Raw genomic sequence first — 57,671 nt, forward strand, 5'->3', positions numbered from 1 at the left:
CCATCTCAAACCTCCGTCCAAGCCGGAGGCTTCTTCGCATAGCTATCCAGATCCCGAAGCAAGGGTTCCGGCTAAGCGCTTACCGCCGAATGACAGTGTACGTCGGCTCGTCGAAGATCGAGACCGCAGCATCGGCAGATTAGCAGGTCTCACTCCAGGAGCTTCGGGCGCTTCGCGTCACGGACGCGCGTTAGCGTCGTCCGAGCAAACCGCTGGTTGGCCTCCGACTCGGATGCACGACCGGTACAGCCATGGCTCGACAAAGCTGCCGGCCCAGATGCCTCGCCCAGATCTTTCGGCGTCGTGTTGAGCGGAGGCATATTTGCCCTTTGAATAGCGCGGCCAATCAAGCGCAAATCCGTTGTGAACCAGCCAGTCCGCCAGATCAATCCCGGCCACCGAGCACGTCGCTACAGTGCGCCCGTACTGATCCGACGAGACAGGTACGCAGGTCACTGGCCTTTGCGCGATGAAGGCACTGAGTTCATTGGCGGCCTTCGCACCGCAACGATATGGCAGACTGTCCTCGCCTCGGCAAAATTGAGTGCTCTCTGGCGCATCGATGCCGGACAGCCGAATGCGGGTGCCGTGGATTTCGAGCGTGTCACCGTCAATGATGCTAGCTTGGCCGATAAGGTCGCCGGCAACTTGCGGGGTCGGAGCCGCATATAGCGTGGTCGGAGCCGCAAACCGTTCAGAGCCGCCCGTCAAGTTTGGGTCCTGCAAAGCCGGGGCGTGAGGCGGCTTAGGCGACGACAATTCAACCCCAGGCGGCGCCGCCCGCGGCCCACTCGCCACCATTTCGGGAGTACACCTCGTCGTTGGAGGATTGCCGCACGTTCTTTCGAGATCAGCCCAGCCGACACAACGGCCGTCGGGCGCACGATAGCCGGGCCCGCCGCGCTCGCCGCACGCCGCGAAGGCGCTTGGAGTAGCAAGCAGCAGGATCAAAGCCGTCCCGCTCCAGAGTCGGACATCTCTTACCACGACATGCTCCGGGGGAAAGCCAAAGCCGGTCCTCCAATCCTGCTCCCGAGGGACACCAATGGCATCCCGCGATAGGCCAAGGGATTGAATTTCCCCAAAGGACCCATCAACGACTGGATGCAATGGCCGCGGCCATCACAACGAGCAGTATGAAGCCAGCGAAAAGAAGGACTTTACGCCTCAGGGACCGCTTTGCGTCCAATCGCTGCCCACAACTCGGGCATAGTGTTCGCAGACCGAAATAGCTTCTAATTGACGGGACCTTGGCCCCGGCAAGAGTTGCGAGTACCATCAACAAGATCGTCGGCGGTCCACTGAATAATCCCGCTACGCTTGTCCCAGTTCTGACGTTTCTGCGAACGCCATGCCCCTTTGCTAGTGCCGTTCCGCAGTGATAGCAGCTCGCCATGCTCGACCTCACTATCTACATCGATAGTATGTTGTATTTCCCTTCGCGCTCGACCAGGACAGCGCAGTTCCAGCAACCGCGAAACTAATTGTTGCTGGCCATCGATCTGCGCCAACCTGACAATGGCCTCGGACCATCCAGCCAGATCGACTAGGAAGAAAAGTATCGAATGTGCATACGCCTCCTTCCGTCCGGGCCTCTTGAGCTGAGATCGTGAGCTGAGTGCCCTGCGTACACGCCGCATCGGTCGCCCAGCCGCCAAGAAATGAGCGATTGCGCGCAATTGCCTGAGGCGATTGCAGCGCTTGAGTTGTCATTGCATCCAAACGGCTGTCAGGCGGCAAATGATTAACGATCTTGAACTCTCGCAAGCCGTTGAGTGCGGTGGCGGTCCATGACGGCTCGATCGCCCCGGTAAAGCCCAAGTCTTTCAGTCGACCAATCGCAGGATCAGGCGTCGTGACGGATGGACTCGATTGGCCAACGTTTGGACTGGCTTCAGCTAGTGGCTGCGTTGGTGGCTTGACCTCACGAGGTGGATCGAGCGGTGGCACCATCGGCGGGGCGGCTGCCACCTCAACATTGCTCTTTGGAGTTTCCTGCGGAGGACGATCGACTCGCGAGGGCGTCCGTGGCGTCGAGTCCCAAAGCTGAGGAGGCACCGTGGCCTGCGTAGACATTTGGTTGGGCAAATTCACAATAGGCGGACTGCTTCCAGATGCATTCGAAGTGTTCGGAATCGCCGAAGTCGGGCTGGACGTAGATCGCGGAGAAGGAGGCGTTGGCGGCACAGAGGCGACACTTGGGCCACTACTATTCACACCGGCGACAATAAATGCGGCAAAGCAAATTACACCAAAGACCCAACGTCGAGCGGCAACATCACCAAAGACTCGTACCTTTTCGTCTGCTTCTGCTTGCTTGAATTCTACCCATATTGCTCGCGCTCGATTGGTAAGATCGGTGCGGGAACGCCCAATTTCGGCCGCAGCTGTCCTGATAGCGATTAGATCAGCCTTTAACGCGGTTTCGAGATTGATACGCCTTTGAGCAATGTCGGACTTAACTTGAGCAACGTCGCTGGGGTTGACCGGCTGGCTCGGATTAAAAACGAAGCGTCGCTCAAGATCCGACCGCCATGCCAATAGAAGACCAGCCGTTGCTGGACCGAATCCCGGAATATTCTCGATCCGCTGCCGGGAAATGTCCGCTGCAGTATCAATCCCGTTCGAACGTAACGTCGCCTTCCTCGCACTACCTACGCTTTTAATCTTCGCGTTAACGAGGCTAAACCGCTCAAGAAAATATCTAAGCTGAATTTCCCGCTGTCTGCGCGACAGATCCGCCAAGCGCCGCGCCTCTTCGTTCGGTAGTTCATTGTATTCGCGAATCTTCAGCTCAGATTGGCGTCTTGCCTCATTGAAGCGCGATACATCCCCCTCGGTTCTGTAACGCTGATCTATCTGATCCCAAGCCTGCTTGAGTTGGTGCGAGCGGGGCCCCTTGGCGTGCAGTTGCTTCGGATTTCTAAGCGCAAAGTATCCCGACGCTGCGAGAGCCCCCAGGCCTATCAAGGGTGGAACATATCCCAACCTCAAGAGGATAGCCGATACAGCGCCGCCAAGTGTTGCCAGCACGAATTGTCCCGAAGAATTATCGAGCACACCTTTGTTTTGAACACTAGGCGTGCTCTGAACTGCCGGCATTGCCGAATATAAGGACGGCGCCGTGCCCGGATCAGTCACCCCGCGAATCGCGGCAATGAGTTGGCCGAGATCAAGCGGCGTGGTGGTATTGATCGTGAGCGGGGACGGAAACGCGATGAAGCCCGGAATGGCCTTTTCGAGTCCGCACCAAGGGCAGTTGGGTGCTGACGAGAAGTAGAAGTGGGCCGCCGACGCACTGCATTTGACGAGCTGCGTCTCAGCTCTCTGCAAAAGGGAGATCCAGTCCGCAGGCTTGGGCCGGGTGCCATTTGTTCCGCTCGGCCCGAAGCACGCTTCAAATGCGACCGCCAGTTCTCGTGGAACATAGGCGAGCGTTGGCGCGAATGGTGGAGGCTCGGTTTGGGTGCGGGATCTATCCGACGAGTACGCAAAGCGATATTCGGCTATTGCTCGCTCTTCGGGTATATCGCCGCGACCAAGATATCGACCGGCAAATGGATGCCGCCCCAGGAACAGCAAGCTAAAGATAGCCACGCCCAATCCAAAGGCGTCGTGATTGGGTGTTCGATTTATATTCTCGAGCGATCTCCCCTGTAGCTCAGGAGGCGTGTAGTCAGGCACGCCAACCGCACAATAGAACGTCTTTGCGTTCGCCGAGAACTGAAATGAATCGCAGTCGATGAGAGTTGCGGTGGCGTCAGCGCCAACCAAGATCCCCGAGTGATTCAGGTCACCGATAACGCAGCCGGTCGAATGCACGGCGGCGACTGCACGCGCAATATTTTGCGCAGTTCGAAGCAGCAGCCTGTAATCTGCGTTTGGGAATTCATTTCGCCGACTAGCCGGCGAGTACAGTTGGTGAACCGGCTTTTGTTTCCCGATGCGATGCATCGTGAAGCCGGCGAACGTACCGCCGCCCTCATATAACGGCGATAATGGAAACGCCGCGTTGGATACCTTAGTCTGAATTCCACTCGCGACCATGGCCGCGATCTTTTGCTGCCGTTCACGCGCCTTATCGGGATGGTAAATCTTAGCCACAAGGTCCGGTTCGCCGACAATCTCGAACACAGCACCTTCACCGCCGCGTCCCAACAGCTTACCAAGCGGGACCGGCTTCCTCTGCTGATCAAATATGCTCTTGAGACGCGACATTTAGGGTTCGGCGAGCAAGTAATAGAGTTTTGTCGTCATCTGTCCTGTCGCACACCGACGGACTGTTCAAATAGTTGCAGAGATGCCGGGATAACCTACGATTCTTCCCGATCCCGCCGGGCTTGAAGCCGGAGAACATCTGGTTGAAGAAAGGAGGAAACGCGCTGCGTGTCGAAAAATTTAGAACGAGATGCTCAATGCCGTCCGTGAATACAGCGAGCTCAGACAGTGAGCCATCAATCTCATTCAGCTGAAACGACGGCTCCGGATCGTCTGTTACAAAATAGGTCGTCGACGCATACTCTCCGTGAGACGGCCAGCTGCCGACACTCCACTCATCAGAGTTTGACGTACGATAGACAGCGGCTCCATCACCGACATGGAGAACCTTGGCTGTGCCGCTCCCGACGATGCATCCGACCAAGGTCGCAGCGAAGTCGCGCGGAGTGAGCTCGGCAGACCTTGAAGTGATCTCAATCCGCCCGCGCATGTCGTCGAGCCAATCACTCGCAATTTCGCGGGATAAGCCGGCCAAAGTGCCACCGCCTTCCAAGTACCTCTTTACGCTGCGGCAGAAGGAGCGAACTATGATGCGAGAACCAATTGAAGACCGCTCGGCGGAGCCCGCCCCATCGGAGCAAACAGCAACTAGAGCGGATTCATTCTTGCCGGAAACGAATACGCACGCGCCCGCATCATCGCAACCTCTTTCAATTCGGAGATGCGATGTGCCCGTCGCGCTCGCAGCAACCCATTCCCAGCTGGGTTCGGTCATCCCGCCGTGGCCCATCCGTCCGGAGCCGTGGGATTCTGCAATGGCACTTGATCGCCTGGATTTGACTTTGAGACTGACGAAAGCGAAGCCGAGAGCCACTGGAAGAACTCTTTGAACTGGAGCCCTTTCAGTTTCAACGGCTCGCGCGTCGCAATCGTTCGTAACGTGCCAAAGTCCGCACCTTCTACGCCAACGGCATAGAACATAAATGATTTTGCAGCTTCGCCCTCGTGAACAAGCTGAGTAGCACGGCTCACGGAATCGGTTGGCGATCCGTCGGTGATCAAGAAGACCCAAGGACGATAATGCTTGACCCCAGCCGCTCGGTAAGTGGCCTTTCTATCCTTGAGCATATCAAGGGCCCGCTCGATCGCCTCTCCCATCGGGGTGGCCCCAGCACTTTCGATCCGCGGTGGATAGAAATTATGGACGGTCGCAAAATCCGACTGAACTTGAACGGGCCCAAAGGTAATAACGGCCACTTCAACCCGCTTGGCTGCCAGGCTGTCTGCCGCCAGTTCATCGCGAAAAGCCTGAAGGCCGTCGTTGAGTTGCTGTATTGGAGCACCGCTCATCGACCCAGAATTGTCTAGAACAAGGATAACGGGGCATCGATTTTCGGGATTCTCGACGAATTCTGCTGCACTGAATGGCTGCTGCGCAAAGTCGTTTTCCGACACGTTTGCCCCCCTTGATATCTATTGAGTGCAAGCATCTCTATACAATGTACGAGCCTTTACAACCAATAGAGGAGCGAGGAATCCCCATTTTCGACTAATTGAGGAGACGGCAATCGGTCGTTGCCTTTTCTGAACGTCAGCAATCGGATGCACCCCCTGCGGAGGTTCCGCCGGCCCGCTAACTCCCCATCGGGCCTCACGCAGCCGGGTCTACGCTGCCTTCCCATTTCGACGCGTGCTCGCGGTACATCGAAGCCCACTGAGGGCTCCATTCGATGATTTGGTCACTTAGGCCATCGTGAACGCGACACGGCATATCGGGATCGAACGTATCCATCGAGTTTATGCCGGATGTCCAGGATGGACGTCCTTCGGCGTCTTCTTTTCGCGCTGAGGTGTCATCTTCGCGGGACGTTCTTTCCCGGGGACTCCTGGTGGGCCGAGCTCGTCGCGTTGGATGTCATCCTCGGAGCGTTCGGGCTCCATACCATTCATGACCAGCTCGACCGCGCAAAAAATCGCCGCGCACGGCGGTGAAGTCGTTGCCCGGACAAGCGCCTACGACGATCCCTACTTCGCCTCGCCCGAGGCCGCCGATCAGCAGGGCTGGAAGAAACTGGTGCAGGAGCGCGGACGTATGGTTACCTACTCCGTCATCCAGTCGACTTTCAATCAAATCGCCGGCGAGGCCTTCCAGCGCATGATCCTGCGCAATGGCACTCCGGAAAGCGCGGTTACGGAAATCAAATCCCGTTACGCCGAAGCTCTCGCCAAGGCCTGATACGCCGCAATGCGTCGCGTCTCCGATTGGGACACGACGACGCGCGCCCGAACGGCACATTCCCGCCGCTCAGCGCCTTCATTCCATCTGCAGAACTGGCGCTTCATCGCCGTGCGCTCATCCGAAGCGAAGGCGCGGCTGCGTCCGATCGTCTGGAATCAGACCCCGCTTGGAGGAAGATCCCACCGCACCCGCGGAGCTTCGATCACTACGCTCTCATCGCCGCTAGTCGCGCAGCATTGCGAGGTACACCTGATCGAAGTCTGCCGCCTCGGCGAGGCGTACCGCTATCCCATCAGCTACCATTATGGTGCGAAAATTGGCAGCCTGAGCCCACAGATGACTTTTCCCAGACATGCCAAGAACAATCCAATTGCGAGAGCGATGAGCTGCCCAAAATGCACCTCATCCGCTTCGATATCCGGCATGATGCTCTTCGCATATTCTATGGCGAGATAGCTTTCCATTGTCCCCCCTCCGCTATTGCGGTTCACCCCGTCAGCATTCAGAAGCCGTTTTCAAGAACCTCTTCTTGGACCCGGATTCGCGATTGAAGCGCCGGGTGACGACGGTTTCGTCGCCGCCCCTTCAATCCGACCAACGCACGCTCCAAAACCGATCGAGGCATAACCTTCTCTCGTGCATCGGCCCTCGAACCGGATTTCGTCTCCATCAAGGAGGAAGCCTCGTCGCTCCCCGTTTGGAAGCGTGATGGGCCTTGCGCCAGCGCGGGTCAATTCCAGCATGCTGCTCAATTCGGCCTCGGTCGGCCCCGAAATTGTACCGGTCCCGATCAGGTCGCCAGCCTGCAAGTTGCAGCCGTTCACGGTGTGATGGGCGATCATCTGCGCCGGCGTCCAATAGAGATGGGACGCGTTCGATTTGAGAATCTCCGTCGCTGGCTCCCCTGCAGCTCTCATCGTCTTCGTCGACAGAAACACCCTGAGGCTGATGTCCAACCCGCCAAGCTCCTGGTCATATTCGTCCAGCAGATATTTCAGGGGCCGGGGGTCCCCTTCCGGGCGCTTCATCGCCGGCGTCCGAAACGGAGCGAGAGCATCTGCCGTTACTACCCACGGCGACACGGAAGTCGCGAAGCTCTTGCTTAGGAATGGGCCAAGTGGATACATTTCCCAACGCTGCACGTCTCGGGCCGACCAGTCGTTGAGCAGCGAGTAGCCGATGATCTGCTCTTCAGCTTCCGAGATCGCTATCGGATAGCCGAGCTGGTTACCACCCGCGACGTAAAATCCCATCTCCAGTTCGAAATCCAATCGTTCGGAGGGACCGAAGCCGGGCGGAGCTCCATCTACCGTCGGAGCGAGTTGTGCTGTCGGCCGGCGAACCAGACCCCCACCTATCTCCACTGACGAAGCTCTGCCGTGATACGCTATCGGCACCCATTTGTAGTTTGCGGGCAGCGGGTTTTCCGGGGTGAGCAATGCGCCTGCAGCTTTTGCATGGTGGATGCCGGCATAAAAGTCGGTGAAATTCGGTACCGAGGTTGGACGATGCATAACACACCGTTCCATCGTGACGAGAATATCCGAAGCACTCCGGCGAGTACGTTCCCCGCTGGCACCAACATCAAGTGCGTCAGCAAGTTTCTTGCGCAGCCGCCTGAGTCGTTCGCGCCCCAACGCGAAGAGCGCATTCAAGGAAGGTGCGGCGAACACCTCCTCGGGGACATCGTCTGAAAGCAAACCCAGCCTGAACGCGGCATGGAGATCGAAAATTTGATCACCAATCGCTACACCGGCAGATTTCTTGGTATCTTTGTCGCGGCTGAAAATGCCAAATGGCAAATTCTGGATTGGAAAGTCTCCCAGCGGATCATTCGCCGTGCTCACAAAGCTCCGGCGTCCCGAATCGTGAGTTTCGTCCATGAAAGTCTTCACGTGGCGGCTCCTGCCAAATTCTCCGTGCTCCTGATGCCCGTCTCGGACTGGACAAACTGTGCCTCAAACGCCTGCCGCTCAGCACTCGCCCGAACTGTCTTGTCGCTCATTGAGCCCAACCATATGGCGAGGAAGGCCAGCGGCATCGAGAACAGCGCAGGATTATCGTAAGGAAAAACCGGCGCAGCGTAATGGAAGACGGCTACCCAAACCGTCTTGCTCAGGACCACGAGCAGAATCGAACTGACCAGACCTACAATCCCACCGATCACGGCTCCGCGCGTCGTCGTTCCGCGCCAGAAGATGGCCATCGCCAGAACCGGAAAGTTGCAGCTTGCCGCTACTGATAATGCGAGCCCCGCCATGAAGGCGACGTTCTGATTCTCAAACGCGTAAGCCAGCGCGATCGCCGCAATGCCGATCACGATCGCAGCAAGCTTCGCGATGCGAACTTCGCGGCCTTCCGGTGCATGGCCGCCAGCGATCACTTGACCGTACAGATCATGGCTAATCGCCGAGGCACCTGCAAGCGTCAGACCGGCGACGACGGCAAGAATGGTCGCGAATGCGACTGCCGAAATAAAGCCCAGCAGGATTGGACCACCGAGGGCTCCCGACAAATGGACAGCCGCCATGTTCGGTCCCCCGATTAGATCAGTGATCTTGTTGAATTGTCCGTTCGCACTGACATTGAAGAAACCAACGTCAGGCATCAGAATTGCTACAGCAGCAAAACCGAACAGCGGAACCAGCAGGCAAAAATAGGCAACGCAAGTCGTCGCATAGAAGACCGACTTTCTCGCGCCAGCCGAATCCTTGACCGTAAAGAACCGCATCAGGATATGCGGCAAGCCTGCAGTTCCGAACACAAGCGCCAGCCCAAGTGAGACTGCTGAAACGGGCTCTGCGAACAGGCCACCAGGTGCTAGAATGGCCGCGCCCTTTGGGTGCACCTGACCTGCTTCAAGAAAGATACGCCCGAGACTGAAATCGAAGCGCCAGAGAACGACTAAGCCCATCAGCGTACCACCACCAAGCAACAGCAACGCCTTGGTGATCTGTACCCACGTTGTGGCCTGCATGCCGCCGACAGCCACATAAACTATCATTAGCAGCCCAACGCCTGCGACGGCGAATAAATAGTTCACGCCAAACAGCAACTGAATGACCTTGCCGGCGCCAATCATCTGCGCGATTAGATAGAATAGTACGACGACGAGGCTTCCTGTGGCAGCCACTAGACGAACCGACGTTCGATCCAACCTGAATGACGCTGCGTCGGCAAAGGTGTAGCTGCCTAGATTGCGCAAACGCTCCGACATCAGAAAGAGAACCACAAGCCATCCTGTAAGAAAGCCGATCGCGTAGATGAGACCGTCGTAGCCCGTCGTATAGATAAGCGCCGAAATTCCCAAGAATGCCGCGGCTGAAAGGAAGTCGCCGGCGATCGCGAGTCCATTCTGCACTGGGGTAATCTCATGGCCTGCCGTGTAGAAATCGGCTTTGGATTTTGTTCGCCCTGCCGATCGATACGTTATGATCAGGGTGACGGCTACGATCAGCAGGAACATGCCGATGGCTATCCAATTCGGGCCATGTGATGCCGCAATACCCGTTTGCGCGTGCACCGAGAACGGCATTGCCGTTGCTAGTGCCGCCAGAAAAATACGCGCGTTCATCGACGGGCCTCTCCTTGAATGGCCTGAACTAGACGGTCAAAATATCTGTTGGAGCGCCAAACGTAATAGCCGGTCAGAACGACGATTAGCGCGATCATTCCGAGGGCGACCGCCATGCCAAGGGGAATGTTTCCGCCAGCCATGCTCGCCCCGAGTACCGAGGGCGCAGCGGAAATCAGACCGATGAATCCGAAGAAGATCACCAGGGTGATTAGCGAAAGCCCCCAGCGGAGCCTCGAGCGGGCGGAGGCCAGTTCGCGGAATGTCGAGTTTGCGAGTATTCGATTGGTCTGTTCCGGCGACAGCGGCGCCATGTGTTCCTCCTCCGGACTTCAGTTTTTCCGAGCGCGATTCTTTGACCGCTTAGTTCATCTCAGCTGCGATTACCTGTAGGTCACTCTCAATCGAACGAGCCGACGGGATTGCGGCGGCTGAGCAGCACCTTTCTCTGCTCCATATCCTTGATGCGGGTTGGCGAAATCTTTCGCTCCGCCAGGATCTCTTCGTTGTGTTCTCCCTGGAACGCGGGGACACCGGGAGGAGGTAATGCCGAACGACTGAAGACCCATGGGTTTCCGGGCATCCGAACGGTTCCACCGGCCCGGTCGTCAACATCGACCACAGCACCCCACTCTTTCACCCAATCGGACTCGGCAAATTCGCTGACGGTGCGAATCATACCCACCGCAAGGCCCGCTTCGCTGATCTGGGTTTGCAGCTGCTCCAGACTGGAAAAGGTCGTCAGCCAGGCCCTGACCTCGGCCAAGAGAGCGGGCAAATTCTGCCGCCGAAGCTTGGCAGTCGCGAATCGCGGATCTAGCCGCAGATCGTTGCGCCTCATCATCGCGCAATACCTGGCAAAAATGGGCGAGTAGATCGGACTTGCCGCTATCGTCAACCTGCGGCCATCAGACATTTCGAAAATGTGAGACTCGTTCGCCGAAAGCGCGATGGGTTCGCCGTCGGTATCGATTCCCGACAACATTGCACCAGCTCGCTCGTTAATCGAAAGCATCGTTGCCGCCATTGATACGTCGACATGCTGTCCCTCGCCGGTGCGATGGCGATCGTGGAGAGCGGCGAGAATGGCAATCACGCCTTGCAAGCCGGTATAAACATCAGCATGACTACACGCATCGTTGCGCGGTTCGGATAGGGCGTCGCCAAAGTGCGCTTCGACAAGCGCAGTAAAGCCAGTCTCCGCCTGCACCGTCGGCGCGAACGCCGGACGATTCTTCCACGACGTCGATTGCCCGTATCCGCTCAACGAAACATAAACGATCCGGGGATTGAAGGCGCGCACGTCATCGTAGGCTAATCCAAAGCGCTTCAAGGTACCGGGACGGAAGTTTTCGACGATTACGTCGGCCTCCTTGCACATATCGGCTACGATCTCGCGCGCCTCCGCCCAATTCAGGTCCAGGCTCAGATTGCGCTTGCCAGCATTTTGCTGAACGTAATACAGACCCATGTCACCGATATGCGGCAGACCAATACGGCCCAGATCGCCGGACGGCGGCTCGATCTTGGTCACGTCGGCTCCCAGATCCCGCAGCGCCTTGGTGCAGTGGGGACCCGCGAGCACGCGGGTGAAGTCGATCACGCGCAGTCCATCCAGGGGGGCTGACATGCTCAATTCCCCTTGAACACGGCGGATGCGGGTCCGGTCGCAAAGAAGGCATCAAAGCCACGCTGCCGATCTTCGGCCTTCCAGATCATGTCGTTGATTTCCACCTGCCGAGAATCGGCAGCTTCGATTCCGCCGCGGGCCGCCAGATTTGCCTGCATCTTGACACCCTTGATGACCGCCGTCGGTCCGGCTGCAAGCTGGCGCGCCCATGTCATGGACGCCAGGGGCAGGTCGGCTTCCGGCACCACAAGGTTGATAATGCCCCATCGCTCGAAAGCTTCCGGCGTGTGCCGGCGCCCGAGCATCGAGATTTCCTTCGCGCGAGCAACGCCGGCACGCTGTGCGATGCGTTGCGTGCCACCCAGGAGCGGCAATAAGCCCACGGTAACTTCGACTTGCCCGAGGAAGGCCGTGTCGGCTGCAATGATCATGTCGCAGGTGAGCGCAAGCTCAAGCCCCCCGCCCAGCACGCCTCCGTTCAGCGCAGCAACGGTAGGAATGGGGACGTCCTCAAGCGCTCGGAGTACTTCTTCCAGACGTTCCTGATCGGCATGGACCAATGTCGTGGTGCCGAACGACTTCAGTTCGGCACCCGCGCAGAAGTGACGCATCGAGCTGCGCAGCAGGATCGCCCGACAGCCAGCCTCCATCACTTGCGAATAGGCCGCCACCAGATCGTTGATCATCACATCATCGATCAAATTGTGCGGCGGTTTGGCGAGGGTCACGATGCCCACGGCTCCATCAATTTCGTGCGTTACCGTCGTCATGGAGGCTCTCTCTGGGTCAGGTCCGGGAGGACCGCGCTGGCTCGAGCAATAGTCATTCACCCCCGCCGTTCGGCAACGTCAAATCGTGCCAATCTTCGTGTTTGAAGCTGCCAACTCCTACCGAAGCTCCCATAAAAATCGGCGACCAGCGCCCATGGCGGAGCGGGTCAAATTGTGCCATTCTGTAGAAAACAGCTAACGCTTGAGGGGAGGAATCTATGACGATGATAAGGATCGTCAGTCCGCTGTCGGCCGATCTCGATGCCCCCACCCAGAGCATGCTCGGATTGGGGGCACTGGCTGCCGAACTCGCGGCGCAAGGTGTTTCCGTGAGGGACCTGTTCGCTCGCACCGGAGTTCAGCCAGGTCATCTGGAAGACCCCCACGCTCGAATCTCGCATCGGCAGCGTGTTACACTTTACCGAAACGCGCGCATGCTGGCGAAGCATTCCGATGTAGGCCTGAGAGCCGGCGCACGACAACGGATCAGCGATTACGGCATCTACGGCTATGCCATGGTCAGCAGCTCGACCTTTGGCGAGGCGCTCAAGTTTTCCGTCGAACACGCAGCCATGGCGGGTCCAGTCGTGATGCAGATCAGTTTCCGCGTCGAAGACAACACCGCCATATTGCGGAGCCATGGCGTTCAGTCATTAGGCGATATTCTGCCATTTACCGCCGAATTCTGGCGCAGCTCGATGACATCCCTGTTCAGCCGCGTTTTAGAGGCGCCATTTCCCACGAAGCGCATGATTTTCCCCTTCGCAGCGCCGGTGCATTGGCGCAACTATGGGCGGATGTTCAATTGCCCAATCGATTTTGATGCCGATTCTATGGAGTGGCATTTTGATGCAGGGGTTCTTGATGTCCCCTGCCCGAACGCAAATCCCATCACCGCTCAAGTATGCCAACATTTCTGCGACGTCGTCATGGCCGAGCGCCCGGGTGAAACGGACCTCGTTCGTAAGATTCGGACCGCCTGTCTGAACAGCCAAAAACGCTTTCCAAAGGCAGATGAAGTCGCGGGACAGCTGGGCCTATCGTTGCGAACATTACATCGGCGACTGGCCAACGAGGGCCTCTCCTATCAGGAACTTCTGGACAGCATGCGCAAGTCTGTAGCGATGGAGTTTCTCGAAAACACCCATTTGTTGATCGATCAGGTTGCGGAACGCGTTGGATTTGCCGACGCGACCAGTTTCCGCAAAGCGTTTAGAAAGTGGACCGGCCACTCTCCGACCGACTATCGACGCGCCGGTTTAGATCGCGTATCGACCTGATGCTCGGCCGAACGCGCTCGCAAAGCATGGAAAGCTAGCCGGAGGCCCACGAAAGAGGCCGAGAAGTTCGGCCTCCTCCCGTCGAGGTCTTCCGTTGTCGGCTCAGCAGACACGCGGCCCGCGCTCTGGTCGAGTTTCCCTGAAGTAGATCGACCTTGCAATCTTTCGCTACAGCTTCAGTTGACCCTGCGCTCATATCCCTTCCAATAGCGCTCACGCAGCAATCGCTTCAATATTTTCCCGGACGGATTGCGAGGAAGCTCGGCCACGAATTCGATCGACTTCGGGATCTTGAACCCTGCTAGACGTCTTCGCGCGAAATGCAGTATGCCCGCCGGATCCGGCGAACGATCCGGCTTCAAGACGATGAGGGCCTTGACCGCTTCACCCCACCTTTCGTCCGGCACACCGATGACGGCGACATCGGCGATATCCGTATGCCCGTACAAGGCGCTCTCGATCTCGGCGGGATAGACGTTCTCTCCGCCGGAAACGATCATGTCCTTCAAACGATCGTAGATGTACAAATAGCCGTTCTCATCGAGAAACCCGGCATCGCCGGTATGCAGCCAACCGTTCCGGAGGGTTCTCGCGGTGTCGTCGGTCCGATTCCAGTATCCCCGCATATTTTGCGATGAGCGACATACGACCTCCCCCACCTGTCGAGCCGACAGCGACTTTCCCAAAGCGTCGATGATCCGCAGTTCGACGCCTTCGATGGCGTGGCCACACGACCTCAGGAGTTCGTCATCGCCCGCGGAGTGGTCTGTGTCTCCCAGAACGGTGATGACACCGGTCGTTTCGGTAAGGCCGTACACCTGAAAGAACCCCGCATACCTGAACACGCGGAGCGACTTTCTAAGAAGTTCGAGCGGTATCGGGGACGCCCCGTAGATAATTTTCCTCAGCGAGGAGAGATCAAAGTTCTCGACGTCGCGCTCGGCCAGCATCGCCAATATCATTGCGGGAACGAGGAACGTGATCGTAATCCGATCACGTTCTATCGCTTCGAGCACCACTGATGGAACGAACTCGCGAAGCACGACCGTCTTGAGGCCGGCCATCAGACCGAGCACACCGGTACCGACGCCCGCGATGTGGAACAAGGGCATCGCAAGCAGCATCACATCGTCAGACGACCACGCTTTCCAGTCCTCGAGCGACTGCAGTGGAAAGTTTGCATGGGAAAGCTGTACGCCCTTCGGATAACCGGTCGTGCCGCTGGTGTATAGCTGCAAGCAGACGTCGTCGGCGCTGACCGGCAAGCCCGGTTCAGACAAGGGTTGAGCATCGCGCCACTTCAGGTAACGTGAATCCAGCACGATGATTTGCCGAATGGTATCAAGCTGATCCTGGATTTCAGCGATGATCTTCTCGAACGCTTCGCCGACGAAGAGAATTTCGGTTTGGGCGTCGTTGACTGCGAAAGCGATTTCGGGAGGTGCGAGCCTTGCATTGATCGGAACCAGGACGGCGCGGACCTTGGCCGCACCGAGCAGCACCTGAAAGAAGATATCCGAATTCCTGTCGAGAATGGCAACACGGCTCGCCGGTCGCACGCCCGTCGCCACGAGGCCGTTGGCGACCTGATTGGATAATTCGTCCAGCGCCCGATAGCTTGTCTCGCGCCCTTCGAAGATCAGGGCGATCGCGTCTGGAGTACTCGCCGCGTAACGTCGCGGAATTTCCGCGATCGTGACGATCGGCGTTGACCGCAAGGACCCTTCCGATTTGGCCATTCATCCCTCCCATTGCTATTTTTGGAGCAGGATGGTCGCCGAGGCGCTTCGCGCGTATCTAAATTCTGAACTACCGTTATTCAGCGTGGAATGACCACTGCACGCTCATGCATCTTTGAACACGAGCGATCGGAACACTTGAAACGCCCTCAAGCCTTGCGCTTGGTCGCTCTTGAATTTCGGGGGATGCCTGCAAGCCACTCCTTGGAGGCGGCGAATTCTGCTTCCAGAAATCGCCTGACTTCTCGGGTCAATTTTCTCAGGTCGCTCTCGCGCCTGCGGAGCAGCCATACGTTCATCGTCACCGTCTCCTGCGGCAATACCTGAACCAGCCCCTCGGCCTGCGCGAACGGTACAGCAAGGAGCGCAAGCCCGAGCCCGCAACCGGCGGCGGCAAAGTGATTGGCCACCGGATTGACCCGAATGACGCTGCGGATACCCGCCGCTTCCGAGAAATACTCCAACAAATGCCTCTGATTGGGCCGAACATTGCGGAACGATACAAAATCGGCCGTATGGCCGATGATGTCGTGATCCTTCAACTCGGGCAATGACCGTGGCGCGGAGCGTTCGGCAAGATACTGCTCAGAAGCGAATATCCCCATCGGCACGTCCGCGACTCGCTTTCCAATGAGATCGTTCTCGCCAGGGTCTCCCATCCTGATGACGTAGTCGAGATCGCTGGTCGCCACGCTCTGCTGGTTTACGGTGGAGACAATTTCCAGATAGATCCGGCTATTGCGCCGCCGCAACTCCTTCACGCGTGGCAGAAGCCAATGCTTGGTCATGCCTTCGGTCGCCGATATCCTGATCACAGATGATCGCTGCCCGACCCGCGAACGCAGATCGCGCTGAAACGACTCGAACGCGAGCATCATATCTCCGGCCGAGCGTTGCAGGTCCTCGCCTTCCTGCGTCAGCTTCACGCCGGACGAGGCGCGAAAGAACAGGGGAGCAGCCACGTAACGTTCCAACTCCTTGAGACGCCTGCTCAACGTCGGCTGGCTCATACCCAACTCGTGCGCGGCGCGATTGACGCTTCCGGTCCTCGCGACCACGGAAAACAAGCGAAACAGGTCCCAGTTTGCTTCGGTCACGCTTTCGTCCTTTGCACAGGCGCTTTGCATTCTCGGCTGCCGGGCACCAGCGGAGCCTGGAAGCACGGGTGAAAACACAGCGGAGCGCAATCGTTATTCAATATTGCAATCTCCGTTCAACAAAATCGCCATGGCCTTCTTCGCGTCAGGGCTGAATATGCCGATATTCAATATTCGAAACAGTGGACACCAGCGATGCCAAAGGTCACACTAGCAGCGATCAACGATTTCATAGGCCAGGATCTCGGCAAATCCCATTGGGTCACTGTCGACCAGTCCATGATCGACCAGTTCGCGGCATGCACTGGAGATAGACAATGGATCCACGTTGACGCAGATCGGGCGAGCAAGGAAAGTGCTGCAGGCGGCACCATTGCCCACGGCTTCCTGAGCCTGTCGTTGATTGCACCTTTGGGCATGGACCTGGGGCTCGCGCCGGTTGATGCATCTGCCGTCTTGAACTACGGCCTCGACAAGGTCAGATTCCTGACGCCGGTAAAATCGGGCAACCGCGTTCGCCTTCAGCTCTCCATGACCAGCGTCGAACCGAAAGACAATGGGCGCCTGCTGATCAAGGGCAACGCCGTACTCGAGATCGAGAACAGCCAAACACCAGCCCTGATAGCCGAGACGCTGACCTTGGTCGTCCCCTAGCGCTTCATCGTCGACCGTAACAGCACAAAACCCACGGCGGCTGGACAGCGACGTTCACGAAGATGACAGCACCGAAGTCAGGCCACCGTCGACGGCAAGGATCTGCCCGGTAATGTGCTTACCGGCATCGCTCGCGAAGAGTACCGCGGCGCCTTTCAAATCGTCCCCATCGCCAATGCGCCGTAGCGGAGCGCCCGCGGCGAGCTTTTCGACTCCGACCGCTTCGATCGTGCCTTTCGTCATCTTCGACGGGAAAAAGCCGGGCGCAAGAGCATTCGCCGTAATCCCGTACCGGCCCCAGCTACCCGCCAGCGCCCGCGTGAAATTGACCACCGCCCCCTTGCTCGTGTTGTAGGCGACCGTCTGCATATCACCGGAACTTCCAAACAGACCTGCAATCGACGCAAGGTTGATGATGCGGCCATACCGGTTCGGAATCATCGAGTGCTTCGCTATCTGTTGGCTCAGCAGGAAAAGTGAGCGAACGTTCAGGTTCATCACCTTGTCCCACGCCTCGATCGGATGATCTTCTGTCGGCGCGCCCCAGGACGCACCCGCATTGTTCACCAGAATGTCCACCCGCCCAAGCTTCTTGATCGTTTCTTCGGCAAGCCGCTTGACGTCCTCGTCCTTGGAATTGTCGGCTGCGATCCAGTCCGCCTCGATGCCGAGACCGGCAAGATGAGCCTGGGCTTTTTCCAGATCCGGCGCCTTTCGGGACGAGATCACAATCCGCGCTCCTTGCTCGCCTAGCGCCTCGGCGATCTGCAGTCCGAGGCCGCGGGAGCCACCTGTAACAAGGGCGTTCTTGCCGGTGAGATCGAATGCCTTCTTGACGCTACCCATAACTATATCCTCAAACCTGGAGCGACGTTCTGCTGCGCGGTTCCGCCGGATCTCTATCTCCCGCGGAACACTGCCGAGCGGCGTTCCACAAACGACTGGATGCCTTCTTTCATGTCCTCGCTGCTGAAAACGCGATCCTTGATCTTCGGGATGTAATCGATCGCAGCTTTTTCGCCGGCTTCGATATATTTCAGCGCGGCTTCCTTGGTCACCTGAATGCCGATCGGAGCGTTCTTCGCGATCAAGTTCGCAATCTCCATTGCGCGGTCGATCTGCTGCCCGGGAGCCACGACTTCCTGAACAAACCCGATCTTGTGCGCGCGCGCCGCACTGAACTCGTCGCACAGGAACAAATGATACATCGCATCCCCCCACCCTGCGCGCGTCAGATATCTGAAATGGGCGCCGCCAAGCGGTGCGATCCCGCGCTTGGATTCCATCTGGCAGAACCTGGCGTCGTCGGCCGCCACGACAATATCGCCAGCCAGCATCATTTCGATGCCGATCGTGAAGCAGATGCCCTGTACCGCCGCCACAATGGGCTTGCGGCATCGGCTCTTCAGCGCGAATGCATCGATGTTGCCCGGCTTGATTTCCGTGTTCTCGGCCTTGGGTCCAAAGAATTTCGGCATATCAAGCCCGGCCGTGAAATCCGGGCCCTCGGCACAGAGCACCCCGACCCAATAATCGTCCGTCCGGTCGAGAAGCGTCATCGCATCCGAGAGCTGCGCCATCATCTGCGGACTGAAGGAGTTCTTCTTCGCCACGTTGTCGATGATGATCTTGAACACATGCCCGTGCACCTCGGTGCGGATCTGGCCGACCTGGGTCTTTGTCTCGCTCATTTTCTTACCTCCCAATTGCTACGGGCGACCGCGCAACGACACGCAGGCCCCCGGTCGACCAGCGCGCAGCCGATCAGCATTGCCGGCAGTTTGGAACGGTCATCGAAACGTCGGCTACAAAACATTTGGATAGCCGTTATTCAACGGCGATGAAGCGGCCTCGCATCCACTCGTCGCTCAGCTCAAAACTCCGAACGCGGCCCGTTCGAAGGGCATCAGTTCATCCGTCTGGCCTTCACGCACCTTGACCAACCACTGCGGATCTTGAAGCAGTGCCCGGCCGACCGCGACCAGATCGAACTCCTCGCGTTCGAGGCGCCGGATCAATTCGTCGAGCGAGGCCGGCCGCGAGCTCTCCCCGCCATAGGCAGCAATGAACTCGCCGGTCAGACCGACCGAACCGACCGTGATCGTCGGCACGCCCGTCACCTTCTTCGCCCACCCCGCGAAATTGAGATCGGACCCGTCGAACTCCGGCTCCCAGAAGCGACGTTGCGAGCAATGCAGCATGTCGACCCCTGCATCGACCAGCGGCTTGAGCCAGGCTTCCAGCGCACGCGGCGTGTTGGCCAGCTTCACCGCATAATCCTGCTGCTTCCACTGGCTGATACGAAGCAAAATCGGAAGCTCAGCTCCGACCGCTTTGCGCACGGCACGAACGATATCGGCGGCAAACCGCGCCCTGCCGGGCAGGTCCTTACCGCCATATGCGTCCTCGCGTCGGTTGGTCCCGTCCCAAAAGAACTGATCGATGAGGTAGCCGTGCGCTCCGTGCAGTTCGACGGCATCGAATCCCAAGCGCTTCGCCGCAAGCGCCGCATCGGCGAAGGCCCGAATGGCGTCCGCGATATCCTCTTCGCTCATCGGCTCGCCAAACTTCTTCTCCGGTCGCGACAGACCGGACGGGCTGTCGTACGCGCCTGGAGGCGACCAGTTCTCGGCACGCGTACGAACGGCTCCGACATGCCAGAGCTGCGGCGCCATCAAGCCACCCGCGGCATGCACCTCTTCGACCACGCGCCGCCACGCCGCGAGCTCCTTTTCCCCGTGAAAGCGGGGAACTTTCGGATCGTTGAGGGATGCCGGACGATCCACACCCGTGCCCTCCGATATGATGAATCCCACGTTTCCTTCGGCGCGGCGGCGGTAGTACTGCGCGACCTCTTCGGTCACGATTCCACCCGGAGAGAATGAGCGCGTCATCGGCGCCATGACCACGCGGTTCGGCAAGTTCAGATTTTTGAGCTTGAAGGGCCGGAAAAGTGGATCGGTCAACATTTGATGCTCCACAGTAAGCGAACAGCTTTGCTATTCGGCGATGCTGTCTCGCCAGTTGGCTCGCGAAGGAATGCGGCGATCCCAATGGGACCGGATCGGATCATTCCGATCCCTCTCAGAAATCAGGGTTCAATTCCCCTCCGCGCTAAGCACATCCCCGAACTGCTCCCACGAACTTCCAGTCCAGCGCTGCAATTGCAGCTGCGTATACGCCTTGCTGTTTTCGGGCCCTGTGTTGATGGTAATGCCCGGTATCGCAGTCGGCAGCGACAGACCGCGTATGCTTCGGGATTGCTTGACGATGTTCTCGCGCGAAAGATCGTTTCCGCACTGCTTGAGCACCTGCTCCAGGAGCTGTCCTTGCTGCGTACCGAACAGGTAGTTAGCATCTCCGATGTCGGCGCCCGGCAGGTACTTCGCGAAATGCTCGCGGTACCATTTGATGCCGGGGTCACCGGTCCACTTCTTGTCGTCCGGATCTTTGGTGATCGTCGCCGCGACGATGCCCACGGCCTTTTCCGGCCCCGCGGGGACGATCGTCGAAGAGACCGAGCTCGAAACGAAGTTGATCAGGAACAGCGGCTTCCAACCAATCTCATCGGCCTTCTTGATAGCCTGGGCCGCGAACTTCGGCGTTCCGGCGACCAGGAAAGCCTCTGCGCCTGACGCCTTCAACGACACGACATGGGAATCGATCGTCGGCTCGGTGACCTCATACGACGACACCACAACCTTTTTGTCGAAGCCTTCTTTCAGATAGCCTTTGAATGCATTGACGAAGTCCTTACCCAGATCGTCATTCTGATACAGGATCGCTATCTTCGCATCCGGGCGGGTCTGAGTGATGTATTTCGCATAGATCCGACCCTCGGTGTCGTAGCTCGGCAACCCAGTCGTGGTCATGGGAAATTCAGCGAAATTGGTGAACTTGGTGACTCCGCTGACGACGAAAAGATGGGGCACTTTCTTTGCGTTGACATACTTGATGGTGGCGCTGATGCCGGGTGTGCCCAGCGGACCGAACAGGAACGCCACCTCGTCGCTTTCGATAAGCTTTCGGGTCTGCTCTACCGTCTTTGGCGGACTGTAGGCGTCGTCGTAGGTTATGAGGTTGATTTTTCGCCCGTTGATACCGCCGCGATCGTTGATCGAGTTGACGTAGGCGATCAGGCCCTTGCCGGTATTGCTGAGCGGCGAAGCAGGGCCGCTGAACGGGAAAGTCGCCCCGATCTTCACCTCGGATTCGGTAACCCCAGGGGTTTCCGCATGCGCCGGCATGCAGGCTATCGATGCCGCGAGCGCGGCCGCAATCGTGGTCTTCCTGAACATTGACATCTCCCTCCGGCGACGAATACGTCGCTCACAATTTCTTCCTCGAACGGCCGTATTTACATTTTGGACGCCTTCGTCATTCCCGGCATGCGTCAGCCCGCAACCGCCACATTGGACGTCTTTGGGCTCGCCTGCGCGATCGCGATCTCGCGCAACTTATGTTTGAGTATCTTGCCGGTGGAGGCTGCGGGCAAAGCGTCGAGCACGATCAATTCGGTCGGACGCTTGTACGACGTGAGCTGCCGGGCGGTGTACGCCTTCAGATCTTCGGCGCTGACGCTGGCACCGGGCAGAAGCTGCACAAACGCGACAACCTCCTCGTTGCCGTCAACCGATCGTCCCACCACGGCCGATTGGACGACCTGTTCGTGCGAATTCAACACCGCCTCCACCTCGGCGGGGTACACGTTGAAGCCCGAGCGGATGATCAGCTCCTTGGTGCGGCCAGCGATGTAGAGATGGCCCTCGCCGTTCACCCGGGCGAGATCCCCGGTGTTGAACCATCCCTGGTTGTCGATCGCCGCGGCCGTCTGCTCGGGAGCGCGATAGTAGCCGAGCATCACGTTGGGGCCTCGGACGTGCAGTTCGCCCACTTCGCCGGTCGCCACCTTCTTGCCCTTGTTGTCCACGATCCGGTGCTCGATGCCGGGAAGAAAGGGACCGACCGACTCGTCCGAGACAGGATGTTCCGAACGGACACCCGACAGGCCGGGCGAACATTCGGTGATGCCATAGTTGTTCAACAGCGGGATTCCGAACTCGTCCTCGATACGTTTCTTCAGATCGAGATCGAGCGGAGCGCCGGCAACGGCGATGGTCCGCAGACTGCCCCGTTCCAGCCGTGCGATGCCCTTGACCGCCTTGTGTTCGAGCAGGCGCTGATATGTGGCCGGCACGCCGAACAGATTCGTGATCCCCTCCTCGGCGATGGCATGGGCCAGCGCGGCGGGGTCGGCCTTGGCTACGACGTGCAGGGTGCTGCCATGCATCAGCGTGGCAATAAGAAGGATCGAATAGCCGACGATGTGGGACATCGGCAGCACACCGTAGATGCGGTCGGCCGGACCGCTTTGGCGAAGGATTCCTGAAGTCCGGGCGGCAAAGAGCAGGTTGCGGTGGCTCAGCATGACTCCCTTCGGGGCACCAGTCGTGCCTGAGGTGTACAGAAGGCCCGCGACCTGGCGGGCGCCGTCCGCCTCGACGGGCTCCGCCTTCGCATCCTCGTTGAGAGGACCAACACCGATTCCACCGAATGGCCCGACTGCCCCGATTTTCGCACCGATGCGGCTGGCGTGATCGGCGGCTTCCTTCGAAAGTGCCGAATTGAACAGCACGCGTCTTGCGCCGCTGTGCGTCGCGATCAGGTCGATCTCGCGGGCCGACAGGCGAGGATTGACCGCGATGCCCCAAGCATCGAGCTTGCTCGCCGCAAAGAGGATCGCACCCAGAGCCACGCTGTTCTCGCTGGCAATCATCACGCGATCTCCGGGCCCGATCCCCAGATCGGCGAGATCCGTCGTCGCAGCGTCGACGGCCTCCGAAAACTGCCGATAGCTCCACGAGCGGCCCCCTTCCACGAAGGCCGGATGATTCGGAATGTCGCGCACGAACGGCGCGTAGACCTCGTGTACCCTGGACGGCAGGCCATCCAACAATTCGGCCGCAGTGATAGCGTCCACACTCCTCATGCCATCCTCCCTTGTGGCGAATTCTTGCTCCGCCTTGTTTTTTTCGGGAGCGGTACGGAGCTCCCTTTCTACGATCAGATGTCGCGTGCCTGCGGCGATCGATAGCCGGACGGCAAAAGCTGGAAACTACTTTATCGTTCTAAAATAGAACGGTCAATATGAATTGAAAGAGCTATGTTCGCTCCGAGATATGTTACTTAATTGGAAGCACAGTTCCGATTTGGCATTAATAAGTCATCTCTTCAGTGACCGGAAATCGTTGGATCGCTTGGAGAAACTTGCGAGGCGAAGTCGCTCAAGGCAGATCCGCCGAGAATGCCTTCTGCCCGCGCGCGAGCGGTCGTGCCAAGCCCTTGGCACTTAGGGCTGCAACACGGACCTTACCGTGAGCGCAGCCCAGCGAACTGTGTTGAATGCCGACCGAATAGCGCAGTGAGCTGGTCGCTACGAATCCTGCCGACCAGCGCGATGGCTCTGATTGACGGATGCTCGACGCAGCTCGCCCATCGGATCGTCCTGGAGAGTTTCAGACTCGGCGCTTCCGAACAGAAGCCGACGCTCGAGCGTCTGCGCTCGCATCGAAAACGGCACGGCTCTGCGAGCTAAGCCGATCGTGCTGCGATGCCCTGCAGTCCGCGGTCTTGGCGCGATCCGGGATGTGAGCCGAGCAAAGACGCATCGCGTCCCCATGCTCACCTGCTGCTGCTAGATCCCAATTGGCCCAGACTGTGCAGATGCGGGCATTGTGGTCATAGCCAGAAGCATTAGCACTACTTGAATCTTCGTCGGTTAGGGATTCCCTCAAGCTTGGTGTACGTGAGCTCCTTCACAGACCGAGCAGCTAGGTCGCGCACCTCTTGGCTCAAGAAGGTTCAATTTCAGCGGATACTATCAGTTATAACGTATTCAAAGCCCGAAGAATTGATCCAGGTCCCCGCCGGCCCTACGGAGGCCCTACGAAGCGACGCTATGCCTCGAAGCCCGATCAGACGCCCCACTTCGGCGCGATGGCTTGGCGATCGCGAGGTGACGGCGGACCGGCCACGCCCGCACGCATTACTCAATTACGTCACAGCTTCAGGCGCGTGGTGAGGCTGAGAGACGCCTTCAATTGAACCGCCATATTGCTGGCCCCAATCTCGGAGCGAAAGCAGAACAGGTCCAAGGCTCTGGCCGAATCGAGAGATTTCATATTCCACTTTCGGAGGAATCTGCGGATAGCAGTGACGCACGATCACACCATCGGCCTCCAGCTCGCGCAGCTGAAGAGTTAACATCCTCTGCGTGGCATTAGGAATGGCACGCGACAGCTCCATGAACCGCTTCTTGCCGGCAAAGAGATGAAACAGGATCAGCGGCTTCCATGTACCTCCAATGACGGACAGCGTCACGCCGACCGAACATCCGCTTTTCGCGTCGAATCGTTTCGGACGCAATGGACGCCTCCACAGGTAATAGAATTGGCAATCGTTGCGCGCCCGCCGGACACCGAAGTACCTGCGCCAAACTGTCCGGTCATGCTCGGCCCGCCAGCATCTTTGGATGCAGGCCGTCGATCTTAGCGGGCTGTTCAGTTCGAGTTCTATATATCACATGACGGCCGTAATACAACAGGCGCCGACCGTACCAAACGGGCATGCAATATGCCTAAGACTGCAACAACATAGGCAGGCTCCCTGCTCGCGTCTTGGAGCGCCAGATCGTCACCATGTCTGGCCTACTGTCACATCGACGAGGGCGGGTGCTTTGCGTGCACATGGGCACCACCATAAATGATAGTACCCGCTTTAAATGTGCCTTCTTGCGACGAGGAGGCGCGATCCTAGGTCTATGAACAACGCAACACCGACCCAGGGATATGACCATGACGTTCAAGGCGCTGCTCGCAGCAAAGTCAGGCGAGAAGATTTCGACCAGCGTGGTCGAAATGAACGAACAGGATCTCATGCCGGGCGATGTCACAGTCGCGGTCGATTATTCCACTGTGAACTACAAGGATGCGCTGGCTCTTAGCGGGCGCACGGAGATCATTCGCCAGTTCCCCCTCATTCCCGGCATCGATCTCGCTGGAACGGTGGAGGCATCCTCCTATCCAGGCATTGCGGTCGGAGACCGCGTCGTCGCCAACAGCTGGGGACTGAGTCAGACCCATCACGGCGGATACGCGCAGAAGGCCCGGCTCAAGGGCGAATGGCTGGTCAAGATTCCGGCGCCGTTTTCAACAAAGGACGCCATGGCGATTGGCACGGCCGGTTACACCGCGATGCTGTCGGTGCTCGCCCTCGAACATGGCGGCATTACTCCGCAGCGTGGCGATATCCTCGTCACGGGCGCCAATGGCGGCGTCGGCTCTATCGCGATCGCAATCCTCTCTGATCTTGGCTATCGGGTCGTTGCATCGACTGGACGTCTTGAAGAAGCCGATTATCTGCGGAGTCTCGGCGCGGCTGATGTCGTCGATCGACGGACGCTTTCGGAGCCCGGAGTCCCGATCTCGCGCGAACGTTGGGCTGGCGCAATCGATTCAGTCGGCAGTCATACGCTAGTGAACGTATTGGCGCAGACGCAGTACCGCGGCGTAGTGACGGCATGCGGCCTTGCTCAGGGTGTCGATCTTCCCGGAACGGTTCTGCCTTTCATCCTGCGCAACGTCACCCTTGCAGGCATCGATTCGGTGAATGCCCCGCAGGACGCGCGAATCGAGGCATGGTCGCGTTTGGCTCGCGATCTAGACCTGAACAAGCTCGCCCGAACTGTGCAGGTGGTCGGCCTCGCAGAGGTCCCCAATGTGGCGCGCCAAATATTGGCAGGGAAAGTTCAGGGCCGCACCGTCGTCAACGTGAATGAGTGACCAGGTTGCGGCAGGGCTGTTCGGCGATAACTCGATGAATCGGACCGAGCGGCGTCTAGACAAGAGTACCCTACCCCAAACGACTTTACCCTCTTGGAGTCAATCGGGATGCGTGTTTTGAGACAATCAGGTGTTCTCCGCCCTCACCTTGGCTGCTGCACTCACGTCCTTCGGGGCTTGGGCCGACAATGCCCCTCGATTTGTGGAGAAATGTCGACCAGGTCAGCGGCAAGCCGAGAGCGCTGATCCGCATCACGGAATCGAACGGTACCCTGCAGGGCAAGATTGAAAAGTGTTCCGCGCTCCGGCTGCGGCGGACAATGCCTCACCGCGCCAGCCATCGAGGCCGTCAACCGCCGGGAGGGATGATTCGTTTCCGCGCGCCCTTTCGCACACGTTCGGTCACATGCTTGTTCGCTGTGTGTTGCGCGAGGCGCTGCCGGGCTTCAAGCCGTATCGAATCTACAAGCATCCGCATCGCCGATGTCGGCGTACGACCCGACAGCCGGACGAGGCCCAAATCTACCCGCACGGGGTTGTCGCGCGGATCGGACCACTGCGCGACTTGCCACTTCGTCATAAGGCCAGCGTCGAGCTCGCGCCGAAACAATTCCGGCGGCGCCAGTACGACGGCGTCGGAGCGCAGCACGAATTCGCGCAGCGCTGAGATACTTTCGCACTCGAATGCCACCGGCAGCTGCTCAGCGTGCGCGTAGCCCAGGGCCGCGGCGAGCCTGTGCCGGATGGGGCTGGGAATATGCACAGTCGCCAGTTCCAGCGCCGTCAGTTGGGACAACTGCAACTGGCGGTGCCTCGCATGCGGGTGACCTGAACGCCCGATAACGGTGCTGCTGTAGCTGCCCAACCGCTCCACCGTCCAAGGTCCGTGGCCGGGGATCTCCTGGACGTCGGACAGGAACAGCTGAATTTCCTCTGCCTCGAGCTTTGCCAGCAAGGCGGCAGTGTGATCGACTTCCAAACGGAAGCGCACGTTGCGAAACCGCTGCCGTGCGGTTGTAATCACCGGCACGGTGAAGAGTACGCTCGTGTAGGGGCCCGAGCCGATGGCGATGTCCCCCACCTCACCACCACGCAGCAGCGCGGCCTCACGCGTCAGGTCCGAGGCCGAAGCGAGAAGACGGCGCGCCAGTTGCAGAATGCGTTCACCGTCTGCCGTGATGTGCACATGACGTGAGCCCCGGTCGAACAACTTCAACCCGAGCTCGTTCTCCAGTGCACTGATACTACGACTGAAGGCGGATTGAGACAGAAAGGCGCGTTGCGCCGCCTTCGCGAAATGACGCTCCTCTGCCAGGAGCACCAAGTGTTGCAGCTCATTGGTTTTGGGCAGCATGCGCGGGGCAGTCCCTATTCCTGGTAGAAGGCCATCATTGTGTTTTTTGCATTGATATTAGCTAATCAATTCATTGGACACAATGACCAGTCTCCGGCCACAGTCTTTTCCCAACCGAGTACTGCAGGGCTTGTGCGGCCGGGCAAAACTCGAAGGGGAAGATGATGGGAGAGAAACTGGGTCGCGGCAGCACCACGTTGCACGACAAGTATTCGGTCCAGGATGACTGGGTCTATATGACCGGCATGCAGGCGCTGGTCCGCCTGCCGCTGCAACAGCGGGCACGAGATGCCGCCATGGGCTGGAACACGGGCGGTTACATTTCCGGTTACCGCGGTTCGCCCATGGGGCGCTATGACATGGAGTTGTGGGCGGCTGAGACACATCTGCAAAAGGCCAACGTGGTGTTTCGCGCTGGCCTCAACGAGGATCTTGCCGCCACGGCGATCTGGGGCAGCCAGCAGGTTGGCAACTTCGCTGGCGCCAAGGTCGATGGCGTCTTTGGCATCTGGTACGGCAAGGGGCCGGGCGTGGACCGCTCTGGCGACGTTCTGCGCCATGCCAACCTGGCGGGCACTTCCAGTCTCGGCGGTGTGATTTGCCTTGCGGGCGATGATCACGGTGCCAAGAGCTCCACGGTGGCCAACTTTTCCGACCCCATCTTCATGGCCGTCGGCATCCCGATCCTGTATCCCTCTAACACTCAGGAACTGCTTGACTACGGTCTCCATGGCATTGCAATGAGCCGCTATAGCGGCTGTTGGGTGGCGCTAAAGGTAGTCACGGACGTCGTGGAAGGTGGCGGCTCGGTGCACGTGAGCCCGCTCGCTCCTGAGATCATCACTCCGCCGCAGCCGACTATGATTCCCGACGCGCAAGGCAAAGGAGTGCATATCCGCGCGATCGACATGGCGCTGCCGCAGGAGGAGCGCCTCTACGTTCACAAGATCAGGGCCGCGGGGAATTACGCGCGCTGCAATGGCCTTAACCGCATCACGGTCAACCCGCCGGTTGCGAAGGCGGGCATCGTCGCCGCCGGCAAGGCCTGGCAGGATCTGCTGCAGGCGTTGGGACGGTTGGGCTGGAGCGAGGACAAGCTACAGCAATGGGGCATCCGCTTGTTGAAGGTCGGCATGATCTGGCCCCTAGACGCCGAAATAGTGCGCGAGTGTTCCGCTGGCGTGGAGACGCTTGTCGTCATCGAAGAGAAGCGCCCCATTCTCGAAGATCAGATCCGCACCATTCTCTACGGCCGGTCTGGATCGCCGCGCGTGATAGGCAAGCACTTCCACGGCAGTGTCTTCGACAGTGTACGAGGCCCAGTCGCCTTCCCGGATTTCGGCGAGATATCGCCGCCGCTGGTGAGGCAGGTCCTGCGCGCAGCGCTGGGCGACTACATCCCCTTGCAAGAGCGCTCGCACGAGCATCCGGGCAACGAACTTGAGATGACACGATGAAGAAGCCGCAGCGCGCCCCCAGCTTTTGTTCAGGATGCCCTCACAATCGCTCCACCCGCGTTCCGGAAGGCAGCCGCGCTCTGGCGGGCATTGGCTGCCACACCATGGCTATGCTGGCCGATCCGTTGACGACCACCACCGTCTCGCATATGGGCGCCGAGGGCGTGATGTGGCTGGGCCAGCAGCCTTTCACCAGTGAAAAACACGTCTTTGCTAATCTGGGCGATGGCACATTCTCGCATTCCGGATTTCTGGCGGTACGCCAAGCTATCGCTGCCCACGTGCCCATCACCTACAAGATCCTTTACAACGGCTTCGTCTCCATGACCGGCGGACAGTCCGTCGAGACTGGCTTGTCGCCGCGGCAGATCCTGGCCACATTGGCGGCCGAGGGCGTGCAGAAGATGGCTGTGGTCACCGACGAACCGCAGAAGTACGAGAATGTCAGCCTACCGTCCGGCGTGATGGTCCACCATCGCAATGAGCTGGACGCAGTCCAGAGGGCTTTTCGTGAATATGCGGATGTCTCGGTCATCCTCTACGACCAGCCCTGTGCAACCGAACGGCGCCGCTTGCGCAAGCGCGGGAAGTGGGAGGACCCCAACAAGAGAACTTTCATCAACGCGGCCGTTTGCGAAGGCTGCGGCGATTGCGGTACTGCTTCGAACTGCATGTCCATCGAGCCTCTCGAGACCGAACTGGGTCGCAAGCGCCAAATCAACCAAGGCACCTGCAACAAGGATTTTTCCTGTGTAGAAGGGTTTTGCCCTAGCTTCGTGACCGTTGAAGGCGGTCAACTGAAGAAGAAGAAGCCCCAAGCGCCTTTGGCTGAGCCCGGATCACCCAGGTTGGAATGGGAGGGCGAACTCCCGCCGCCGACCATTGCGCCGCTGACGCGGGTGCATAGCGTGCTCATCGCCGGAATTGGCGGCACGGGCGTCGTGACCATCGGGCAAACGCTGGCGATGGCCGCGCACATCGACGGCTATTTCAGCTCGAACCTGGACGTGACGGGTCTCGCACAGAAATATGGCGCGGTGCACTCCCACGTACGTTGGTCGCCCCGACCGGATATGTTGCACGCCACCCGGATCGCGCAGGGGGAAGCGCAGTCACTTATTGGTTGCGACTTGATCGTTGCCGCCTCCGACGAATCTATCGCCACGATCGACATCGCCGCGGGCGGCGCCGTGGTCTGCACCGATATTATCCCTACTGCGGAGTTTGCACGCAATCCAGGCTGGGGCATCAATACGGACGCGCTTATCGCGGAGTTCCGCGATAAGCTGGGCGAGCGCGCATTGCTACTCGAAGGTCAGCGCCTCGCCACCACTCTCTTGGGCGACCCCGTTGCTGCCAACATGTTCATGCTGGGTGCAGCATGGCAACTGGGCCAAATTCCGCTCAGCTTGAACGCCATCGAGCAAGCCATCGAGCTCAACGGCGTGGCGATTGCGATGAACAAGGAAGCATTCGCCTGGGGGCGGCGCGCTGCTGTCAACCTCGCGTTGGTGGAGGACATCGCAAAGGCCCGCAGGCCCTCACAGATCTTGCAGTTCGCGTCGCGGAACAGGCCGACCGTGGACGAGATCATCGGACACCGTGTCGGGCACCTGCGGGAATACGGCGTAAAGGCACTTGAGTCTCGTTACCTGGAGTTGGTCAAGCGGGTGCGCAACGTCGAGGCTTCGGTATCTACCGCCACCCAATTGACGGCGGCCGTGGCACACAACTACCACCGCCTGCTGGCGGTAAAGGACGAGTGGGAAGTTGCGAGGCTCTACACCCATCCCGACTTCCGGGCCGCGCTGGCAGACCAGTTCGAAGGCAACTTCCGGCTAAAATTCCATTTGGGCTCAGGACCCTTTGCACGTCGCAACAAAGCTACCGGCGTCCTCGAGAAGAGCGAGGTCGGCGGCTGGATGATGATCGTTTTCGAGCTCATTGCCAGCACGCGCGGCCTGCGCGGCACCTGGCTGGACCCTTTCCGCTGGAATGCCGAGCGCAAGCTCGAGCGCACCCTGCTGCAGCAATATGAGCGGGACGTAGATCGCATGCTAACCGAACTCAGCACCGATAACCTCCAGCTTGCCGTGCGAATTGCGCAACTTCCCGAGATCATCCGCGGATACGGCCACGTGAAAGAACGCCATGCCAAACAGGCTGCTGAGCAACGCCGCCAATCGTGGGAACAGTGGTCCAACGGGGCCAGCCCTAAAGACCGAGCCACACAACTTGCGGTATGAGTCTGCTATCCGACGCGCCCTACCCTGGCCTACTGCTGCAACAACACTCCTCACTCGGCAAGGCGACCCTCACCAAAGGCGCACTTTCACCGCGGCCGTCCATCTGACAGCGCGCGACCGCGGGCTTCAGCGTCGTCGCGTGAGGTGAACAGGAAGGAGCGCAAATCGCTGAAACCAAAAGGAAAGGCCTCCGGCGGGCACACCGGAGGCCTCCTTGGAGGATTAACCCAAATTGTAGAGCCTTTTGTCTCCTTTCGTTAGTTTACCGAAACTCACCAGTTGCGCTGAGCGCGGAGGAGCAGAGCGAACGTGTCCTGATCCTTCAGCTCGTAGGTCGCCGCCGGCTTGGCGGGAGCCGCGATCAGGGCGGCCGGGGTAACCGTGCCGGGGTACTTCCGGTCGAGGTGGGTCCAGCCGAGGTCAGCCGAGAACGTCAGGTTCTTGACCGGGGTCCAGCGGGTGATGACATCTGCCTGGCCAATGGCGAAGTCCGGTCCCGTAACACCGGCCAGACCACCGAACGCGCCGCCAGCACCACCTGCGCCGCAGATCGTGGTCTTGGCCAAGGTGCCGAACTGCGCCGGACCGTAAGCAGCGTAGACCGCTGTGTTCCAATACGGATCCCAGTTATGGGTTGTACGCACCACGGAAGCCTCAAGTCTTGACGGTTTCCTGCGAGCTGCCCGTGACGAAGACAGTGTTCGGAGCCGAGGCGAAGCCGAGGCTGCCGCACGCCTTGCGTGACGTCGCCTGCGATACTCGTCGAGATGCTAGTCAATGGAGCCAGATCAAGCTACGCCCTGACCACGCTGTCGAACATCGCGCTTGGCGTCGTCGGCCGCACTCGCGCCGCCCCCATATCGAGTTCTCGTTGGCTTCCGTCGCTCGCCCTCACGTAGGGCCTCTCATGTTTCTCTGTGTCCAAACGCTCTCGGCGGTGGCCGCGGCAGCAGGCAACGCTTCCACCTGGTCTAATTCAGTCGCCTTTTTGATCACAACCCTAACTACCTTTTATACCTTACGATCGTAACCATAGTTGTCTAGATCAATTTCTGGGCTATTATCTCCGCCATGCGTGTTTCCAAAGAAAAGGCGGCCGAAAACCGCGACCGAATTCTCAAGGCCGCGTCGCGCCTCATGCGAGAGCGCGGCATCACCGGTGTAGGCGTGGACGCGCTGACCGAAGCGGCCGGGATGACCCACGGCAGTCTTTACAGTCAGTTCGGTTCGAGGGAGCGGCTTGTCGAGGAAGCGGTCGCAGACGCGATAGCCACTAAAGGGCAAGAACTGCGTGAGATGTCCGGTCTCAGCGACTACGTTTCGGAGTACCTCTCCGCGGCGCACCGGGACCAGCCGGGAAGCGGCTGCCCCTTCGCAGCTTTGTGTTGTGAGATGCCGCGCCAAAGCCAAGGTGCGCGAGATCGATTCACAGTCGGACTGAAGGGCATGGTCGGCTGGCTTAGCGGACGAATGACTGCCGGGAAGCAGCGGCAACGCGATGAGGCGGCGCTGACAACGCTCGCCTCACTGGTCGGAGCACTCGTGCTTGCCCGCGCCGTAAGCGACCCCAAACTATCGGACGATATCCTTCGTTCGACCAGGAAACGGCTGGAGCGCTAAACTCTTGCCGCTATCGGACGGGTAGCGGCGCCGCACCTGCAAAATCACCATTTTTCGACCCACGGCCGGAGCACGACTTCGAACGCCCAGGTCGACCGATGCTGGCGATGCAGTTGCAGATAGGTTTTCGCGATATGGTCAGGGTGGGCCATGTTGTCGTCGACAGTTGTTCCCGCCAGCCGGTGCGCGCGGGTTCCGTCCTCCTGGGTCCAGCCGATCGCGGCGTCGATCGGCACATTCGCTATGTGGATACCTTGCGGCATCAGTTCTCTTGCCATGCTCTGCGCGAGGCCGGACTTGGCATGACATGCCATCGCAAAGGCGCCACTTGATGGGAAGCCTTTGAGCGCCGCGCTGGCGTTCGTGAAGATAATCGTTCCTCTCGCGCCATTGGCGTCTGGCTCGTTTCCAAGCATGAGCCGAGCTGCCTGTTGACCTATCAGAAACGCACTGAATGCCGAATTTCGAAGAGTTTCGAGTGCCATGACCGGGTCGGCTTCGATAACGTTCTTGCGGAAGATGCCGGGAACCCTGCCATCGATGTTATGCACGACAAGCCTCGGCGTTCCGACGTCTTGAACTACATTCGAGAACAGCTGTACCACAGCCGCCGGTTCGCTTGCATCGCAGGCGTATCGACGCACGCCATGCGTCTTCTCGAGAACTTCAAGGACCGCTTTTTCGGGATTCCTGGCCGCGACGCAGACACGCATGCCGTTTTCCGCGAACAGCCTGGCGCAACTCGAGCTGATGCCCGGGCCACCGCCGACAATGAGTGCAACGTCCTGTACAGAAGTTTGGGTACCGCGGTCGGATTGAGTCACGATGCTCCCTCTGATACGTTTGATGCCGAGCCTGCTGGCATCAGCTTTCCAAGTCTACTCCGTCAGTGGTTCATTGCTGGTATGATCGCCCTTCCTCTCTCCGGTATTTTCCCAGCTGGGACTGAAGCGCCCTCGCCTCGGCCGCGAGATAGTCAACGCGCGCCCCAAGCGCAAACCGATAGTCACCAAAGGGATCATCAAGGGTAGAGAGAAGATCGAGGAAGGCTCGTGACTTCTCGCTCAGTCGAAACGCTAATGTTCGCATTGCGGTATACACGGATCTCTCCTTCTGACTTGCCCTAGTGGAATCTGCCGCATTTTGCACATGGTTGCCCCCTCGGTAGGAGAGCGCCCCGCATTCACTCGTCCAGGAATTGGATGGCGTGCTTCAGAAACCTGTCGGGATACTGGAACTGCGCCCCGTGACCGGCATCGGGGTAAACGATCAGCTGAGCATTCGGAATGTTCTGAGCCATGTGCCAGGAGTTGATCGTGGCGATCATGATGTCGTTGACGCCGTTGACGATCAGAGTCGGCTGGGTGATTTCGGCTAGATGGGCGAATGGCTTTTCCGGATCGAGCGGTGCAACAAAGGCGGTGTTCGCGGCGATCTGAGCCTGCATGAATTCTGGCGAACTCGGCGGATCCTGATCCTTGCGCTGGTGGCGACGTTCCCAGAAGTCGCGACCGGCCTGTTTGGCCGCCTCGGATGGACCGAAGAACAGAAACAGGAAGTCGTCAACAGTCGGCACTGGTCGGGGTGCGACTTCGAAAATCTTCGGATTAGGATCGGGATTGCCGCCGCGCGGCTGGGTGCCGAGCAACATCAGCCTACGGACCAGATCTGGATGACGTCGAGTCAGATCCTGCGCCACCATTCCCCCGAGCGAGAACCCCACGACGTCGACCCTGGAAATACCGAGCGCTTGGATCACCTGTGCCGCGTCATCAGCCATGTCCTCGATGAGGGTGCGCGGCGCACCCGTTGACGATGCGCAGCCGCGGTAGTCGTACAGAATGACCTCGCGGCCTGCCGCCAGTCCGTCTGTCATGAGCGGATCCCAATGATCCATGCCGCCGCGAAAATGCTGAAGGAAGAACAGCGGAGGCTGTCCAGAAGCCGCGTTGCCCCAGCGACGGTAGGCGAAGCGATCGCCGTCCACTTCGATGATGCGGGTCGGTGCCGTGCCATGCGTGTCTGCCATGATGTGCTCCTTGTGATGGGACGAAATGCTCCACGCCTCCCGAGCCGATTGGCCCGATGGCTATCGAGATTGGAGCGCGAGAAAGAGGACCGCGCATGCGCGCGGCCCTCTGAGCGTCAACGGCGGGCTGATTCAGCCATGGTCGGATAGTCGGTGTAGCCCGCCGAGCTTCCCCCGTAGAGAGTCGCCGGATTAAGGTTCACTAGCGGCGCCCCCATCTTTAGGCGCTCGACAAGATCCGGGTTGGCGATGAACGGCCTTCCGAAGGCAAACAGATCCGCCAGCCCTTCCCGCAACCGCGTCGTCGCGAGGTCCAGATCGTAGCCGTTGTTGGCAATATACGTATTCTTGAACTTGTTCCGAAGCGCCTTGAAGTCGAACGGTGTAACGTCGCGCGGTCCGCCCGTCGCGCCTTCAACGACATGGAGGTAGGCGATACCGAGCTCGTCGAGCTTCGCGACAATGTAGTTGAACTGTGCCTGCGGGTCGGTTGCGGACACTCCGTTGGCAGGCGACACCGGCGAAATCCGAACCCCGGTTCGGTTCACCCCAACTTCTTCAACGACTGCCGCTGTCACCTCAAGCATAAGCCTGGCACGATTCTCGACCGACCCGCCATATGCATCGGCGCGTGTGTTGGCTCCGTCCTTAGCGAATTGATCGAGCAGGTAACCGTTCGCGCCGTGAACCTCGACACCATCGAAGCCGGCGGCAATCGCATTGCCAGCGGCGCGACGGAAGTCCTCGATAATGCCGGGGATCTCGTCGAGTTTGAGCGCCCGAGGTTCCGACACATCGACGAAGGTGTTGTTCACGAAGGTCTTGGTCTGCGCCCTGACCGCGGAAGGCGCCACCGGAGGCTGGCCCTCCGGCTGCAGGTCGACATGCGACACCCGACCAACGTGCCAGAGCTGCAGGAAGATGCGTCCGCCCTTGTCATGAACAGCATCGGTCACCCTTCGCCAGCCGTCGATCTGCGCGTGGGAGTAGATGCCGGGCGTGTCCTGATAGCCCTGTCCTTGCTGCGAGATCTGGGTCGCCTCCGAGATGATCAGGCCCGCCGAGGCGCGTTGCGCGTAGTATTCCGCGGCGAGATCGCCCGGCACAAACCCGGCACTCGCTCTGTTGCGCGTCAACGGCGCCATGACGATCCGGTTGGACAGAGTGAGAGAGCCGAGTACATAAGGCTCAAAGAGCGTCTTGTTAGCCATCTATCACCTTTACCCTTGGAGTTTGAGGATTCATCCGTTGAACTTCCCAATCCCGCATTCGCGCCCGCATTGCCACCCATGCCACCGAGCACATAGGTGCGGCAGCGGCCGCGTGTGCGAGAACTGGAGATCGATTCGAGCTACTCTTTCCGACGATTTCAAAGACGACGAGTTGAGCGCTTGTGCCGCAGTCGCACCAACATCAATCAGAGCGACCCGTGGTAGCGGGCAGCGGCATATTCTTGCCGAACACCCGGAAGCATTGCTTGCCGAGCCGCCTGATAGGCGTCCCACTGCCCGGCGTCGTGGAGTGGCGGAATCGTGACAGGTTCACGACGATCGAAGCCAACCAACGCAGCGTCAACCAACTCTCCCACGTCCATCACCACCGGAAGCGTGTTGACGTCAATGCTGGCACGCTCCCAGATCTCGGTGCGTGTCGCAGCGGGCAGCACCGCCTGGACATAGACGCCCTTGGGGCCGAGTTCGAGGCTGAGCCCCTGAGACAGAAACGTCACGAAAGCTTTGGTCGCGCCGTACACCGACATCCCGAACTCCGGCGCGAGCCCGACCACTGACGAAATGTTGACGATCGCGCCTTCGCCGGCCGCGACAAACCGCGGCGCCACGGCGCTGGCAAGGCGAACGACAGCGGTCGTGTTCAGAGCGACAAGACGTCCGACATCGTCGGCAGCTTGCGCGACAAAGGTCCCACCCAGAGCCGCCCCGGCATTGTTGACGAGGACACCAATGCGGCGGTCGTCACGCAGCCGGGTTTCCACGACCGCGAGCTCAGCTGGGTTGGTGAGATCGGCCTGCAGAATGTCGATAGCAACACCCGTCTCGTCACGAAGCCGGGCAGCGAGTGCCTCCATTCGCTCCTTGTCGCGGGCCACCAGCACGAGATTGTGGCCGCGGCGAGCGAAACGGTCTGCATAGGTCGCCCCGATGCCCGAGGAGGCTCCGGTGACAAGGACAGTAGAATTGTCAGCCATAATCTTGTTCTCTCTCAAGGGGATCTATTACGCCCATCGCAATTCCGATGAGGCCGCAGAGGATTCTAGTCTGCGACCGTGATGACGACCTTGCCCTTCGCACGCCCGGTCTCGACATAGGCGAGCGCATCGCCGGTTTTTTCGAACGGGAAAATTTTATCCACGACCGGACGGATTGCGCCGGATTCGATCAGGGTCGTGATTTCGCTCAGCTGCTGCCCCTGCGCATGCATGAACAGGAACGAGAAGCGCACCCCGAGGCTTCTGGCCTTTTTCCGCACGCCGCGGCTCAGCAAGCGTATCACCAGTTTCATGAAGATGTTCATCCCATGCTCTCTGGCGAATTCGGGGTCGGGCGGCCCGGAGATCGAGATAAGGAGGCCGCCCGGCTTGAGCACGCGCAGAGATTTTTCGAGCGTCTTGGCGTCCTGGCTGTGCACGACAAGGTCGTAGCCTGACAAGACCTTCTCGAAATCCTGAGTCTTGTAATCGATCACCAAGTCCGCGCCGAGGCTCTTGACCAACTCGGCATTTTTCGCGCTTGTCGTCGTCGCAACGACCGCACCGAGATGCTTGGCGAGTTGGATCGCGAAAGTCCCCACACCGCCGGAGCCCGCCTGGATGAAGACCTTCTGGCCGGGCTTCAGCTTGCCCACCTCGGCCAGCGCCTGCCAAGCGGTCAGCCCCACCAGCGGGATGGAAGCGGTCTCCTTCATGCTGATGTTCGAGGGCTTCGGCGCCACGTCCGCTTCATTCATGGCGATGAATTCGGCGAATGTTCCGATGCGATTATCGCGCGGCCGTGCGTAGACTTCGTCGCCCGCCTTGAACCGTCGCACCCTGGGGCCAACCCTGACGACGATCCCGGCCACATCGTGGCCCAGAATGAAGGGCGGACGATACGGCAGGATGAGTTTGAATTCTCCATCCCTGAGCTTGGAGTCCAGGACGTTCACAGCAGTTGCATGAACCCGAACCAGGACATCATCGTCCAGAAGTTCCGGTTCTGGCATGGTTGCCAAGCGCAGAGCGCTCTTCTTCTTGTACTTGTCGACAACGAACGCCTTCATGATGTCATCTCCATTTGAAAGTTAGCCGCAGCGTTAGGCGTCGAGAAAGGACAGCGCCTTCGGCACGAAATCGGCGTGGTACTGGAAAATCCCGCCATGCCCGGCATCTTCGTAGATGACCAGTTGTGCGCCCGGGATACGCCGTGCCATGTCGGTGCTGTTCGCGGTCGGCACCATGATGTCGTTATCGCCATTCGCGATCAGGACCGGGATACGGATGCTGCCGAGATCCTGAGGCGCCTGCTGGCCCCAGCTCTTGATCGCCTTGAGTTGCCGCAAGAAGGCCTCGGCTGTGGCTCCTTTGTCCCGGTCTGCCTTGCGCTCCTTCAGCCTTGCCAGAAAGGCCCTTGCGGCTCGGCGGCCATTGGTCGTGGGCGTGAAGAACAGGTAGAACTTTGGATCTCGCAGTGTCAGCAACCCCTTGATCATCAGCGGCCAGGACACCGGCCCAACCTTGTCGATACCTTCGCCGCCCGCCGGACCCGTGCCGGTCAGAATCAGCTTTCGCACGAGACCAGGGGCTGTCAGCGCGATATCCTGGGCTACGAAGCCGCCGAGGGAAAAGCCAAGCAGATCGACTTTTTCAAAGCCCAGCGCCGCGATTACAGCAATCGTATCTTGCGCCATTTCACCAACGGTGACCGGCGCTTTCCCGCTTGAAGCGCCGATGCCTCGGTAGTCGATCGCGATGACGCGATGCTTGGTGGCGAGCCCATCGACGATCGGTGGATCGAAATTGTCGAGAACCGCGCCCCAATGGTTCAGAAGGATTAATGGCACGCCACTGCGCGGACCGATGTCGCGATAAGCAAAGGTAGTTCCTGCAGCACGGATGGAAAGATTCGGCGCATCAACATAGCGCACAACCGATACGGGGTGACTGACATAGCTGGTCATCGCTTACTCCGTTGTCCGGCTCAGACCGGAAGTCCCAACATGGAAGGGGGACATTCGGTCGGTTGGCGCAGTTTCCTGCTCGCGCCACGAGATGCATGTGCTGGCTACGCCAGCCCGAATTGCGACCGCAGTATCTTGTCGAATAGAGCCCGAGGAACAAAACGCCGGGCGAATGCAGCTTTCCTCGCGGCCTTGCCCGAGGGGTAGCGCAGGCGCGGAGTTTTATCGCGCGCAGCCTGGACGATGGTTTCGGCTACGCTTTCAGCCGTGTCCGCCACAGCCATCGCCCGCTCATACGCCACAAGATACTTCGTGCGGCTCGCGTTGTAGGCGGCGAGTGGCATATCGGACGGGACGGTGCTGGCTTCAAACGGGGTACGCGTAGCGGCCGGCTCGATAACAACGACGCGCACACCGAATTCGCGCACTTCATGATCTAGCGACTCCGAGTATCCCTCGATCGCGTGCTTGCTGGCCGAATAGTAGGCGCTGTAGGGAGCCGGAATGAGCCCCAGCCCGGAGCCGACATTGAGGATCCGCCCGCCACCCTGTGCTCGCATGATTGGCAACACGGCATTGGTCATCCGCACAACGCCGTGGAAATTCGTCTCGAACAGCGAGCGGACTTGCGCGATCGAGCTTTCTTCTGCGGCGCCTGTCACTCCAACTCCGGCATTGTTGATCAGTAGATCGATCTGCCCGAGTTCGGAATATGCGCGAGCGACGGCGACTGCGACGGATTCATCTGACGTGACGTCGCACGGAATCATCCGGATACCATTGACGACCGCGTCGGGATCGGCTCGTCGACTGGTTCCGATTACTCGGTAGCCAGCACTCGCCAGCGCGGAAACGGCGGCCTTGCCGATGCCGCTAGACGCACCAGTGAGGAACGCGGTCTTCTGGCGCTCCAGCGCCTTAAAGGACGGCATCATATTACCTCTTGCGCGAAGCAGTCGATTTCAAAGTGAAACGACCCTTTCGCATATTTTTGATGACGATCGTCATCATTACTGATAGATGATATCCGTCATCAAAAATGTCAAGCGCGATTTTCGCGAATCTGAGAACGCTCGGCTTCTGCCAACGGAGTGAGAAAAACATGAGGGTGACGCGGGAAAAGGCGCTGGAGAACCGCGAGCAGACCATCGAGACCGCAGCGCGCCTGCTGCGTAAGCATGGTTTCGACGGGATCGGCGTTGCCGACATCATGAAGGCAGCGGGGCTGACCCATGGCGGCTTTTATCGCAACTTCGCTTCGAAGGATGAGCTGGCGGTCAAGGCCAGCGAACATGCGATCGCGGACACGATAGCGCTGCTGAAGGAAGGACTTGCCCAACAGCCTGAGGATCCGTTTCGTACACTGATCGAACGCTACGTGTCATCCGCTCATCGCGACGATCTGAGTTCCGGATGCATTCTGCCGGCGTTGGCCGCCGACGCGGCGCGGCGCGAAGATCCCGCTCTCCGCGCCATCTTCACGACGGCGATCCAATTCTATCTTGAGCAGATCGCACAACTGTCGTCCATGCCCCCAAGGTCCACCGACGGCAGACATCCCGCGGCCATCCTCTCGGAGATGGTTGGGGCCGTCATATTGTCTCGGGTGATTGCGCACGCCCCTTTGGCGGAATCGCTGATGGCTGCCGTGGTTGCGGATATTGCCGGACCATTACCGGCCAATAAATCGGCCGAGAAGTGACCTTACGCGGGAGCAGGCAGTTCGCGCCCGATCAGGAAACGATTCCGTCTGGAGTCGCCGGCATTCTCATCAATCTCACCTGTAGCTGGGAGCGCGTTTTTCGATGAAGGCCCGAACGGCTTCGGCGTGCTGCGCGGTACCCGCAGCAACGACCATCTTCTCGGCCTCCTGATCCAATGACGTAAGAAAGTCAGCCGACAACGCAAGGTCGAGATTATCCTTCATCGAGGCATACGCGCTCACGGGACCGTTCGCCAAAGTCCGAGCCAATGCGAACGCTTCGTTTTGCAGATCGACATCAGGCACCACGCGATTGACCAATCCAAATGCTTCGCAGCGCCGTGCATCGATCCGTTCGGATAAAAACATCAGCTCGCGGGCACGCGCAGTCCCGGCCAGCCGGGTCAGCAGCCATGAAATGCCGTAATCGCCGGTGAGCGCAATTCTGGCATAACCTGTCGTCATGATGGTGGATTCAGCCGCGATACGAATATCGCAGGCGAGCGCGATCGCAAGCCCAGCGCCAGCCGCCGGTCCCGGCAGGGCCGCGATGGTCGGTTTGCGCACCGAGACAAGTACGCCGGTCAGCGTTCGCTGACGCTCCTTCAGTCGCGCAACCTTGTCGCTGAATGACATAGCCGGTGCGGCCGAACTGCCGCCCATCCCCTTAACGTCGCCGCCGGAACAGAAAGCGCTGCCTGCACCGGTAATCAGCAGTGCGCCGACGTCCGGATCGTCACCGCTCTGCTTGATCATCCGACGCAACGCCGGCGTGAGATGATCGGACAGCGAATTTCGCGCCTCGGGCCGGTTCAAGGTGATCACGGCAACGCGATCCCGGATCACGCACAGCAGTTCGTCCGTCCCTGTATCAACCGAGATTGACTCACCCGTCATGGTTCTGACCTTTCAGGTTCGGCATCTGCCGCGCTCTTAAATGATAAGCACGTAATCGCAACCGCGTTTCTCATTGGCCAGGTGTCACCAGTTTTCGCGGAATGGCCGCAGTTCCGTTAGGAATGACCACGCCGATCGGTCCTGACCGTAGAGATGGTACAGTTCGTCGGCGATGGCAGCAGGCTTGATGAAGAATTCATCCGGTTTGTCGCTTATGCGCGCGCGCATCCTGGGCGTGTCGATCACAGCGTCGATGAGAAGATAGGCGACGTGCACGCCGAGAGGCCCAATGTCCAGTGCGATCGACTCGGCCAATATACGCTGTGCCGCCTTCGTCGGAGCGAAGCCGGCAAAGTTAGCTTTGCCTCGGATCGAAGACGTGTTTCCGGTCACCAGGATTGCGCCCTTGCCGCGATCGATCATGTCAGGAGCCACCTCGCGCGCCAGGTACAGCAGGCCCATGACGTTGACTTCGAAATTACCCTTCAGCATCTTCGGATCGATCTCGCGAAAGCTCCCCCAGCCCCCTCCTACCGCGTTGTGGACGAGAACTTCGGGCGCACCGAACCGGCCCTTTACGTCGGCGACGACGGTCCTCACCTGGCTCTCGTCTGAGACATCGCAGGTCACCGCGTGCACGTCGGGAATTTCTTGCGCAAGGGAATTGATGAGGTCAGCTGAGCGAGCAAGCGCTATGATACGGAATCCGCCTGCAGAGAACCGCTTGACGATGGCAGCTCCCGTGCCCGGCCCTACCCCGGTGACGATCGCGATTGGTTTCTCGGTCATTCGATGCTCCGTTCGAGCGATTACCCGGCCGCGCTCATATGAATACGCTCGGACTGCGACTGATAGACGGCGGCCTCCTGCGCGGAAACCAGTGCCAGACGAACCGCGACGTTCTTGTGGTAGGGCGTTCCCGCAATGGGATCGCGGTTGCCGCTCTCGGTGAGCAGATTGATGCGCGGCCCGTTGATCAGCCGCTCTCCGTCTGGCGTGGGGTATGCCTGACCGTAGCCGTGCGGCAGCGCCAGCTGGCCATTCCGCATGGCGTCGTCGACCTTGCAGCGCACGACCAGCCGCCCGGCCGCCGACTCGACGGCGACCCAGTCACCATCCTCCGCGCCCAACTCGCTCAGATCGCTGGAATTGATCAACATGGCGCCGTCCGGATCATCGCGACGCCACGCAGGATCGCGAAAGATCTGGTTGGCATTGAACATGCGGCGGCCACCGGCCGCCAGCATGAACGGAAACTCCTTTGGCGCGCCCGCTGCCTGCGGATCGAGCCGCGCGAGCCATTCCAACATTTGCGGGACCACCAGCCGAACCTTGCGGTCCGAATGGCTGATCAATGACCAGACCTCATCATAGTCGTGCCGGGTAATGGCAGTGCCTTGCCGGGTGGCTACGATCGTGTCGAACAGGAGATCGCCGAGCTGGTGATCCGCCACTTCATCCGATGCGCCGATCGCCCGCCGCACCGCTTGCGGCGATCGCTTCGCGCAAGCCAGTGCCGCCCCCCACAAAGGTGCCGCAGCCGCCGTGCCGTCCGGAAGCGTCTGCCCTAGCGTGTGATAGAGCACGAGCGCAGCGACCGCGCCGGGGTTTTCAGCGATGACAGCACGAAAGGCGATGGCGAACTCGGCTCGCGAACGCCGCGCGGCCTCCCGCAGGGGCGCGAGCACATTGTCACCTGGCAGAAGCCCCAGGGCGATGGCAAGCCGCGTGTAGATTTCGGGTTCCGGCAAGGTGCCGGCGAGCGGCGGCAACACACCGGCACGAACATGAAAATAGTTCGTCGGAAATTCGAAGTTGAACAGGGTGAATTCCGTTTTCTCGAACTGTGAGGACGCCGGGAGAACGTAATGCGCGAGCTGTGCGGTTTCGGTCATCGCAACGTCGACCACAACGCACAGATCGAGCGAGCGCAGCGCGCGCTCCACGGCCTCGGTGTTTGCGGCCGTGTTTGCGGGATTGGAACTGTCGATCCAGGCGCAGCGCAACCGGTCGGGATGGTCCTTGAGGACCGCTTCGGGGAAAATGTTGGGCGGCAACAGGCCCCCAATAATCGCGTCGCCGGTCGGTGTGAATGTCTGGTTCGGAGAATTTCCCCATAGCGGTTGAAGCCAGCTATGCAATTGGTTGGTACCTTTACGGCCGAAATTTCCGGAAAGCATGATTAGAAGCTTTTCGAGATAGGAGTTGAGCGTCGAGTTGATGCCCTGCTGGATACCAAGCTCGACCCGCACCACCATGGCCTTCGCCGCCACGATCATCGCGGCGCAACGCTCGATATCAGCGACCGAGATGTCCGCGGCCGCAGCCCATTCTCCTACGGGGATATCCAACAGCGCCTGCCTCACTTCTGCGAAGCCGATCGTGTGCTCCTCAATGAAGGCATGGTCGATCCGGTCGGACCGGACGAGCGTGGCCAGAAGCGCGCCCAGGAGAAACGCATCGGCACCGGGACGAACCGCAAGATGCAGATCCGCCATTTCGGCGGTCTCAGTTCGCCTGGGATCGATCACGATCAGCTTGCGTGCCGGGTCCTTGCGGATTTGATTGAGGTGGTCGCGCGCATTGGGAAAGCCGTGCGCGATCCAGGGATTTGCACCGATGACAAGCAGGAGATCGCAATGATGGACGTCCTCGGCGGTGTGGCACGTCTGGCTGCCGAACATGTGGCCATTGACCCAGAAGTCGCCGGTTTTTTCCTGCGAAAGGGCGTTGAAGACGCTGCGCGAGCCCAGCGCGCGCAACAATCCGCTGGCGTAGGCGCCGCCGGCGTGGTTGCCCTGCCCGCCACCGCCGTAAAGGGCGATACTCTTGCCGCCATATCTGTCGACGATGTCGCGCAGCCGCGCCGCGATTTCTGCGATCGCCACGTCCCACTCGATTTCATCGAAGCCGCCGTCCGCGCGACGGCGCAGCGGGGTCGTGAGCCGATCCTTGTGATGCGCATAATATGGAATCCGGGTCGCCTTGTTGCACAGATAACCCTGTGATTTCGGGCTCGAACGGTCGCCCCGCACTTTCTCGAGCAGCCCGTCATTCACCAGGACTTCGATCCCGCAATTGATGTAACACAGGTTGCAGGCTGTCTTGAGCCATCTGCCGGCCGTCATGGGGACCTCCCGAAGGTTATGATTTTTCGCAGCGCGTCGCCTTCGTTGTTGTTCGTTGCGGCTTCCGGGTCCGGCCGCCTACGGCCTTGCGTCCGGCATCGAGGATGCGGTCGGAAAGTTTTCCCGTGCCGACGGCACGCGACAGCACGATCGATCCCACCATGGTTGCGATAGTGCCCGTCGCGATCTGGCGGACCTGTTGAGGTGGCTCGCTGGGAAGGAGCTCGACAAGGGCATCGATCATTTTCTCCAGTTTGGAAGCCAGGGCCTGCTGCTCGCTCGGGCTCGATCGCGCGACATCGACGGCTAGGGTTGGAAGCGCGCAACCGTGTTTAGGATTGTCGCGATGCCTGAGACTAAGATAATCGGCGATCAACGCATCGAAGCGTTCCCTGCCGGCTTTCCCGTTCGCCAGTTTTTTCCATCGCTCAGTCGTTTGGTCCATTGCAAAGGCGATCGCCTCGCTGACAAGCGCGGCACGCGAATCGAAATGATTATAGAAACCGCCATGCGTGAGACCCGCGAGCTTCATTAGGTCGACAACACTGAGCCCTTCCGCGCCCCTTTGGCGCAAACCGTAGGAGGCATTTTCAACGATCCGATCGTGGGTTTGACGCCTGTGGTCTTCTACGTATCGCATCGCCACTCCGTGCAAGGTCCTAAGGTGATCGGCTGCACAACCCGTCCCCATCCCCTCGAAGATTTCATTGCAATGCCGGCTATCTTATATGATCATCGTCATATAACAACATCTATCAACAGGAGAGTTCGCCATGGCCACCGCTTCCGACCCCGTCGTCATCCTTTCCGCCGCCCGCACGCCACTCGGCCGCTTCATGGGCGAGTTGTCGCCTCTCAGCGCCCACAAGCTCGGCTCCCACGTGATCGGCGCGGCGCTGGAACGGGCCAAGCTGGCGCCCGAGCGGATCGATGAGGTTTTCATAGGCAACGTCTTGCCGGCCGGACAAGGCCAGGCGCCGGCGCGCCAAGCCGCCCGCGGCGCCAAACTGCCGGATGCCACCGGCGCCACAACCGTCAACAAGGTCTGCGGCTCCGGCATGAAGGCGACCATGCTGGCCCACGACATCATCAATGCGGGCTCAGCCTCGATCGTACTGTCGGGCGGCATGGAGAGCATGAGCAATGCGCCCTATCTGCTGGCCAAGGCACGCGGCGGTTACCGCGCCGGCCATGACCGGATCATCGATCACATGTTGATGGACGGGCTGGAGGATGCCTATGAGACCGGCCGCTCGATGGGCGATTTCGGTGAGGCCACCGCGGAAGCCTATCAATTCACCCGGAAAGATCAGGACGCCTACGCGATGGAGACTTTGAGCCGCGCCCGCAAGGCCGTGGAGGGTGGCGCATTCAAAGCCGAGATCGCGCCGATCACACTGACTGAAAAGGTCGGGCCGCGGATCATCGCCAATGACGAGCACCCGCTCAAGGTCGATCCCGCCAAGATCCCCGGGCTGAAACCCGCGTTCCGCGCCAACGGCACCATCACGCCGGCCGCCTCCTCCGCCAATGCCGATGGCGCTGCGGCGCTCATTCTTGCAAAGCGCTCGCTCGCCGATCGCGACGGCCTCCCCGTACTGGCCGAGATCAAAGGCCACGCCACCCATAGCCAGGAACCGCAATGGTTCACCACCGCCCCGATCCCGGCCATTCGCAAGCTGTTGGACAAGGTGGGCTGGAGCGTCGGGGATGTCGATCTGTTCGAGATCAACGAAGCCTTTGCCGTGGTGGCGATGGCCGCACAGAAGGATCTCGGCATCCCCAGGGAGAAGCTGAACGTCAATGGCGGCGCCTGCGCGCTCGGTCATCCAATCGGTGCCACCGGCGCGCGCCTGATGGTGACACTCCTGCATGCGCTGGAGGCGCAGAACCTCAAACGCGGCGTAGCGGCGTTGTGCATCGGCGGCGGTGAAGCCACCGCCATCGCGATCGAGCGCGTCGTCCGCAGGTAGCACGGCCGATCCGACCAGAAAGGGCTCGGCGAGCGGCGCGAACCGCGTCACTCGCCGCCTCGTGACCTGCCTATCTATCAGCGCGAAAGTTCCCATGGCTGGCCAGTGCCAAACGACCAAAAGGGTGCCGAGGGACGCTCCCGTCTCCAGCCGCCTCGCAATCGCAGTTCTTTCCGTCCTGGCCGCCATGGGAACGCTCGCGACCAACATCTTGCTGCCGTCGCTGCCACAAATTGCGATCTCATTGAATGTCACCAGCGCGGCGGTCACGTTCGCCATCACGGTCTTCCTTGCGGTGTTCGGATTGGGCCAGCTCGTGGTTGGACCGCTTTCGGATCGCTACGGAAGACGCTGGCCAGTCTTGATCGGATTTGCCGTGTTCTTCGCCGGCAGCGTCTGGTGCGGTTTGGCAAACGACCTGCCTAACCTTTTGGCCGGCCGCGTCGTGCAGGCTGCTGGCGCGTGCGCGACGTCCGTGCTGTCTCGCGCCATCGCCCGCGACATGTTCAGTGGGCCGGCGCTGGCACGCGCGATGGCTATCATCATGATCGCAATGTCAGCAGCCCCCGGATTCTCGCCGCTGCTGGGCGGCGCACTCGATCACAGTTTTGGCTGGCGCTCCGAGTTCGCTTTTGTCGCGGCGTTTGCCGGAGCTGGCGCCATTGGCTACGGCATCGTCCTCGGCGAAACCCACAACTCCACCCGCACTCCGCTCAATCCGGTCGCCATCGCCAGGACCTATATTGGCCTGATTGGCGATCGTCGCTTCGCTATTCCAGCTGCGACGGCGAGCCTGATCATAGGCGGCTTGTTCTCGATGTTTTCGGCTGCACCGCGACTATTCATCGAAGCGATGCACTTCACGCCGATCCAGCTCGGCCTGTTCTTCGCCGGCACCGTGTTTATCGTATTCGCCGCGGGCATGCTGGCGACGAAACTGGCGCCACGCTATGGCCTCGATGGCCCGATCCGGGCAGGACTGTGGGCGACGGCCGCCAGTAGCTTTGCGGTACTGCTCATCTCAATGATCAGCCCGACTTTTCTGCCGTTTCTGGGCGCAATGTGCGTATTTCTCCTCGGCATGGGCGTCGTTAGTCCACTGGCCACCGCGCGAGCGCTCTCTCCATTTGGGGAGAAGGCCGGCGCAGCCTCGGCGCTGCTGGGTTTCTGGCAGATGATGAACGCCGCAATCGGCGTATGGCTTGCAGCCACGGTGTCGCATGAAGCAATGCTGGCGCTGGGCGTCGTGCTGAGCGCGTTTTCACTGCTGGCGCTTGGTCTGTACGCGCGGCTCCCGAGGTCTTGATTGGCTTTGACACACATGGGCCACTTGTCAGTCGCTCGTCAGGCTTGTGAAGTCCGGCTTACGCCGCTCGGCAAACGCCGCGAACGCTTCGCGGGCTTCGCCGGTCTGCAACCGCTCGGCAAATAGCGCGCTTTCCCGGTTTATTTGGGCAGCGATCTTGTCCATTTCGCGCATGAGCGCTTTGGTGTGGCTGAGAGAGCCCGCGGGCCGTTTGGTCAGGGCTTCCGCGGCCTGCCAAGCCCTGCCGCGCAAGTCAGCGGCCGGTACCACGGCGTTAGCCAGACCGCAGGCCAATGCGGCGGATGCATCGAGCGGCTCCCCCAACGCAAACATGGCGTATGCGCGGACATGCCCGATGCGGGCGGGCAGCAACCAACTCGAAGCCGCCTCAGGAACCAGCGCCAGATTTACGAATGGTGTCATCAGCTTCGCCGTGTCGGCAAGAAATACGAGGTCGCAATGCAGCAACATCGTGGTGCCAACGCCTACCGCGTTGCCCTGCACTGCGGCGACGAGTGGACGGGTGGCCTTACCGAGATTGCGGATGAACCGGAACGCCTGGCTTTCCCCTGTATTGCTACCGTTGGCTTGGGCACTGAAATCGGCGATGTCGTTTCCGGACGTAAAACTGTCGCCATCTCCCTGAAATAGAACGACCCGTACGGCCGGATCTTTCTCCGCATGCTCCAGCCCATCCGACATGGCGCTGTACATGGCGTTGCTGAGCGCATTCTTCTTCTCAGCACGGGCCAGCGTTATCGTCATGATGCCTGCGGTGACTTCGGTTTTTACATGCTGGGTCACGATCGTTCCTCCAATCAGGTGCCGTGGAATTCCGGTTTGCTGCTGCCTGGCGGGCGCGGCATCTCGAACATGTTCTCCGTCTTGACCTCGAGGTAATCACCACCACGGCCGGCGCGCAGTATGGGACGCGCAAGTGCAGTGTTGTATACGCCGTCCTCGATCAAAGACTTGTCGATGTATACTGCGACGACCTCGCCGAGTACGAACCATCCTTCGACCTTCTCACCGCGCGCATTCGCCAGCTGAGAGACCTCGACGACCTTGCATTCCATAGCGGCCCTGCTCTCGCCTACCCGCGGCACCGCTACGTGGCGCCCGGCGATTGGCGTCAGCCCTGCTGCTTCGAACTCGCTCACGCCGTGATCGAGCGGCGTCGCCGTCACGTTCATGCGCTCGCCAAGATCCATCGTAACCAGATTCCAAACAAATTCGCGGGTCTCGCTGACGTTCTTGACGGTGTCCTTCCACGAAATTGAGGAGAACCCGATTATCGGTGGATCGTAGAGGAACGCGTTGAAGAAGCTGTATGGAGCGAGGTTCAGTTGACCAGCCGCATTGCGTGACGAAATCCAACCGATCGGACGCGGTGCGACAATTGCGTTGAATGGATTATGTCGGAGCCGGTGGCCCTTCGAAGGCTCGTAGTAGTGGAAGTCGGCCAGATCCATAAACTCCCCTCCCCCGAGACTGCCGAAGGCCGTCCATTGCCTGTCAATCGAGCCTCGCCGTAACGATCACCCCTCGCACAACCGTGCGTGGGTATCGCCTCGTTAGAACATCCGGCTACGCGATCGCCCGGGCGGCAGCCGGCCTTTGCTCGGCACCATCGAGGAAACCAGTCAGGCGTTGACGGATGATTCGCTCGGCATCCGCCATGATACGATCGATCAGCTCCTTCACCGTCGGGATATCGTTGATCAGTCCGACCACCATGCCGCAGCTCCAGGCGCCGGCATCCATATCGCCATCGACCATCACCCTGGGGTAGACACCCGCCACCTGTTCGTGGATATCCTCGATCTTGAGGCTCGCCCCCTTCTCGCGCTCGACTTCGAGCAGATGGGTGACGCCCTTGTTCTTCAGAACGCGCTCGGTATTGCGTAGCGCGCGCATCACCAGCACGGTGTCGAGTTCGGTCGCCTTGACCAGCGCCTGCTTTACGTTGTCGTGGACCGGCGCTTCCTTGGTGGCGACGAAGCGGGTGCCCATGTTCATGCCGGCCGCGCCCATCGACAGAGCGGCGACGAGACTGCGCGCATCCGCCATGCCGCCCGAGGCCACGAACGGAATCTTCAGTTCATCCGCCGCGCGCGGCAGCAGGATCATGTTCGGGATATCGTCTTCTCCGGGATGTCCGCCGCATTCAAAGCCATCGACGCTGACGGCGTCACAGCCGATCTTCTCGGCTTTGAGTGAGTGCCGCACCGAGGTGCACTTGTGGATCACCTTGATGCCGGCCGCCTTCAACGCGGGCATGTACTGCTCGGGGCTGCGGCCAGCGGTTTCCACTGCCTTGACGCCGCCTTCCTTGATCGCGGCGATGTATTCCGGGTAAGGCGGTGCGGTAAAGCTCGGAAGGAAAGTCAGGTTCACGCCGAATGGCTTGTCGGTCATGTCGCGGCAGCGCGCGATTTCCTTGGCCAGCAATTCCGGCGTCCGCTGGGTCAGGCCGGTGATGATGCCAAGGCCGCCGGCATTGGACACCGCAGCGGCCAGCCCGGCGAAGCCGACATAATGCATGCCGCCCTGGATGATCGGATGCTGGATGCCGAACAGTTCAGTAATTGCTGTCTTCACGTGCGTTCTCCGCTTTCCGATCAGTTGACGATTTCGAACAGGCCCGCCGCGCCCATGCCGCCGCCGATGCACATGGTTACCACGCCGTACTTCGCCTTGCGCCGGCGCCCCTCGATCAGGATGTGCCCTGCAAGCCGGGCGCCCGTCATGCCATAAGGATGTCCGATCGCGATCGAGCCGCCATTGACGTTCAGCCTGTTCGGATCAATGCCGAGCTTGTCGCGGCAATAGATCACCTGGACGGCGTAGGCCTCATTGAGCTCCCAGAGATCGATGTCATCGATCTTCAGGCCGTGCCGCTTGAGCAGGCGCGGGATCGCCGCGACCGGACCGATGCCCATTTCGTCCGGCTCCACACCGGCGGCGACGAAGCCACGGAAGATGCCGAGCGGCTTCAGGCCTTTCTTCGCGGCGATCTTGTCGCTCATGATCACGCAGGCCGATGCGCCGTCGGAGAGCTGGCTGGCGTTGCCAGCCGTGATGGTCTTGCCTTCGAACACCGGCTTGATCTTCGCAAGTCCTTCCGCTGTGGTCTCGGGGCGCGGCCCCTCATCCTTCGACAGGGTCACCTGCTGATAAGTAACCTCCTTGGTGTCCTTGTTGACGACCGCCATCCTAGTCGTGATCGGGACTATCTCGTCATCGAAGCGCCCTGCCTGTACCGCGGCACCGATCCGGCGCTGACATTCGAGGCTATATTCGTCCTGCTGGTCGCGGCCGATCTTGTAACGCTCGGCGACGATCTCGGCGGTGTCGAGCATCGACATATACATGTCCGGCTTCATCGCCATCAGCTCGTCGTCGACGGCGTGGAACTTGTTCATGTGCTCGTTCTGCACGAGGCTGATCGATTCGATGCCGCCGCCGATCGCGACCTCGACCCCGTCAAGCATCACCGAACGCGCCGCGACCGCGATGGCCTGAAGGCCGGAGGCGCATTGCCGGTCGATGGTGGTGCCGGCGACGGTGACGGGCAGGCCGGCGCGGATCGCGCCCTTGCGCGCCACGTTCATCACCATGGTGCCCTGCTGCATGGCGCAGCCCATCACCACGTCCTCCACCTCGTCAGGCGCGATGCCGGCACGCTTTACGGCTTCGGCCATCACGTGGCCGGCCATGGTCGGACCGTCGGTGTTGTTGAGCGCGCCGCGATAGGCCTTGCCGACGGCCGTCCTTGCGGTGGAAACGATGACTGCTTCGGTCGTCATGCTGGCCTCTTCTGGTTACGCTGCCGCGTCCAGCTGCGCATAGCGCAGCACGTGGAACGCGGGATCGCCGAACTGGATGTTGATGGACGAGATACGCTTGAAATAGTGCCCGACGTTGAGCTCGTCGGTCATTCCCATGCCGCCGTGAAGCTGCACCGCCTGGTCGGCGACGAACCTGCCGGCATAGCCGATCTTCGACTTGGCCCCGGAGGCGAGCCGCGACAAGCCGGATTCGCCGACGCTGAGACTGAGATTGAGATGCTGCATCAGGGAGAGCGCCTCCTGATGGGCGATGAACATGTCGACCATCCGGTGTTGGAGCACCTGGAAGGAGCCGATCGTGGTGCCGAACTGCTTGCGCGTCTTCGAATACTCCAGCGTCGCGGCGTTCAGCTCGCCGATGGCGCCGACTGCTTCGGCGCAGAGCGCGCCCATGGCGCGGTCGCGGGCAGCTTCCAGCGCGGCAACGCCGTCGCCTTCCCGCCCGAGCAATTGCCCGCGGACCTCGCGCAAGCTGACCTCGGCGGCGCGGCGGCCGTCGATGGTCTTGAAGCTCTGCAGGTCGATGCCGGCGGCGCGGCGATGGACGACGAACAAGCTAACGCCGCCGCGGTCGCGGTCGTCGCCGGAGGTTCGCGCCGAGACGATCAGATAATCGGCCCAGGGCGCGGCGATCACCATGGTCTTCGCCCCGCTCAGAATGTAGTCGTTGCCCTCGCGCCGCGCCGTCGTCTTGACATTGGCAAAGTCGAAGCGAGAGCCCTTCTCGGTCCAGGCCAGTGCCCAGATCTTGCTGCCGTCGATGATGCCGGGAATGAAGGCCTGCCGCTGCTCCGGCTTGCCCACGTGCTCGATCAGGCCGCCGGCCAGCACGACCGTCTCGACGAAAGGCTCGACCACGAGGTGGCGACCGAACTCGTGCATGATGATCATGGTCGACAACGGACCGCCGCCAAGACCGCCGGCGTCCTCGGACAACGGCGCCGCGAGCAGGCCGAGCTCGGCGAAGGCGGCCCATTGTTGCCGGCTGAAGCCGTCCTCGCTCGCCACAATCTTGCGCCGCGCCTCGAAGTCATACTGGTCGCGCAGCAGGCGCTGGACGCTGGATCGCAGTAATTCCTGCTCTTCCGTGAACTGAATATCCATCCGATCCTCCCGATCCGCCGTGGCTAGAGCCCAAGTACGGCCTTGGCGATGATGTTTCGCTGGATCTCGTTGGATCCGCCGTAGATGCTGAGCTTGCGCGCGTTCAGATATTTCTCCGACGCGGTGTGGCCGTAATCGGGGCCGGGCATGAAGCGGTTGGCGCTGACCGGATGTTCGCGGATGGCAAGGCCGTAATTGCCGATCGCCCGGTGGGTGAGCTCGGTGATGTTCTGGAAGATTTCGGTGCCACGAATCTTGAACAGCGAGGCCGCCGGTCCCGGATCGATGCCGCGCGCCATCTGGGCGACGACGCGCAGCTCGGTCGCCTCCAGCGCCAGCACGTCAAGCTCGATGCGGGCGATGTCGCGCAGGAATTCGAGATGCGCGGGATCGTCAGCCGGGATCTCGGCCTTCACGATCTGCTTCAGCTTGTTGATGTAGCGGGTGGAGCGACCGATGCCGGCCATGCTGGTGCGCTCGTTGCCGAGCAGGAATTTGGCGTAGGTCCAGCCCTTGTTCTCCTCGCCGACCAGATTCTCGACCGGCACGCGGACGTTTTCGAGGAAGACGTCGTTGACCTCATGGCTGCCGTCGATCGTGATGATCGGCCGCACGGTGACGCCGGGCGACTTCATGTCGATCAGCAGAAAGGAGATGCCGGATTGCGGCTTCGCGTTCGGATCGGTGCGCACGAGGCAAAAGATCCAGTCGGCATGCTGTGCCAGCGTGGTCCAGGTCTTGTGGCCGTTGACGATGTAGTGATCGCCGTCGCGCACCGCCTTGGTCCGGACGGTCGCCAGGTCCGAGCCGGAGCCCGGCTCCGAATAGCCCTGGCACCACCAATCCTCGCCGGACAGGATCCGCGGCAGGAATTTCTTCTTCTGCGCCTCGTTGCCGAAGGTGTAGATGACGGGACCGACCATGGTGACGCTGAACGCCAGCGGCGGCAGCGTCCCCGCCCGGGAGGTCTCCTGCTCGAAGATGAAGCGCTGCGTGATCGACCAGCCGGGGCCGCCATATTCCTTGGGCCAAAGCGGGGCGATCCAGCCCTTCTTGTAGAGAATGCGGTGCCAGAGCAGCGACTGCTCCTTGGTCAGATCGGTCTCCGGATTCGGAACGCGCATTTCCGGCGGATAATTGTCCGCAATGAAGGCACGCACTTCATCGCGGAACGCTGCGTCCTCGGGCGATAGCGCGAGCTCCATCGCTGGTCTCCCCTACCACTTCTCGCCGAACGGACGGATTTCCATCTCGAAGGTCCAGGCGCTCTTCGGCTGCTGATAGAGCTGCCAATAGGACACCGCCACCGAGGCCGGCGGCATCAGCGCATCGGGATCGTCAAGCGCATTGGGCCCGAGGGCTTCCAGGCGCCGCTGGCGGACCCACTCGGTGTCCACACCCGAATCGATGATGAGGTGGGCGACATGGATATTCTTTGGGCCGAGTTCGCGCGCCATCGCTTGCGCCACGGCGCGCAGCCCGAATTTGGCGCTGGCGAAGGCGGCATAGCCGCTGCCGCCGCGCAAGGACGCTGTCGCACCGGTGAAGAAGATGTTGCCCTGGCCGCGCGGCAGCATTAGCCGGGCCGCCTCACGGCCGGCGAGGAAGCCGGAGTAGCAGGCCATCTCCCAGACCTTGCGGAACACGCGCTCGGTCGTGTCGAGGATCGGGAAGTTGACATTGGCACCAATGTTGAAGATGCAGACATCCAAAGGCGCGTGCTTGTCAGCATCACTCAGGAAGGAGATGATCTCCTCCTCTTTGCGCGCATCGAGAGAACGTGCATGGATCTCGCCGCCGGCGGCCTCGATCTCCTTGACCAACGGCGCCAGCTTGTCGCCGTTGCGGCGGCCGGCGAAGATAGTAAAGCCCTCCGAGGCGAACTTCTTGGCGATCTCGCCGCCGATGAAATCGCCGGCTCCGATCACGGCGACGGTTGCATTTCTTTTTTTCAAGGGTGTTCTCCCGGTCAGGTCAGATACATTGTCTGCGTAAATTCGGCCGTCAGCGCTGGAGGAACTTGGCTACCTTCGCCTTGCAGAGACTCCGCGAGCTTGTGCTTGAGTATCTTGCCCGTTGAGGTGGCCGGCAAGGCATCAAGGATGATGATCTTGGACGGCCGCTTATATGAGGTGAGCTGAAATCTGATGAAACTCATCAAATTCTCCGGCGTCACCTGCGATCCCGGCAGCAGCTGCACAAAACCGACAATCTCTTCATTGCCCTCAATTACACGGCCGACCACGGCGCATTGCACGACGTCTTTGTGTGAACTGAGGACCGCTTCGACCTCGGCGGGATAGACGTTGAAGCCCGAGCGGATAATCATCTCCTTGGTGCGCCCGACAATGTACAGGCAATCGCCGTCGAAACGCGCTATATCGCCGGTATTGAACCAGCCCATACTGTCTATCACCTCGGCGGTAAGCTCGGGGGCACGATAGTAACCGAGCATCACGTTGCGGCCACGGACATGCAGCTCTCCAACTTCCCCTCTTGCCGTAGGAAAGCCGTCGAGTGTTCTGACCCGCGCCTCTACTCCCGGCAGCAGCGTGCCAACCGCCTGGTCCGATCGCGGGGCATCGAAGCGCACCCCCGATATTCCCGGCGAACATTCGGTGATGCCGTAGCCATTTAGCAGCGGAAGGCCGAGCTCCTTTTCCACGCGCGACTTCAGGTTCAAATCGAGCGGCGCGCCGGCGACGGTCATTAAGCGTAACGCGCCTCGGGAGAGTCGCTTCGCGCCTGATACGCTCTTGTATTCCAGGAGGCGTTGATAAGTAGCAGGTACGCCGTTGAGGATGGTAATACCCTCCTCTCCGATCGCCCTGGCCGTCGCCGCAGGATCGAATTTGCTGACCATCCGCACCGTGCCCCCGACCATCAATGTCATGATCAGGAGCGAGATGCCGACGATATGGGAGATCGGCAATACGAGATAGATCTTGTCATTGTGATCCATCTTGCGGACGTGGGCGGTCGCCTTTGCGCTGATCAGCAGGCTTTCGTGCGACAGCATCACGCCCTTCGGCGTCCCCGTCGTTCCCGAAGTGTAGATCAGCACGGCCACTTGCTTCGCCGGCTCGGCCTCCACCGGCTCGACGGTAGCGCTTTTGCTTAGCGGGCCAACACCAATCTCCAGCAGCGCCCCTATTTGTCGGTTCTCCGCGCCATAGCGTGATGCGTGCGCCGCAGCCTCTCTCGAAACACCAGAGGCGAACAACATCCGACGGGCCCCGCTATGGTCGCGGATCTCGTCCAGTTCGCGTGCGGACAATCGGGGGTTGGCAACGATCGCCCAGGCGTCGAGCCGGCTCGTCGCGAACAGCAACGCGGCAAGTGCGATACAGTTTTCGCTGACAATGACCATCCGGTCGCCCGCTCGGATTCCCAGCGACGACAGGACGGCGGCGATCTCACTGACACGCTGATCCAGATCGCCGTAGCTCCAGGATGCCCCGCCTTCGACCAGCGCGATCCGATCGGGGGCTTTGGCAACCTGCCTTGCCATGACGTCATGGATGCGGCGCGGCAAGCCGACAGCAATCTCGTCGAGATTGATCGCCTCTGAAAGCTCCGCCACGACCGACCTCCCGACCAAACCGTGCCCACGTTGCAGCCCCGACACGTTCGCCGCATACCTAACGTTCTTTTTTAGAACTCGTCAATCACTAATTCCTGGTTTGAGCCTCCATCGCCTAAACCGGCAACAGATCTGCCCTGTCTTCCGCTTTCCCCGTATCGAAAACCGTCGTTTACAACGCGTCGGCCAATTGTTACGATTAAAGTACCAAATAAGAACTTATTGGGAGGAGCGGAATGAATCGCGGCGTAGCGATCCTTGTCGGTGCGGGCGACGCCATTGGTGCCGCCGTTGCACGGCGCTTTGCCAAGGGCGGCTATACGGTCTGCATCTGCAGGCGTGATGCGTCCAAGTCGCAGGGGCTGGTGGGTGAGCTGAGGGCTGCAGGACACGACATTCACGCGTTCAGCATCGATGCCCGTCAGGAGGCAGAGGTCCAAGGCATATTCGCGCGGATCGAGAAGGAACTCGGGCCTATCGAGGTCTGCCTCTACAATGCTGGTTCGAACGTCAACAAGCCTCTGCTGGAGACCACGGAGAAGCTGTTCTTCAAGGCCTGGGAACTGGCCTGTTACGGCGGATTCCTGGTCGGACGAGAGGCTGCCCGCTTCATGCTGCCGCGCGGACGCGGCACCATCTTCTTTACGGGTGCGACCGCCAGCATACGCGGCGGCAAGGGGTTTGCGGCATTTTCATCCGCGAAGTTTGGGCTTCGTGCTGTGGCCCAAGCGATGGCGCGCGAACTGGGGCCGAAGAACATTCATGTCGTGCACCTGTTGATCGATGCTGGTGTGGACAGCGAGGCCATTCATCAGCGCATGAAAGCGGCAAAAGGAATCGAGGCAAGCGACATCCCCGCAGATAGCCTGACCAAGACGTCTTCCATTGCTGACGCCTATTGGTTCACCCATCAGCAGACCAGGGATGGCTGGACCCACGAGCTCGATCTCCGGCCGTCCGTGGAGAAGTGGTAATATGAGCGCGACACCAAACCTGACCTTGTGGGGTGTTGGGACAAGCCGCACCATCCGCCCGCACTGGGCCATGCACGAACTGGGCTTGGTTTACGAGACAAAGCCGATCGGACCGCGGACAGGGGAGACCAAGACGGCTGAGTACACCAAACTCAATCCACGCCAGAAAATACCGCTGCTCCAGGACGGCGACTTCTGCATCGGCGAGAGCGCCGCGATAGTTGCCTACCTAT

The 57,671-nt window shown here is 60.1% G+C and carries 50 protein-coding genes and 2 pseudogenes (1 of these 52 running past the window's edge); 13 read left to right on the forward strand and 39 right to left on the reverse strand.

All coding sequences use genetic code 11. The annotated features are described in order from the left end of the window. Positions 1 to 177: 177 nt before the first annotated feature. From XI09_RS34465 to XI09_RS34480, 4 genes are all read right to left on the reverse strand, one after another. Positions 178 to 801 carry a thermonuclease family protein gene (locus XI09_RS34465; protein WP_333939159.1) on the reverse strand — a complete coding sequence of 208 codons (624 nt, stop codon included), beginning with the start codon at positions 799 to 801 and terminating at the stop codon, positions 178 to 180. Positions 802 to 1,407: 606 nt separating this feature from the next. Then, entirely contained in the window at positions 1,408 to 4,218 is a 2,811-nt protein-coding gene (locus XI09_RS34470; protein WP_271570845.1) for a helix-hairpin-helix domain-containing protein, read from the reverse strand. Then, the gene (locus XI09_RS34475) at positions 4,193 to 4,993 is read right to left on the reverse strand and encodes a PP2C family serine/threonine-protein phosphatase (RefSeq protein WP_271570846.1); all 801 of its coding nucleotides are present in this window, start codon (positions 4,991 to 4,993) and stop codon (positions 4,193 to 4,195) included. The genes XI09_RS34470 and XI09_RS34475 overlap by 26 nt, the downstream gene beginning before the upstream one ends. Next, positions 4,990 to 5,673 (reverse strand): vWA domain-containing protein, encoded by a 684-nt coding sequence (locus XI09_RS34480; RefSeq protein ID WP_271570847.1) that lies wholly within the window; start codon positions 5,671 to 5,673, stop codon positions 4,990 to 4,992. Before XI09_RS34480 ends, XI09_RS34475 begins: the two co-directional genes overlap by 4 nt. A gap of 493 nt (positions 5,674 to 6,166) precedes the next feature. Here XI09_RS34480 and XI09_RS34485 point away from each other — a divergent pair, with 493 nt between their 5' ends. Continuing rightward, positions 6,167 to 6,454: a hypothetical protein gene (locus XI09_RS34485; protein ID WP_271570848.1), complete on the forward strand. Its 288-nt coding sequence runs from the start codon at positions 6,167 to 6,169 to the stop codon at positions 6,452 to 6,454. A 69-nt stretch (positions 6,455 to 6,523) separates the two neighbouring features. After that, a pseudogene (locus XI09_RS34490) lies at positions 6,524 to 6,616 on the forward strand (nitroreductase family protein); the annotation flags it as partial. A gap of 143 nt (positions 6,617 to 6,759) precedes the next feature. Here the strand turns inward: XI09_RS34490 and XI09_RS34495 are convergent. From XI09_RS34495 to XI09_RS34520, 6 genes are all read right to left on the reverse strand, one after another. Further along, on the reverse strand, positions 6,760 to 6,921 hold the full coding sequence (locus XI09_RS34495; RefSeq protein WP_271571006.1) for a hypothetical protein: 162 nt from the start codon (positions 6,919 to 6,921) through the stop codon (positions 6,760 to 6,762). Between the two features lie 51 nt (positions 6,922 to 6,972). Beyond that, positions 6,973 to 8,352, reverse strand: a complete 1,380-nt coding sequence (fahA, locus tag XI09_RS34500) for a fumarylacetoacetase (RefSeq protein ID WP_271570849.1) — start codon at positions 8,350 to 8,352, stop codon at positions 6,973 to 6,975. Beyond that, positions 8,349 to 10,031, reverse strand: coding sequence for a cation/acetate symporter ActP (gene actP / locus XI09_RS34505; protein WP_271570850.1), 1,683 nt, complete (start codon positions 10,029 to 10,031; stop codon positions 8,349 to 8,351). The genes fahA and actP overlap by 4 nt, the downstream gene beginning before the upstream one ends. After that, positions 10,028 to 10,345, reverse strand: coding sequence for a DUF485 domain-containing protein (locus XI09_RS34510; RefSeq protein ID WP_271570851.1), 318 nt, complete (start codon positions 10,343 to 10,345; stop codon positions 10,028 to 10,030). The genes actP and XI09_RS34510 overlap by 4 nt, the downstream gene beginning before the upstream one ends. An 86-nt stretch (positions 10,346 to 10,431) precedes the next feature. Continuing rightward, on the reverse strand, positions 10,432 to 11,661 hold the full coding sequence (locus XI09_RS34515) for a CaiB/BaiF CoA transferase family protein (RefSeq protein WP_271570852.1): 1,230 nt from the start codon (positions 11,659 to 11,661) through the stop codon (positions 10,432 to 10,434). Positions 11,662 to 11,663: 2 nt separating this feature from the next. Beyond that, the gene (locus XI09_RS34520; RefSeq protein WP_271570853.1) at positions 11,664 to 12,431 is read right to left on the reverse strand and encodes an enoyl-CoA hydratase/isomerase family protein; all 768 of its coding nucleotides are present in this window, start codon (positions 12,429 to 12,431) and stop codon (positions 11,664 to 11,666) included. 218 nt (positions 12,432 to 12,649) lie between these two features. Here XI09_RS34520 and XI09_RS34525 point away from each other — a divergent pair, with 218 nt between their 5' ends. Continuing rightward, positions 12,650 to 13,711, forward strand: a complete 1,062-nt coding sequence (locus tag XI09_RS34525; protein WP_271570854.1) for an AraC family transcriptional regulator — start codon at positions 12,650 to 12,652, stop codon at positions 13,709 to 13,711. A 176-nt stretch (positions 13,712 to 13,887) separates the two neighbouring features. Here XI09_RS34525 and XI09_RS34530 read toward each other — a convergent pair whose 3' ends face one another. Together XI09_RS34530 and XI09_RS34535 are read right to left on the reverse strand one after the other, a co-directional pair. After that, positions 13,888 to 15,450: a fatty acid--CoA ligase gene (locus XI09_RS34530; protein ID WP_271570855.1), complete on the reverse strand. Its 1,563-nt coding sequence runs from the start codon at positions 15,448 to 15,450 to the stop codon at positions 13,888 to 13,890. A gap of 149 nt (positions 15,451 to 15,599) precedes the next feature. Continuing rightward, entirely contained in the window at positions 15,600 to 16,547 is a 948-nt protein-coding gene (locus XI09_RS34535; protein WP_271570856.1) for a LysR family transcriptional regulator, read from the reverse strand. A 195-nt stretch (positions 16,548 to 16,742) separates the two neighbouring features. Here XI09_RS34535 and XI09_RS34540 point away from each other — a divergent pair, with 195 nt between their 5' ends. After that, entirely contained in the window at positions 16,743 to 17,201 is a 459-nt protein-coding gene (locus tag XI09_RS34540; RefSeq protein WP_271570857.1) for a MaoC family dehydratase, read from the forward strand. Positions 17,202 to 17,255: 54 nt separating this feature from the next. On the opposite strand, the gene XI09_RS34545 is transcribed toward XI09_RS34540, so the two are convergent. From XI09_RS34545 to XI09_RS34570, 6 genes are all read right to left on the reverse strand, one after another. Beyond that, entirely contained in the window at positions 17,256 to 18,047 is a 792-nt protein-coding gene (locus XI09_RS34545; RefSeq protein ID WP_271570858.1) for an SDR family oxidoreductase, read from the reverse strand. Positions 18,048 to 18,100: 53 nt separating this feature from the next. Continuing rightward, the gene (locus XI09_RS34550) at positions 18,101 to 18,892 is read right to left on the reverse strand and encodes a crotonase/enoyl-CoA hydratase family protein (protein ID WP_271570859.1); all 792 of its coding nucleotides are present in this window, start codon (positions 18,890 to 18,892) and stop codon (positions 18,101 to 18,103) included. A gap of 177 nt (positions 18,893 to 19,069) precedes the next feature. Next, on the reverse strand, positions 19,070 to 20,170 hold the full coding sequence (locus tag XI09_RS34555) for an NADH:flavin oxidoreductase (RefSeq protein ID WP_271570860.1): 1,101 nt from the start codon (positions 20,168 to 20,170) through the stop codon (positions 19,070 to 19,072). A gap of 129 nt (positions 20,171 to 20,299) precedes the next feature. Further along, positions 20,300 to 21,499, reverse strand: a complete 1,200-nt coding sequence (locus tag XI09_RS34560; RefSeq protein ID WP_271570861.1) for an ABC transporter substrate-binding protein — start codon at positions 21,497 to 21,499, stop codon at positions 20,300 to 20,302. A 95-nt stretch (positions 21,500 to 21,594) separates the two neighbouring features. Beyond that, positions 21,595 to 23,190 (reverse strand): class I adenylate-forming enzyme family protein, encoded by a 1,596-nt coding sequence (locus tag XI09_RS34565; RefSeq protein ID WP_271570862.1) that lies wholly within the window; start codon positions 23,188 to 23,190, stop codon positions 21,595 to 21,597. Positions 23,191 to 24,254: 1,064 nt separating this feature from the next. Beyond that, a complete protein-coding gene (locus XI09_RS34570) occupies positions 24,255 to 24,626 on the reverse strand; it encodes a winged helix-turn-helix transcriptional regulator (RefSeq protein ID WP_271570863.1) in 372 nt (123 codons plus the stop codon). 428 nt (positions 24,627 to 25,054) lie between these two features. On the opposite strand from XI09_RS34570, the gene acuI reads away from it, so the two are divergent. Next, complete coding sequence (gene acuI / locus XI09_RS34575) at positions 25,055 to 26,041, forward strand: acrylyl-CoA reductase (NADPH) (RefSeq protein WP_271570864.1); 987 nt, start codon at positions 25,055 to 25,057, stop codon at positions 26,039 to 26,041. Positions 26,042 to 26,390: 349 nt separating this feature from the next. On the opposite strand, the gene XI09_RS34580 is transcribed toward acuI, so the two are convergent. Further along, positions 26,391 to 27,395, reverse strand: a complete 1,005-nt coding sequence (locus tag XI09_RS34580; protein ID WP_271570865.1) for a LysR family transcriptional regulator — start codon at positions 27,393 to 27,395, stop codon at positions 26,391 to 26,393. A gap of 161 nt (positions 27,396 to 27,556) precedes the next feature. Here XI09_RS34580 and XI09_RS34585 point away from each other — a divergent pair, with 161 nt between their 5' ends. Further along, the gene (locus XI09_RS34585) at positions 27,557 to 28,852 is read left to right on the forward strand and encodes a hypothetical protein (protein ID WP_271570866.1); all 1,296 of its coding nucleotides are present in this window, start codon (positions 27,557 to 27,559) and stop codon (positions 28,850 to 28,852) included. Beyond that, positions 28,849 to 31,098, forward strand: a complete 2,250-nt coding sequence (locus tag XI09_RS34590) for an indolepyruvate ferredoxin oxidoreductase family protein (protein ID WP_271570867.1) — start codon at positions 28,849 to 28,851, stop codon at positions 31,096 to 31,098. Before XI09_RS34585 ends, XI09_RS34590 begins: the two co-directional genes overlap by 4 nt. Before the next feature lie 272 nt (positions 31,099 to 31,370). Here the strand turns inward: XI09_RS34590 and XI09_RS34595 are convergent. Next, positions 31,371 to 31,845 (reverse strand): annotated as a pseudogene (locus tag XI09_RS34595) (porin); the annotation flags it as partial. A 324-nt stretch (positions 31,846 to 32,169) separates the two neighbouring features. Between XI09_RS34595 and XI09_RS34600 the strand changes: the two are divergent. Next, the gene (locus tag XI09_RS34600) at positions 32,170 to 32,718 is read left to right on the forward strand and encodes a TetR/AcrR family transcriptional regulator (protein WP_271570868.1); all 549 of its coding nucleotides are present in this window, start codon (positions 32,170 to 32,172) and stop codon (positions 32,716 to 32,718) included. A 44-nt stretch (positions 32,719 to 32,762) separates the two neighbouring features. Here XI09_RS34600 and XI09_RS34605 read toward each other — a convergent pair whose 3' ends face one another. The 7 genes from XI09_RS34605 to XI09_RS34635 form a co-directional block, all read right to left on the reverse strand. Further along, complete coding sequence (locus XI09_RS34605; protein WP_271570869.1) at positions 32,763 to 33,542, reverse strand: SDR family oxidoreductase; 780 nt, start codon at positions 33,540 to 33,542, stop codon at positions 32,763 to 32,765. A 359-nt stretch (positions 33,543 to 33,901) separates the two neighbouring features. Next, the gene (locus XI09_RS34610; RefSeq protein ID WP_271570870.1) at positions 33,902 to 34,747 is read right to left on the reverse strand and encodes an alpha/beta fold hydrolase; all 846 of its coding nucleotides are present in this window, start codon (positions 34,745 to 34,747) and stop codon (positions 33,902 to 33,904) included. A gap of 116 nt (positions 34,748 to 34,863) precedes the next feature. Then, positions 34,864 to 35,958 (reverse strand): alkene reductase, encoded by a 1,095-nt coding sequence (locus tag XI09_RS34615; RefSeq protein ID WP_271570871.1) that lies wholly within the window; start codon positions 35,956 to 35,958, stop codon positions 34,864 to 34,866. Between the two features lie 206 nt (positions 35,959 to 36,164). Next, positions 36,165 to 36,953 carry an SDR family NAD(P)-dependent oxidoreductase gene (locus XI09_RS34620; RefSeq protein WP_271570872.1) on the reverse strand — a complete coding sequence of 263 codons (789 nt, stop codon included), beginning with the start codon at positions 36,951 to 36,953 and terminating at the stop codon, positions 36,165 to 36,167. Between the two features lie 65 nt (positions 36,954 to 37,018). Beyond that, on the reverse strand, positions 37,019 to 38,023 hold the full coding sequence (locus XI09_RS34625) for an NADP-dependent oxidoreductase (RefSeq protein ID WP_271570873.1): 1,005 nt from the start codon (positions 38,021 to 38,023) through the stop codon (positions 37,019 to 37,021). A gap of 33 nt (positions 38,024 to 38,056) precedes the next feature. Further along, complete coding sequence (locus XI09_RS34630; protein WP_271570874.1) at positions 38,057 to 38,920, reverse strand: alpha/beta fold hydrolase; 864 nt, start codon at positions 38,918 to 38,920, stop codon at positions 38,057 to 38,059. A gap of 104 nt (positions 38,921 to 39,024) precedes the next feature. Then, positions 39,025 to 39,852, reverse strand: a complete 828-nt coding sequence (locus tag XI09_RS34635; RefSeq protein WP_271570999.1) for an oxidoreductase — start codon at positions 39,850 to 39,852, stop codon at positions 39,025 to 39,027. Between the two features lie 170 nt (positions 39,853 to 40,022). On the opposite strand from XI09_RS34635, the gene XI09_RS34640 reads away from it, so the two are divergent. Beyond that, positions 40,023 to 40,622: a TetR/AcrR family transcriptional regulator gene (locus tag XI09_RS34640; RefSeq protein WP_271570875.1), complete on the forward strand. Its 600-nt coding sequence runs from the start codon at positions 40,023 to 40,025 to the stop codon at positions 40,620 to 40,622. Positions 40,623 to 40,697: 75 nt separating this feature from the next. Here XI09_RS34640 and XI09_RS34645 read toward each other — a convergent pair whose 3' ends face one another. The 4 genes from XI09_RS34645 to XI09_RS34660 all read right to left on the reverse strand — a co-directional run bounded on the left by XI09_RS34645 (position 40,698) and on the right by XI09_RS34660 (position 45,287). Continuing rightward, positions 40,698 to 41,519, reverse strand: a complete 822-nt coding sequence (locus XI09_RS34645; protein WP_271570876.1) for an enoyl-CoA hydratase-related protein — start codon at positions 41,517 to 41,519, stop codon at positions 40,698 to 40,700. A gap of 84 nt (positions 41,520 to 41,603) precedes the next feature. Beyond that, positions 41,604 to 42,308, reverse strand: a complete 705-nt coding sequence (locus XI09_RS34650) for an SDR family NAD(P)-dependent oxidoreductase (protein ID WP_271570877.1) — start codon at positions 42,306 to 42,308, stop codon at positions 41,604 to 41,606. Between the two features lie 20 nt (positions 42,309 to 42,328). After that, positions 42,329 to 44,647, reverse strand: a complete 2,319-nt coding sequence (locus tag XI09_RS34655; RefSeq protein WP_271570878.1) for a molybdopterin-dependent oxidoreductase — start codon at positions 44,645 to 44,647, stop codon at positions 42,329 to 42,331. Between the two features lie 16 nt (positions 44,648 to 44,663). Continuing rightward, positions 44,664 to 45,287 carry a TetR/AcrR family transcriptional regulator gene (locus XI09_RS34660; protein WP_271570879.1) on the reverse strand — a complete coding sequence of 208 codons (624 nt, stop codon included), beginning with the start codon at positions 45,285 to 45,287 and terminating at the stop codon, positions 44,664 to 44,666. A 133-nt stretch (positions 45,288 to 45,420) separates the two neighbouring features. Here XI09_RS34660 and XI09_RS34665 point away from each other — a divergent pair, with 133 nt between their 5' ends. After that, positions 45,421 to 46,620, forward strand: coding sequence for an acetyl-CoA C-acyltransferase (locus XI09_RS34665; RefSeq protein WP_271570880.1), 1,200 nt, complete (start codon positions 45,421 to 45,423; stop codon positions 46,618 to 46,620). Positions 46,621 to 46,714: 94 nt separating this feature from the next. Further along, positions 46,715 to 47,926 (forward strand): multidrug effflux MFS transporter, encoded by a 1,212-nt coding sequence (locus tag XI09_RS34670; protein ID WP_271570881.1) that lies wholly within the window; start codon positions 46,715 to 46,717, stop codon positions 47,924 to 47,926. A gap of 27 nt (positions 47,927 to 47,953) precedes the next feature. On the opposite strand, the gene XI09_RS34675 is transcribed toward XI09_RS34670, so the two are convergent. From XI09_RS34675 to XI09_RS34710, 8 genes are all read right to left on the reverse strand, one after another. Further along, positions 47,954 to 48,730, reverse strand: coding sequence for an enoyl-CoA hydratase-related protein (locus tag XI09_RS34675; RefSeq protein ID WP_271570882.1), 777 nt, complete (start codon positions 48,728 to 48,730; stop codon positions 47,954 to 47,956). A 14-nt stretch (positions 48,731 to 48,744) separates the two neighbouring features. Next, positions 48,745 to 49,398, reverse strand: a complete 654-nt coding sequence (locus XI09_RS34680; RefSeq protein WP_271570883.1) for a flavin reductase family protein — start codon at positions 49,396 to 49,398, stop codon at positions 48,745 to 48,747. Between the two features lie 115 nt (positions 49,399 to 49,513). Then, positions 49,514 to 50,527 carry an NAD(P)H-dependent flavin oxidoreductase gene (locus XI09_RS34685; RefSeq protein ID WP_271570884.1) on the reverse strand — a complete coding sequence of 338 codons (1,014 nt, stop codon included), beginning with the start codon at positions 50,525 to 50,527 and terminating at the stop codon, positions 49,514 to 49,516. 20 nt (positions 50,528 to 50,547) lie between these two features. Beyond that, positions 50,548 to 51,735, reverse strand: a complete 1,188-nt coding sequence (locus XI09_RS34690; protein WP_271570885.1) for an acetyl-CoA C-acyltransferase — start codon at positions 51,733 to 51,735, stop codon at positions 50,548 to 50,550. Positions 51,736 to 51,750: 15 nt separating this feature from the next. Further along, entirely contained in the window at positions 51,751 to 52,881 is a 1,131-nt protein-coding gene (locus tag XI09_RS34695) for an acyl-CoA dehydrogenase family protein (protein ID WP_271570886.1), read from the reverse strand. A gap of 23 nt (positions 52,882 to 52,904) precedes the next feature. Then, on the reverse strand, positions 52,905 to 54,086 hold the full coding sequence (locus XI09_RS34700; protein WP_271570887.1) for an acyl-CoA dehydrogenase family protein: 1,182 nt from the start codon (positions 54,084 to 54,086) through the stop codon (positions 52,905 to 52,907). Positions 54,087 to 54,098: 12 nt separating this feature from the next. Then, positions 54,099 to 54,836, reverse strand: a complete 738-nt coding sequence (locus XI09_RS34705) for an SDR family oxidoreductase (protein ID WP_271570888.1) — start codon at positions 54,834 to 54,836, stop codon at positions 54,099 to 54,101. Positions 54,837 to 54,850: 14 nt separating this feature from the next. Continuing rightward, positions 54,851 to 56,464 (reverse strand): class I adenylate-forming enzyme family protein, encoded by a 1,614-nt coding sequence (locus XI09_RS34710; protein ID WP_271570889.1) that lies wholly within the window; start codon positions 56,462 to 56,464, stop codon positions 54,851 to 54,853. A gap of 236 nt (positions 56,465 to 56,700) precedes the next feature. Here XI09_RS34710 and XI09_RS34715 point away from each other — a divergent pair, with 236 nt between their 5' ends. Both XI09_RS34715 and XI09_RS34720 read left to right on the forward strand, forming a co-directional pair. Continuing rightward, complete coding sequence (locus XI09_RS34715; RefSeq protein WP_095425814.1) at positions 56,701 to 57,438, forward strand: SDR family NAD(P)-dependent oxidoreductase; 738 nt, start codon at positions 56,701 to 56,703, stop codon at positions 57,436 to 57,438. Between the two features lies 1 nt (position 57,439). Next, positions 57,440 to 57,671, forward strand: partial view of a glutathione S-transferase family protein gene (locus tag XI09_RS34720; protein WP_271570890.1) — the beginning only. Its footprint extends 446 nt past the window's final position; only the first 232 of its 678 coding nucleotides appear in the window; it begins with the start codon at positions 57,440 to 57,442; its stop codon lies off the right edge, out of view.

The organism is Bradyrhizobium sp. CCBAU 11386, from assembly GCF_028128955.1.
Classification (GTDB): Bacteria; Pseudomonadota; Alphaproteobacteria; order Rhizobiales; family Xanthobacteraceae; genus Bradyrhizobium.

Coding starts and splice junctions, on each gene's coding strand:
- XI09_RS34465 (WP_333939159.1), bottom strand. CDS start 801: ATGGTGGCGAGTGGGCCGCGGGCGGCGCCGCCTGGGGTTGAATTGTCG.
- XI09_RS34470 (WP_271570845.1), bottom strand. CDS start 4,218: ATGTCGCGTCTCAAGAGCATATTTGATCAGCAGAGGAAGCCGGTCCCG.
- XI09_RS34475 (WP_271570846.1), bottom strand. CDS start 4,993: ATGACCGAACCCAGCTGGGAATGGGTTGCTGCGAGCGCGACGGGCACA.
- XI09_RS34485 (WP_271570848.1), top strand. CDS start 6,167: ATGACCAGCTCGACCGCGCAAAAAATCGCCGCGCACGGCGGTGAAGTC.
- XI09_RS34495 (WP_271571006.1), bottom strand. CDS start 6,921: ATGGAAAGCTATCTCGCCATAGAATATGCGAAGAGCATCATGCCGGAT.
- actP (WP_271570850.1), bottom strand. CDS start 10,031: ATGAACGCGCGTATTTTTCTGGCGGCACTAGCAACGGCAATGCCGTTC.
- XI09_RS34510 (WP_271570851.1), bottom strand. CDS start 10,345: ATGGCGCCGCTGTCGCCGGAACAGACCAATCGAATACTCGCAAACTCG.
- XI09_RS34515 (WP_271570852.1), bottom strand. CDS start 11,661: ATGTCAGCCCCCCTGGATGGACTGCGCGTGATCGACTTCACCCGCGTG.
- XI09_RS34520 (WP_271570853.1), bottom strand. CDS start 12,431: ATGACGACGGTAACGCACGAAATTGATGGAGCCGTGGGCATCGTGACC.
- XI09_RS34525 (WP_271570854.1), top strand. CDS start 12,650: ATGACGATGATAAGGATCGTCAGTCCGCTGTCGGCCGATCTCGATGCC.
- XI09_RS34530 (WP_271570855.1), bottom strand. CDS start 15,450: ATGGCCAAATCGGAAGGGTCCTTGCGGTCAACGCCGATCGTCACGATC.
- XI09_RS34540 (WP_271570857.1), top strand. CDS start 16,743: ATGCCAAAGGTCACACTAGCAGCGATCAACGATTTCATAGGCCAGGAT.
- XI09_RS34545 (WP_271570858.1), bottom strand. CDS start 18,047: ATGGGTAGCGTCAAGAAGGCATTCGATCTCACCGGCAAGAACGCCCTT.
- XI09_RS34550 (WP_271570859.1), bottom strand. CDS start 18,892: ATGAGCGAGACAAAGACCCAGGTCGGCCAGATCCGCACCGAGGTGCAC.
- XI09_RS34555 (WP_271570860.1), bottom strand. CDS start 20,170: ATGTTGACCGATCCACTTTTCCGGCCCTTCAAGCTCAAAAATCTGAAC.
- XI09_RS34560 (WP_271570861.1), bottom strand. CDS start 21,499: ATGTTCAGGAAGACCACGATTGCGGCCGCGCTCGCGGCATCGATAGCC.
- XI09_RS34565 (WP_271570862.1), bottom strand. CDS start 23,190: ATGAGGAGTGTGGACGCTATCACTGCGGCCGAATTGTTGGATGGCCTG.
- acuI (WP_271570864.1), top strand. CDS start 25,055: ATGACGTTCAAGGCGCTGCTCGCAGCAAAGTCAGGCGAGAAGATTTCG.
- XI09_RS34580 (WP_271570865.1), bottom strand. CDS start 27,395: ATGCTGCCCAAAACCAATGAGCTGCAACACTTGGTGCTCCTGGCAGAG.
- XI09_RS34585 (WP_271570866.1), top strand. CDS start 27,557: ATGATGGGAGAGAAACTGGGTCGCGGCAGCACCACGTTGCACGACAAG.
- XI09_RS34590 (WP_271570867.1), top strand. CDS start 28,849: ATGAAGAAGCCGCAGCGCGCCCCCAGCTTTTGTTCAGGATGCCCTCAC.
- XI09_RS34600 (WP_271570868.1), top strand. CDS start 32,170: ATGCGTGTTTCCAAAGAAAAGGCGGCCGAAAACCGCGACCGAATTCTC.
- XI09_RS34610 (WP_271570870.1), bottom strand. CDS start 34,747: ATGGCAGACACGCATGGCACGGCACCGACCCGCATCATCGAAGTGGAC.
- XI09_RS34615 (WP_271570871.1), bottom strand. CDS start 35,958: ATGGCTAACAAGACGCTCTTTGAGCCTTATGTACTCGGCTCTCTCACT.
- XI09_RS34620 (WP_271570872.1), bottom strand. CDS start 36,953: ATGGCTGACAATTCTACTGTCCTTGTCACCGGAGCCTCCTCGGGCATC.
- XI09_RS34625 (WP_271570873.1), bottom strand. CDS start 38,023: ATGAAGGCGTTCGTTGTCGACAAGTACAAGAAGAAGAGCGCTCTGCGC.
- XI09_RS34630 (WP_271570874.1), bottom strand. CDS start 38,920: ATGACCAGCTATGTCAGTCACCCCGTATCGGTTGTGCGCTATGTTGAT.
- XI09_RS34635 (WP_271570999.1), bottom strand. CDS start 39,852: ATGCCGTCCTTTAAGGCGCTGGAGCGCCAGAAGACCGCGTTCCTCACT.
- XI09_RS34640 (WP_271570875.1), top strand. CDS start 40,023: ATGAGGGTGACGCGGGAAAAGGCGCTGGAGAACCGCGAGCAGACCATC.
- XI09_RS34645 (WP_271570876.1), bottom strand. CDS start 41,519: ATGACGGGTGAGTCAATCTCGGTTGATACAGGGACGGACGAACTGCTG.
- XI09_RS34650 (WP_271570877.1), bottom strand. CDS start 42,308: ATGACCGAGAAACCAATCGCGATCGTCACCGGGGTAGGGCCGGGCACG.
- XI09_RS34655 (WP_271570878.1), bottom strand. CDS start 44,647: ATGACGGCCGGCAGATGGCTCAAGACAGCCTGCAACCTGTGTTACATC.
- XI09_RS34660 (WP_271570879.1), bottom strand. CDS start 45,287: ATGCGATACGTAGAAGACCACAGGCGTCAAACCCACGATCGGATCGTT.
- XI09_RS34665 (WP_271570880.1), top strand. CDS start 45,421: ATGGCCACCGCTTCCGACCCCGTCGTCATCCTTTCCGCCGCCCGCACG.
- XI09_RS34670 (WP_271570881.1), top strand. CDS start 46,715: ATGGCTGGCCAGTGCCAAACGACCAAAAGGGTGCCGAGGGACGCTCCC.
- XI09_RS34680 (WP_271570883.1), bottom strand. CDS start 49,398: ATGGATCTGGCCGACTTCCACTACTACGAGCCTTCGAAGGGCCACCGG.
- XI09_RS34690 (WP_271570885.1), bottom strand. CDS start 51,735: ATGACGACCGAAGCAGTCATCGTTTCCACCGCAAGGACGGCCGTCGGC.
- XI09_RS34695 (WP_271570886.1), bottom strand. CDS start 52,881: ATGGATATTCAGTTCACGGAAGAGCAGGAATTACTGCGATCCAGCGTC.
- XI09_RS34700 (WP_271570887.1), bottom strand. CDS start 54,086: ATGGAGCTCGCGCTATCGCCCGAGGACGCAGCGTTCCGCGATGAAGTG.
- XI09_RS34715 (WP_095425814.1), top strand. CDS start 56,701: ATGAATCGCGGCGTAGCGATCCTTGTCGGTGCGGGCGACGCCATTGGT.